We start from the raw sequence: 57,441 nt of genomic DNA, 5'->3' as shown, positions 1-57,441 counted from the left end.
CGAGATTCGCCGCGCCGGTCAGCGCCGCGCCGGTCTCGCTGCGCCCGGAGAAGGACAGCCACCGGTGCAGCGCGGTGACCGTGGCAAAGAACTCCTGCGTTGCCGTCTTGTCGGATGCGAGCAGTTCCCCGTTATAGGGATCGAGGAAGGCCTTGTCGCTGCGCCCGCTGGCGGCAATAACCGCGGCTTGCGGGTCATTCTCGAAGACGAGCGCGGAGGCAACGCCACCGGTCTCGATCAGCGCGGCTTCGGCGAGCCTGTCGGCAGGCAACGGCTCTCCTGCGGCGCTCACGTTCAGGCCGCTTTCCGCCCATCGGGTGATTTGAACCTCATAAGTCAGCAACACGCCGGTGATCGCGAGCACCAGGATCACGAGACCGGCCCCGACGCCGGCCACGAGATGGCTCCAGAACAGTATTTTGCGGAAAGACATGGCTTGTCCTCGTTATCTACGGCCGTTGTCCGTTGAACGCGCGTCGAAAGTATTTCCGTCGCGGCCAGTCAAAAAAACTGCGCCCTTGCCGGTCCTGCCAGACCCACCGCGAACCGGTCGCCGTTTCGCACAAATGCAAGTAACCGCCGCAAGATTTCATGCAAATCCCGGGCTCGGCGCTTGACCTGCCCCGCGCCACGCGGGTTTGATACGCGCCACGGACCATTGGCGCATGAGGCGTTGGGTCATTTCCTTTCCAGGCAGGTTGCCCGAGACCCCATGAACCCGCTCACCCACGACCCCCACATGTTTGGCCCCCTCTTCACCGATGAGACGATATCAGCGGCGTTTTCCTCGGCCCGCTTCCTGTCCCATTTTTCCGCCTTCGAGCGGGCGCTGGCGCAAGCGCTTGGCGAGGCCCGCGTGGTGTCACCCGAGGTCTCGGCAGCCGCCGTCGCCGCGATCGACAGCTTCGCCGCGGATCTCGACGCGATCCGCGCCAAGGTGCTGACCGACGGCGTCCCCGCGCCGGAATATGCCCGCCAGCTCAAGGCTCATGCCGGCTCCGACTGTGCCGCAGCGATCCATGCCGGCGCCACCAGCCAGGATCTTGTCGACACGGCGACCGTTCTGGCCCTGCGGGGGGTCAACGAGGAACTTGTCAACCGGCTGCGAGCAGCCCTGGCGGCGCTGGACAAACTGGACGGAACCTTTGGCGCGACGGAAATGATGGGCCGCACCCGAATGCAGGCCGCGCTTCCGATCACGGTCTCCGACCGCATTGCCGGCTGGAAGATGCCGCTCGCGGCACATCTTGAACGGCTGGAGGAGATCCGCCCCCGCATCGAGCAACTGCAATTCGGTGGCGCCGTCGGCAACCGCTCGGCCACCGGCGCGGCAAAGGAGGCGGTTGCCGCACAAATCGCCGAGGCGCTTGGCCTCAACAACCCGCCCCGCGCCTGGCACGCGATGCGCGACGGCATGGCCGAATATGCTGGCTGGCTGTCGCTCGTGACGGGCACATTGGGCAAGATGGGACAGGATCTCTGCCTCATGGCCCAGCAGGGCGTGGACGAGCTGCGCCTCTCGGGCGGCGGATCGAGCTCCGCCATGCCGCACAAGCAGAACCCCGTGCTGGCCGAAATGCTGGTGACCCTGGCGCGCTACAACGCCGTACAGCTTGGCGGCATGCACCAGGCGCTGCTGCACGAACAGGAACGCTCCGGCGCCGCCTGGACGCTGGAATGGATGATCCTGCCCGCGATGGCCGGTGCGACCGGCAAGGCGCTTCTGTTGGCGCAGGATCTGCTCGGAAGTATCGAACGGTTGGGACCGGCTCAATAAGCACCGGTCCCGTTAGCAAAAGCGCTGCGTTCAGCCCCCAGCCGGTCTAAGCCCGAGGATCTCGCGCGCCTGTGCCGGCGTCGCCACGGGGCGCTCGTATTTCTCGCAAAGCTCCGCCGCACGCTGGATAAGGGCGGCATTGGAGGGAGCCAGCCGGTCGCGATCGAGCCGGACATTGTCCTCCAGCCCAGCCCGGGTATGGCCGCCCGCGGCAATCGCCCATTCATTGACGGTCAGCTGGGCCGCGCCGATCCCGGCGGCACACCATTGCCCCTCCGGCGCGCGCGTCTTCATCACGTGCACATAGAAATCGAACACTTCCCGATCCACGGGCATCGCGTTCTTCACGCCCATCACGAACTGAACATAGAGTTTGCCGTATAGCTCCCCCGCCCCATGCATGCGGATCGCCTGCAGGATGTGGCTCAGGTCGAACGCCTCCACCTCCGGGGTGATCTCGTAGCTGCGCATCTCGCTCGCCAGCCACGCCACCAGATCGGGCGGGTTCTCGTAGACGCGGGTCGGGAAATTGTTCGACCCCACCGAGAGCGAGGCCATGTCCGGCCGCAGCGAGAGCATACCACCACGCGCCTGCCCCGCCCCGGAACGCCCGCCGGTCGAAAACTGGACGATCACGCCGGGGCAATGTTTCTCCAGCCCCTCCTTGAGGCGGGCGAATTTCTCCGGATCGCTGGAGGGTGTCTCGTCCTCGTTGCGCACATGGGCGTGGATGATCGATGCGCCCGCCTCGAACGCCTCGTGGCTGCTTTCGACCTGCTCGGAGATCGTCACCGGCACCGCCGGATTGTCGGCCTTGGTCGGCAGCGAACCGGTGATGGCGCAACACAGGATACAGGGTTTGCTCATGTCGCTATCCTCGTACGGGGTCGCATGAACGCCTCCCCCGCATCATCTTTCCAAAAATATCCTGGGGGGAGCGCTCGCAAGAGCGCGGGGGGCAAAGCCCCCCTCGCAAGTATCAGATATCGAAAAACACCGTCTCGTCCTCGCCCTGAAGCTTGACGTCGAACCGGTAGACGACCTGCCCGTCCCGCTCCGACCGCTTGGCGATAAGTGTCGCCCGACGGCGCTCCCACTCGATCAGGTTGATCACCGGATCAGCGGCATTGGCCTCGGCCTCATCCTCGAAATAGATCCGGGTGTTCAGCCCGATATTGATGCCGCGCGCAACGATCCAGAGATTGATATGCGGCGCCATCATCTTGCCCGAGCGCCCCATGACCGGGCCGGGCTTGACCGTGTCGAACCCCCATTCGCCGGTCTCGAAATCGGTGATCACGCGACCCCAGCCACGAAACCCCTCCTCGACCTCGCCGGGATGTTCGGGATGTGCATAAATTCCGTCGGCATTGGCCTGCCAGGCCTCCAGCATAACGTCCTTGATCGGGCTTCCGATGCCGTCGATGACGATACCTTCCACGCGGATGCGCTCGCCCTTGGCGTTCGGCCCGGCGATATCCCAACCCAGTTCCTTCTCGTAGATCTCGAAACCGGCGGCACCGGGCGCGAGCCCGATATGGACGTAGGGCCCAGCCGTCTGGGAGGGAGTCTCTTTCAGATAGTCGAGCTTCTGCACCATGATCAGTTCCCCTCCAGACGGTTCTCGAACAGCGTCGAGCGGCGCCCGCGCAGAACGATGTCGAACTTGTAGGCCATCGTATCGAGCGGGATCGTCGCGTTCATATCGAGCGCGGCGATCAGCTGCCCGCGCGCGGCCTGATCCGGGATCGTGTTCACGATCGGGCATTTCGCGATCAGCGGATCGCCCTCGAAATAGCACTGGGTAATGAGCCGCTGGCTGAACGACGTGCCGAAGATCGACATGTGGATATGCGCGGGTCGCCAGTTATTGACCCAGTTGCGCCACGGGTAGGCGCCGGGCTTGACCGTGCGGAAGAAGTAATAGCCGTCCTCGTCGGTCAGAACGCGCCCGCAACCGCCGAAATTCGGGTCGATCGGGGCGAGATAGGTGTCCTTCTTGTGCCGGTAGCGGCCGCCGGCATTGGCCTGCCAGGCCTCGACCAGCGTGTTCGGCACCGGGCGGCCATTCTCGTCCAGCACCCGGCCATGCACGATGATCCGCTCGCCGATGGCGCTCTCGCCCGGCTGGGCGTAGTTGTGGATCATGTCGTTGTCGATCGGGTCGATATCGTTATGGCCAAAGGTCGGCCCGGTGATCTCGCTGGCCGATTGCTGCAGGCTCAGCAGCGAGTATTCCGGCGAGCGGGTGACCGATGTCTTGTAGTCGGGTGTCTTCGCGGGCGGATGCCACTCGCGGTCGCGCTGGTAGAATTCTCCGGGCTGTCTCATTCGCTATCTCCTCCCCGAGCCGGCAATTTTCGGCTCACTCCTTTTCCATCTCTTCATAGGTCCGTTTGGCGAGCTTGATCGCGTGGTTCGCACGCGGCACACCACAATAGATCGCGACATGCTGGAAGGCCTCCAGCACATCCTGCTTGCTCGCACCTGTTCGGACCGTGGCGCGGATATGCATCGGGATTTCCTCGAAATTTCCCGCCGCCGCCAACAGCGCAAGCGTCAACATCGACCGTTCGCGCGGGCTTATATTTTCATTCGCCCAGACCGTGCCCCAGGCGCTCTCCGTGATCAACTCCTGGAACGGCGCGTCGAACTCCGACTTGTTGGCTTCCGCCCGGTCGACATGGTCGTCGCCCAGCACCTTGCGGCGAACGGACATGCCGGTTTCGTAACGTTCAGACATGTCCGGTCTCCTCAAGAAATTCGGTGAGCAATCTGGCATAGGTTTCGGGTTCTTCGACGCAAGGCAGATGGCCCGTCCCGTCGATCACTTCCATCCGCGCACCGGCGATGGTTTCTATCATCGCCGCCGTGTTTTCCGCCGGACAGGCACCGTCAGCCGATCCGCTGATCCCGAGAACAGGAAGCGTCAGCGCGGCGGTGCACTCGGTCAGGTCTGCCGCGGCAATGGCGGCGCAACAGCCCAGGTAGCCTTCCCGCGGCATGCGGGTCATCATGTTCTTCCAAGCTGCCACTTCCGGGCGATGCCGGAAGGCGGGGCCGAACCAGCGATCCATCACGGCTTCGGCGATGGAGTCCAGCCCGCCTGCGCGGATTGCCTCCATGCGGGCCTGCCACATGGCAGGATCGCCCATGCGCGCGGCGGTGTTGGACAGAACCGCCGCCCGGATCAGGTCCGGCCGCCTGCCGGCCAGATCTTGCCCGGTCAATCCGCCGACGGAAAGCCCGACGAAGACGCAATCGCGAATGTCGAGCGCCTCCAGAAGCGCCTCGGCATCGGCAACCAGGTCGTCCAGCGCGTAGGGGCCATCGGGACAATCCGACAGGCCGTGGCCGCGCTTGTCATAGCGGATCAGCCGCAGCCCCGCCGGCAAGAGCGGCAGGATCGCATCCCAGAGTCGCAAATCCGTGCTGAGCGAATTGGAGAAAACCACCGGCTTGCCCGCCGGGTCTCCATCCTCCCGCACATGCAGCGCGATGCCATTTGCCTCGATCATCCGCATCAGTAGGGCAGCCCCACGTAGTTCTCGGCAAAGACTTTCTGTGCGGACTCGTTGCTGCGCAGGAAATCGATCTCGGCGCGCTGCATCTTCAGGTCGAACTCGGACTGGTCGGGATAGCGGTGCAGCAGGTTGGTCGTCGCCCAGCTGAAGCGCTCCGCCTTCCAGATCCGCGCCAGCGCCTTCTCTGAATAGCGGTCGATCCCCTCGGAATCGCCTTCCTCGAAGAACTGGACCAGCCCGTGATAGAGGTAATGGATGTCAGAAGCAGCCGTGTTCAGCCCTTTGGCCCCGGTCGGCGGCACGATATGGGCCGCGTCGCCGCACAGGAACAGCCGTCCCCACCGCATCGGCTCGGTCACGAAACTCCTGAGCGGCGCGATGCTCTTCTCGATCGAGGGGCCGGTGACCAGCTTCTCCGCATGGCGGGCCGGGATGCGGCGCTTGAGCTCTTCCCAGAAATTCTCGTCGCTCCAATCCTCCGGGCTGTCGGAGAGCGAGCACTGGATGTAATAGCGGCTGAGATTGGCATTGCGCATCGAGCAGAGCGCGAAACCGCGCTCCGACCAGGAATAGATCAGCTCGTCATGGACGGGCGGTGTTTCCGACAGGATGCCGAGCCAGCCGAACGGATAGACTTTCTCGTATTCGCGGCGCACGGTGAGCGGAATGGTCTGCCGGCTGACACCGTGGAAGCCGTCGCAGCCGGCAACGAAATCGCAATCCAGCCGCTGCTCGACGCCATCAACGGTGTAAGAGACGTAGGGCGCCTCGGTCTCGGCATCGTTGATCACGACATTCTCGACATTGAAGACGATCTTGCCGTCCTCCGCCTCGCGCGCATCATAGAGGTCGCGCGTCAGCTCCGTCTGGCCATAAACGATGACGTCGGTTCCCGTGTGCTCGCGGAAATTGATGCCGAACTCCTCGTCGCCATAGGCGATGACCGTCCCTTCATGAGTAAAGCTCTCGGCATCCATCCGCGTGCCGACGCCGGCCTCGCGCATCAGCTCGACGAATCCTGTCTCAAGGATGCCGGCACGGATGCGGCCCAGCACGTAATCGCGGGTCTTTCGCTCCAGGACCACGGTATCTATCCCGCGGCGATGCAGAAGCTGGGAAAGAAGAAGCCCCGATGGGCCGCCGCCAATGATTGCCACCTGTGTTCGCATTTTTCGTCCTCCCGCCTCTAAATTGAATTGTTGATCTTCCAAAGTAAAATGAGATAATTGACCTCTTTGTTGCCAAATTCGGTATGAAACTCATGATCGACCGCCGTATCAAGTTCCGTCACATCCAGTGTTTCGTGGAGATCGTGCGCCAGCGAAGCATGAAGAACGCCGCCGAGCGGCTGTTCCTGACCCAGCCGGCGATTTCCAAGACGCTCAAGGAGCTGGAGGAGATCATCGGCTGTGATCTTCTGGTGCGGAACCGGGGCGGCATCTCGTTGACCCGGCAGGGCGAGATCTTCCTGCATTTCGCCGAGATGAGCCTGGCCGCGCTGCAACAGGGGCTGGACGGGGTCGAACAGATCGGACTTGGCGGCAAGGTCACGCTGGCGGTTGGCGCGCTGCCCAGCGTCGCCGCCCGGCTGATGCCGGAAGTGGCGCAGGAGTTTTCCGAGCTTGCGCCCGAGGTCACCCTGCGGATCACGGACGGGCCGCATGGATACCTGATCGACCTGTTGCGCCACGGCCAGCTGGACCTTGTGATCGGCCGGCTGGGGCAGCCCGAGACGATGAAGGGGATCACCTTTACCCAGCTCTACAACGAGTATGTCGAATTCGTCGTACGCGCCGGGCATCCGCTGTTGGACGATCCCGACATGCACCGCATCGGCGAGTGGACCGTGATCTTCCCGCCCGAAGGCTCCGCGATCCGTCCGCTTGTGGAACGGGTTCTCATTGCCCATGGGGTGGGCGAGATTCCCCGCAAGATCGAAAGCGTCTCGGGCGCGTTCGGGCGCAATTTCGTGCGGATGTCCGATGCGATCTGGATCATCTCCACCGGGGTCGCGGCCAAGGAAATCGCCGATGGCTCGCTGGTGCGCCTGCCCTTTGACAACGCCATCACCTCCGGCCCGGTGGGCCTCATGACCCGCCCCGACAGCCAACCTTCGCCCGCAGGCGAGATCTTCCGGATGGCGGTCGATACCGTTCTGAGCAGGCCACTGGACTAGGGCTGACGGCCGTCATGGCCCGCGTCTTCGAAACTTGTGGCGCGGAGAGCTGTGTGTCGAAAATCAGGCAATTGCCGTGACTTGAGACGAAGGCAATTCAGCGGACAAAGCCGCTAGACAATCTGTGTGGCTAAGTGACCACATGAAACGACTTGCTCGTAATCATCCAGTGATCGTTGATCTCGACAAGTGACAAATGGTCAAGAAACCAAAGGCCCGCATATCTTCCGCGTACCGCAACGGTCGCGATGTCCCCATCGACCCGAACGCTTTCCACTGAGCAGTTTTCCTCTCCGTGCTGTCCAATCAGGTTCTTTGCCTCGTCAATGAAGCCGTCGAGGTCCAACCATTGAAACTCTCCCTCGAAATTACCCACGATTGCGGCACGCCTGTCGAACAACCTTCGCAACTCAGCTTCATCTCCCGTCACCATTGCTTGGTAGTAGCGCTTTGCGGTCTCTGTGAGAGCCGTGACGTTGTCTACATCGTTCTTCGACATTATCGTCTCCCCACCTTACGTTCCGTTGGTTGCCTTCCGATAACGCTGTTGAAAATTGTTCTTGGTCTCAAGCGAAACTTCTGCTCCGGGCTTTTTTCGGCGGTTCGATGCAGCACGCTTCTGCCTCCGCATTGGGGCATGGCCGGATGAAAGGCGTCATCCCGCAAGCCCGACCATCGCCGCGTGGTACTCGCAGCGCGCCCGCCCTGTCGCGACCGCCGTCTTGGCCACATGACGGATGCGTTCCGGGTCGGGATGGGCATCGGCGGCGCGCAACATCCGCTGCCAGAGGCATTGCAGCAGCACCTCGGCGCTCAGCGCCGTGAAGTCATGCGCGGCGGGCGCCGGGTCCGGCTGGCGCAACAGGTCCTGCCGCACCTGCTTCCACAGCGCGACCGAGGCGGTGCAGCCCGCGTCTTCCGAAGCTTCGGCCTCCGCCACCAGGAAGGCTTCCAGCGCGTCGCCCCAGCGGCCCGGCAGAAAGCGGGACACCAGCGCCCGCTCGTGGATGCCGTTCGCGCCCTCGTAGATCGCGGTGATACGGGCGTCACGGTAGGTCTGCTCGACGCGATATTCCTGCAGGTAGCCATAGCCGCCGAGGATCTGGATGCCCAGTTCGGCGGCCTCCATGCCGGCCTCGGTGCAATAGACCTTGGCAATCGGCGTCAGCGCCTCGACGAGATCCGGCTGGTCGCCGCGTTCCAGCGCGACCGCCGCCAGATGCGCGAGCGCGCGGCCACCGAGCGCCAGCGCATCCATTCGGCCAAGCATTCGCTGCACATCCGCATGGGCGTCGAGCGTGACGGGCGTTCCGTTTGGGCCGCGCCCCTGCACCCGCTCGGCGGCATAGCTGCGCGCGATGTCGGTCGCCCGCGCAGCATGGGCCACGCCCTGAAGGGCCACGTCGGCGCGGGCGTGGTTCATCATGGTGAACATCGCCGCCAGCCCCTGTCCTTCCTGCCCGATCAGTTCCGCCTCGGCGCCATCGAAGGCCAGTTGGCAGGTCGGCGAGGCATGCAGCCCCATCTTCTCCTCGATCCGTGTCACACTCACCGCGTTGCGGCTGCCATCGGCACGGGTGCAGGGACACAGGAACAGCGACAGCCCCTTGATGCCGTCATCGGAGGTCCGCGCCAGCACGAGGTGCAGGATCCGTTCGCTCATGTCCTGATCGCCGCCCGAGATGAAGATCTTTTCGCCATCCAGCCGCCAGCCTTCGCCATCCTGCGCGGCGCGGCAGCGAATGCGCGAGAGGTCAGAGCCCGCGCCGGATTCCGTCAGGCACATGGTGGCCAGCATCTCGCCGGAGGCCAGCGGCGGGATATGGGTGGCTTTCTGGTCATCGGAGCCGAAATGCAGGATCGTCCGGATCGCGCCCGGCACCAGCCCGGTGATCATCTGCAGCGAATGGTTCGCCCCGGTGAATATCTCCGAAGTGACGGAGAGAAGCGTGGAGTCCAGCCCCTGCCCGCCAAATTCCTCCGGCGCGGTCAGACCCTGCCAGCCCTGCTCGGCATAAGAGTGATAAAGCTCGGCAAACCCGTCCGGCATCAGCACTCGGCCCGCTTCCAGCCGGCATCCCTGCTGGTCGCCCGGCTCGTCGAGCGGCGCGATCTCGGCCTCCGCGAAGCTGGCGAAATGGCCGGCGATCTCCCGTGTCAGCTCCGCCTCGAATTCGGGCAACTCGTTCGCCCCGGCCACGTGGGTCAGGGTGAAGAGGATGTCGTCCAATGATGCCTGAAACGGTTTCATCGCAGCCCCCTTACGACAGTCCGAGCAAGCGCGCAGCATTGCCCTTGATGATATCGGGGCGCAGCTCGTCCTTGATCGCGATCTTCTCGAAATCGGCCAGCCAGCGCTCCGGCGTGATCATCGGCCAGTCGGAGCCGAACAGGACCTTCTTGCGCAGGATCGAGTTGCAGTATTTGACGAGGATCTCGGGGAAATACTTGGGCGACCAGCCGGACAGGTCGACATAAACATTCGGCTTGTGCTGGGCGACGGCCAGCGCCTCCTCCTGCCAGGGAAAGGAAGGATGGGCGAGGATGATCTTTATGTCGGGGAAATCGACCGCGACATCGTCCATGTACATCGGGTTGGAGTATTTCAGCCGCATCCCGTTGCCACCGCGCATACCGGAGCCGACGCCGGTCTGGCCGGTGTGGAAGAGCGCGATACCCCCCTCTTCGGCGATGGCCTCGTAGAGCTCGTAGGCCATGCGGTCATTGGGATAGAAACCCTGCATCGTGGGATGGAACTTGAACCCCTTGATGCCGAAATCCTTCATCAGGCGGCGCGCCTCGCGGGCGCCCATCTTTCCCTTGTGCGGGTCGATGGAAGCAAAGGGAATGAGCACGTCGTCATTCTCGGCGGCGAGTTCCGCCACCTCCTCGTTCTTGTAACGGCGATAGCCGGTCTCGCGCTCGGCATCGACGGGAAAGATCACCGCGGCGATGTTCTGCTCGCGGTAATGCGCGGCGGTCTCCGGCACCGTGGGCGGGTGGCTCCAGGACGCGCGGAAATACTTCGCCATCGTCGCCTGCAGGTCGTCATAGCCGTCATCGGCATGGCAGCCGCAGGGTTCCTCGGCATGGGTGTGAATGTCGATCGCGCGGATCTTTGTCAGGTCGACCATATAATTGTCCTCATTGGGAAATTCTTTACGCGTTGCGATGCTTTTCCGGCCGGCTGCGCAAGGGTCATGCCAACGTCACCGCCGGATCGGCATCGTTATAAAGCCGCTCCAGCAGGTCCTTGCGACGGGTCAGGACCTTGCGGAAGTTCAGGTTGCCCTTGGCCGTCATCTCGCCTTCCGGCATCGAGGGTGGCTCGGAGAGCACGATGGCCCGCGAGATCAGCGTAGAGCTTCCCGAGATTTCCCGCGCCCGCGCGGCGAGGCGGCGATGGATCTCGCCTTGCAGAAGCTTGCACGTGAGCGCGCCACCGTCTTCGTGCAACTCGAACCCTTCGCGCTGCAACTCCGCCCGGTCGGGGAAGATCATCACCCCGATCTGGTTGCGGTCGGCACCGGTGATCACGAGATCGGAGGCCAGCGGCGCCAGATGCGCCAGCATGTCGAGCCGAAGCTGCGCGGCGCGGACCCATGTGCCGGTGAGCAGCTTGAAGTCGTCCGAGATCCGGCCGTCGAAGCGCATCCCCTTGTTCGGGTCGGCGGGGTCGATAAAGGCCATCGCGTCGCCGGTGATGAAGAACCCCTCTTCGTCGAAAGCGTCCTTCGTCTTCTCCGGATCCTCGAAATAGCCGGTCATCACGTTCGGCCCCTTCACCCGCACCTCGCAGCGCAGGTCGTCATCGGGCAACAGCTTCATCGTCACGCCGGTCAGCGGCACGCCGACAATGCCGGAGCGCTCCGTCGGCTCCATCTGCATCATGGTCGCGGGGGCGGTTTCGGTAAGCCCCCAGGAAGAGGTCATCAGCGGCACCTCGCCCTTCACCTCCATCGCCATCTGCTCGAATCCGGTCCAGACATCCTGCGGCAGCGAGGCACCGGCATAGAAGACGAGGTCCAGATCCTCGAAAAAACGCTGGCGCAACCCGCCATCCGCGCGCAGCGCGGCAAGCAGCATGCCGAACCCCACGGGCACGTTGAAGGCGGCGGTGCCTGTCACTAGCGACAGGTTCTCCAACGTCCGTTCAAATAGCCCCTTCACCGGCTTTCCGTCGTCGATATAGAGCGAGCCGCCATTGGCCAGCATCATGTTGAAATTATGCGATCCGCCAAAGACATGGTTCCAGGGCAGCCAGTCCACGATCCGTGGCGGGCGGTCGCGCAGGAAGGGAAGCGCGTCGGCCAATTGCGTCTGGTTGGTGCACATCATTCGTTGGGTGGTGAGCACGCCCTTGGGGCTGGAGGTGGAACCCGAGGTCATCAGGATCTTGCCCACCGTATCGGGCGTGACCTGCGCATAGGCCGCGTCGAGATCGACCGATCCGTCGCCCGTCAACAGCTCCTCAAAGGGTGTCACCCCGATCACGTGACCCTGCCGGCTCGACACGATCTCCACCCCGGCCAGCGCGTCCAGACCGAGCGCTTCGACATAGAGATCCGCATCGACCACATAGGCCATTTTCGGCTTCAACAGCTCGATGGCGCCGCGCAGCCGGCCATGCGCTCCGTGGACGAGCGAATACTGCTCGGCCACCGGCGCGGTCGGCACGCCCACATATTGCGCCGCCAGCGACAGCAACCCGTGATCGATCCCGTTGCCGGACATGATCAGGATCGGCGTATCCGGCCCCATCCCGCGCGCAAGAAGCGAGGCGCCGATGGCCCGCACCTTCTCCAGTACCGAAACATAGCTCTCCCGTCGCCAGCCCGCGCCATAGCGCTCGGCCAGAAACACCCGGTCCGGCGCTTCGCTGGCCCAGTGATGCAACCACGCGCCTGTCTTTTCAGCCACGGGACCGAGCAGGTAGTTCGATGTAAGCAGTATGCTTCCGTCCGCGCGGTTCTCGCGCGTCACGGAATGCGGGCGAAATCTCGTCGTCCGTTTCATCGGGGGTGTCCTCCCTCTCCGGTCAGCCGCGTTGGCGGCCTTTTTCAATATGGTGCATGGCTTCGATGGCTCCGGCCCGAAGCTGCGGGTCAAGCCCGGCCAGAAGCGTCTTTTCATGGGCCTCAACGGCGGCTGCGGCGTCCGCAAAAAGCCGTTTGCCAGCCGCCGTCGCCTCGAGCGAATAGGCGCGACGATCCGTCGGAACCCGGTCCCGGGTGATCAGGTCCCGCCGCACAAGCTCTTCCACGACGGTGACCAGGTTCGGCCTCTCCACATCCATGGCTTCGGCCAGTTGCGACTGGCGAAGGCCCGGGTTTTCCACCACCAGCGCCAGCGCCGTGAAGGTGAGCATGCGCAGCTCGAACGGTTTCAGCGCCTGCGCCAGATCCGCCTGGATCGCATTGAAACAGCGTTTCATCCGATAGCCGAAATAGGCACGCAGCGCGGTGTCATCGACCGTGACGGCTTCCGGCAGGTTTGTGGCGGGGTCCGGCATGGCTCTAGCGGAATTTCGGGGCGCGCTTTTCGAGGAAGGCGGCGAGCCCCTCCACAGCGTCCGGGCTAGTCTGGGTGATCGCCGCACAGAGGCTTTCGGTGAACAGGCCGTCATTGCGCGGCATGTCCTGGATCCGCGCCAGCGCCTGGATCATGATGTAGTTCGACAAGGGCGCGTTGGAGGCGATCTTGCGCGCCAGATCCATCGCCAGCGGCAGCGCCTCGTCCTCGCCAACGCTGTAATGCGTCAACCCGAGCGCCAGACCTTCCTCGGCACTGTATTTGCGCCCCGTCAGCATCATCTCGGTCATCCGGTCCGCGCCGAGAATGCGGCCAACGCCCACAGACGCTCCGCCACCGACGAAGATGCCGCGCCGCCCCTCGGGAAGCTGGAAGATGGTCGAGGGTTCCGCGATCCGTACATGCGTGGCCGAGGCCAGCTCCAGCCCGCCGCCGATCACGGCGCCGAACATTGCGGAGACAACCGGCAAACCACCGAATTGGATGCGCTGCATCACCTCGTGCCAGCCGCGCGAATGGCGCATCGTGCCCTCGGCATCGCGGGAGACATGCTCGGAGAGGTCCAGCCCGGAGCAGAAATGCCCGGCCGTGCCGGTCAGAACGACGACCTTCACCTCCTTCGGTGGGTTCCGGAAAAAGCCGTCGATCGCTTCCAGAAGCGCATCGCACATGGCGTTGCGCTTGGCGGGGCGGTTCATGGTCAGGATGGCGATGTCGCCGTCGATCTCGATCGTGAGCATCTGTTCGGACATGGCGCTCTCCTCAGCGCGGCGGCAGGCGCACGGCGCCGTCCAACCGGATGGTGGTTCCGTTCAGGAACGGGTTGGTGATGATCTGATCGGCCAGCAGCGCGTATTCAGACGGCGCGCCCAGACGGTGCGGGAAGGGAATGTTGGCGGTGATCTCGTCGGTCACCTCCTTCGGCAATCCCTCCATCATCGGGGTGTGGAACAACCCCGGCGCGATGGCCACGACCCGGATACCGAAGCGGGCAAACTCGCGTGCCGCCGGCAGGCACATCGAGGCAACCGCGCCCTTGGAGGCGGCATAGGCGGACTGTCCGAGCTGTCCGTCCTGGTACGCCACCGAGGAGGTGTTGACGATCACGCCACGCTCGTCATCGGCGAGCGGCTCCAGTTCCATCATCCGCTTGGCCGCGTGGCTCATGACGTAATAAGTGCCGAAGAGGTTCACGCGAAGCGTCCGCTCGAAGACATCGCCCGAGGTCTTGCCCTCGCGCCCGACGATCCGCGCCGCCGAGCCGACACCGGCACAGCTCACCGCAATGCGGGCGGCCTGGCCGAAATGTTCCGCAACCGCGCCAATGGCGCCATCCACCGCGGCCTCGTCGGAAACGTCCACCTGAACCGCGAAACCGTCAATCTCGGCGGCGACCGTCTTGGCACGTTCGTGATCGTAGTCGAGCACGCCCACCTTGGCACCCTGTTCCGCCAGGTGTCGGGCCGTCGCCGCACCTAGGCCACTGGCCGCACCGGTCACCAGCGCAACCTGTCCCTTTATCAGCATCGGTTTGCCTCCTTATCGTTATGTTGGATCATCGTTATGTTTCATACCTATCTGGATGCGGATCGAACCCGCGTCGGAGGGGGCGACTGCCCGGGTTTAACCGGGCAGCAGGAAGAGCGTGATTGCGGGGAAGAGCACCAGAATGATGACGCGAACAATGTCCGAGGTCACGAACCAGAGCACCGCCTTGTAGGTGTCCTTCATGGCCGTCTGGCGGTCCATCGCGTTGATGATGAAGAGGTTCATCCCCACCGGTGGCGTGATCAGCCCGACCTCGACCACGATCAGCACGAGGATGCCAAACCAGATCGCCACGTGCTCCGGGCTCATGCCAAAATCGAGCGAGCTGATGACCGGGAAGAAGATCGGGATCGTCAGCAGGATCATGCTGAGGCTGTCCATCAGGCAGCCGAAGACGAGGTAGAAGGCCAGGATCAGGATCAGGATCGTCCACGGGCTGAAACCCTGCCCTACGACCCATCCCGACAATTCCTGTGGCACCTGGCTCAGCGCGAGGAAGGAGTTGTAGAGGCCGGCGCCGAGCACAATGAAGAAGATCATCGCGGTGCTGAGCGCAGTCTGCAGGATGGAGTCGACGAAGATCTTCCAGGTCAGGCTGCCGGAGAGCAGCGCGATCACGCCGGTTCCGGCGGCGCCAACGGCCGCGCCTTCGGTGGGGGTGAACCAGCCGAGATAGATGCCGCCGACCACGAGGCCAAAGACGAGAAGCACCGGCCAGACATCGAACAGCGCCTTGAAGCGCTCGGCATAGGGGATCGGCTCACGGGTGCCCGCGGCCTTAGGGTTCACGCGGACATAGATCGAGATGGTGATGATATAGCCGATCGCGGCAAGGATGCCCGGAACGAAGGCGGCGAGGAACAGCTTGGCGATATTCTGTTCGGTCAGGATGGCATAGATGACGAGGATGACCGAAGGCGGGATCAGGATGCCGAGCGTGCCGCCGGCGGCCAGCGTCGCGGTGGAGAAGCCGCCAGAGTAGCCATAGCGGCGCAGCTCCGGCAGGGCGACCTTGCTCATGGTAGCGGCCGTGGCCAGCGAGGAACCGCAGATCGCGCCAAAACCCGCGCAGGCGCCGACCGCTGCCATCGCGACACCGCCCTTGCGGTGCCCGAGCCAGCTTTCGGCGGCCTTGAAAAGCGCCTTGGACATGCCCGACAGCGTCGCGAACTGCCCCATCAGCAGGAACATCGGGATGATCGACAGCGAATAGCTGGAGAAGGTCGAGTAGGTCTCGCTCTTCAGCTTCGCCATGAACATGTTCGACCCGCCCATGGAGAAATAGAGCCCGCCGATCCCGCAGAGCAGCATCGCCAGCCCGATCGGCGCCCTGAGAAAGATCATCAGCAGCAGGATCGGGAAGGAGGCATATCCCAGTTCAAGCATACTCAATGGTGCGCTCCTTCGGAGTGAGGCAGGTGGCTGCCGCCGGTCACGACGTCAAGGATCCGGGCAATGGCACAGTAGATAGCGACGATGGAGGCGGTGACAGCGGCCACAAAGCTCGCCGCATAGGCCCACCATACCGGGAACTGCAGCAGGAAGGTGATCTCGCCATTCGACATCTTGCCCTGCATCCCGGCAAAGAGCCGCCAGGTGAGGAGCAGAATGATCGCGGAGAGAACGAACTCCCAGAAAACAATGAGAAATCGGTTGAACCAATGCGGGAAGCTCGCGGCGAAAATGTCGACTGTCGCATGGGCGTGGTGCAATTGCGCATAGGGCAGGAAGGCGAATATGGCGAAGGCGATACCGGCCTCCACCAGCTCGAAATCGCCCGTGATCGGCCCGACGCCGGAGGCAATCAACGCATGCGCCGCGCTTTCGGAGAGCGAGGTCAGAAAAGCGGAATGACCGAACGTGTTGAGGCCACGGCCCAGAACGCTCAAACAGGTCAGAATGACCAGCAAGGTCAGGACAATACCGCCCAGTACCGCCATGAAACGGGCCAGGCGTTCCACGTGCTTCAGCATCATGGCAATGAACTTTCGATTGGAGGAAGTGTCCCCGGACGGATGCGCCCGGGGACCTGCAGGATCACTTGGTGTTGGCTTCGATCAGCTCGAGCGCGCGCGCGCGCAGACCGGTCCCATCGAGACCTTTTTCGTCCATCTCGGCTATCCAGGCCGCAGCGACCGGAGCAGCGGCTTCTTTCCACGCGGCCACCTGGTCGGGAGAAAGCTCGATGATGTTCGCCCCCATCCCGATGGCAGCGTCACGCGGGCCGGCATCGTCCATCTGCATCTGCTTGCCGGCAAAGGCCGAGAATTCCTCGCCGGAATTGGCGTCGATGATCGCCTTGAGATCGTCGGGCAGCGCGTTCCAGCGATCCTTGTTCATAGCCAGTACGAAGGTCGAAGTATAGAGCGAGTCCTCGCCGAAGGTGGTGTGGTTCTCGACCAGCTCATTGATCTTCAGCGCGCCGGTCACTTCCCACGGGATCACGGTGGCGTCGATCACGCCCTTGGAGAGGGCCTCGGGAACGGCCGGGATCGGCATTCCGATCGCCGTCGCGCCAAGCTCGCTGAACATCTGGTTCGTCACCCGGGTCGGCGCCCGCAGTTTGACACCGTTGAGATCCTCGATGGAATCGATCGGCTCCTTGGAGTGGATCAGGCCGGGGCCGTGCACCCAAAGGCCCAGAACCTTCACATCCTTGAAGTCCTGGTCCAGCATGGTCTCCTCGGCCAGCTGCCAGAAGGAGCGCGAGGTTGCCTCGGCATTGGTCATGGTGAAGGGAAGCTCGAATACCTCGGTGCGCGGGAAGCGGCCGGGCGTGTAGCCGGGCAGCGTCCAGACGATATCGGCAACGCCGTCAATCGCCTGATCGATCAGTTCGGGCGGCTTGCCGCCGAGCTGCATTGCCGGGAAGTGCTGGAACTCGATGCGCCCCCCCGACTCCTCCTGGATCTTTGCCATCCAGGGCTCGAAGATGTTTTTCGGCACGTTCGCCTGTGCCGGCAGGAACTGGTGCAGGCGCAGCGTCACATCCGCCGCCGAAGCTTCATTTACAGTGCTGCCGAAACCAATAGCCGTAAGGGCAGTTGCCCCAAGCAATTGCAGAATATTCCTGCGCGTTTTGATCATTGTTTCCTCCCTGATCGTTCCAACGCCCCGTCAACCTGCCCTATCCGCCGAGTGGCGGCACCTCCACAAATTGATTATGGGTCATAACGGATACGGCACGATCCAATACGGAAACGAACAAGTCAATTGACGATTTATCCAGTTTAGTTTTCTTTTTGAGAAAGTTAACCCGAACACAGTCATCTTCGAGCAGCCCTTGTCCCTCTCGTTATCCGCGACGATTTCCGGGGCCAAATCGCTTGGAAGCGCGATTGAAACGGTGCGAAATCGGTTTCCTGAAATTCATTTGAGAACAATTTAGAGATAGTCATTCTCCATCTTCGCCATTTCATAGGTGACCTGCGCGCCATAGGTTCGCTGCAGATCAACAAGGGCACCCACAAGGCGGCAGGCAAAACGGCGGGATGAAAATCGCGCCAGCCGCCAGAGCCCCCAACACAAAGGACCAAAGACATGACCACGCATTCCTCCTCCGACTACGCCGCCTTCGCCCTTCGCGTCTCCAGCGGAGTCCTGTTCCTCGCACATGGCCTGATGAAGGTGCAGATCTTTTCCATCCCCGGCACCGTGGGGTATTTTGAAAGCCTCGGCCTTCCCGGCTTTCTTGCCTACCTGACCATTTTCGCCGAACTCGCCGGCGGCCTGGCGCTGATCGCCGGCGTGGCCACCCGTCTCGTCTCGCTGGCCCTTGTCCCGATCCTGCTGGGCGCCGCCTGGGCGCATTGGGGCAATGGCTGGAGCTTCTCCGCCCAGGGTGGCGGCTGGGAGTTCCCGGTGTTCTGGGCCATCGTGCAGAGCACGCTCGTCCTGCTTGGCGGCGGCGCCTACGCGCTGCGGCTACCGGTTCTGGACAGAACGCTCGGCCAGTTCGCCTGAGCCAACCGGGCCGCCGCACAGGCGGCCCCCTGCCCCTTGGGAGATTGACATGAGTACCGCACAAGCCCTGAGAAACCTGCGCGACCGCCTGTCGCCTTCGGACCGGATGCCGCTTGTCTTCCTCGGACATGGCAGCCCGATGAACGCGATCGAGGACACCGCTTTCAGCCGCGCCTGGACCGATCTGGGCCGTCGCCTGCCGCGCCCAAAGGCGATCCTCGTGGTCTCGGCCCACTGGATGACCCGCGGCACGACGCTGGTCGATGTTTCGGCCATGCCGCGCACCATCCACGATTTCTATGGCTTCCCGGACGCGCTTTACGCGCAGGACTACCCTGCGCCCGGCAACCCCGAACTTGCCCGCGAGGTGGTCAAGCTGCTGGCCAGCCACCACGCCGAGGAAGACGAGACATGGGGGCTCGATCACGGAGCCTGGACCATTCTCAAATTTCTCTACCCCGAGGCGGACGTGCCTGTCTTCCAGGTCTCGATCGACATGGGCCGGGGGCTGGACTACCAGCTCGAGCTCGGCCGGACCCTCTCGGAGCTGCGTGACCGCGGCGTTCTGATCCTCGGTTCAGGCAACGTGGTGCACAACTTGCGCGCCATGCGCCCCGGCGGAAAGCCGCAGGATTTCGCGATGGAGTTCGACACGCTTTTTGCCGACCGGCTGACTGAGCGCGACCTCGCGGCGCTGGCCGACCAAAAGCAACTTGGCAGCTTGCTGCGCATGGCGCATCCGTCGGTGGATCACTACCTTCCGGCGCTGACCGTGGCCGGTGCGTCCGACGCGAAGGACGAGTTGACCTTCATGACCGACTCCATCGACCTCGGATCGGTCTCAATGCGGTCCTTTGTGTTCCACAAGGCGTGACGAAAAAAGAAAATCCCGGGCGCCGAGGCGTCCGGGACATGTCGTGAGAAACGGCGCTTCAGGGTATGCCGAAAACTCCCGAACAGGCTCAGAAATCGTTGGCGAAGGCCCCCAGCCGCTTGTAATCTGCATAAATGGCCTCGTAGGCCTTGTGCGCCTCCGCGCTGGGCTTGAAGGTCTTTTCGACCGGGCTGAGCATGGCTGCCTTGGCCGCGCCGATATCGGCGTGAAGCCCGGAAGCAGCGGCGGCACAGATCGCGGCGCCGCGCGCGCAGGCCTGATCGGATTCGATCACGTCGATCTCGCGGTTCATCACGTCGGCGCAGACCTGGCTGATCAGGTTCGACTTCCGCGCGATCCCGCCGATACCGGCGATACTCTTGACCGGAATGCCCTCATCCTCGAACCGCTCGACAATGGCGCGAGTGCCAAAGGCGGTGGCCTCGACCAATGCCCGGTAGAGCGACGGCGCGGTTGAGCCCAGATGCATCCCCGCCATCATCGCGCGCACCTTCTGGTTAGCATCCGGCGTACGGCGGCCATTGAGCCAGTCGAGTGCCCGCTCGCCAAGCGCCCCGGGCGGCAACTCGGCGGCCTCCGCTTCCAGCGCCGGCAGCAGCGAACCCTTGCGGCCCGCATCGCTCCGGCCCCATTGCAGGATCCGCTCGAACCAGGCGAAAGCGTCGCCGAAGGAGGATTGCCCGGCCTCGAAGCCGATGTAATCCGGCATGACGCTGCCCGGCACCTGCCCGCAGATGCCATGGACGAGCGTGTCGCCCACCTCTTCCGGCGGCGCGATGAGGATATCGCAGGTCGATGTGCCCATCACGCGGACAAGCGTGTAGGGCTCGATCCCGGCGCCGATGGCGCCCATGTGGCAATCAAAGGCGCCGACGGCCACGGGAATGCCGGCCTCGATGCCGAAACGGCCTGCCCATTCGGGCGAGAGCTTGCCCGCTTCCTGGTCCGAGGTACGGGTTTCGGAGAAGAGCGGCATGGCGAGGTTGCCCAGGCAGGGATCGAGCGCCGTGAGCCAGTCCCGATCCGGCAGGCCGCCCCAATCGGGGTGCCACAGCGCCTTGTGCCCGGCGGCGCAGCGGCCACGCACGATTTTCGAAGCATCGTCCACCCCGGTCAGCAGCGCCGGGATATAGTCGCACAGCTCGACCCAGTTCGCGGCGGCGCGGAACACGGTCGGGTTCACGCGGCCAACCCGCAGGATCTTGGCCCAGTACCATTCGGAGGAGTAGATGCCGCCGACATACTTGATGTAGTTCTCATGCTCGCCGCGCGCGCAGAGCTCGTTGATCGCCTCGGCCTCGGCAACCGAGGTGTGGTCCTTCCACAGGATGCACATGGCATCGGGATCCGTGGTGAAGCCATCCTTGAGCGCCAGCGCAGTGCCGTCGGCGGCGACGGGAAGCGGCGAGGATCCGGTGGTGTCGACACCGATCCCGGCAATCCGTGGCGCGGTCGCGCCACATTCGTCCAGCGCGCCGCGAACGGCGGAGACCATGGCCTCCATGTAATCAGCCGGGTGCTGGCGGAATTGCTGGCGCGCGGGCGCACAAAAGCGCCCTTCCGCCCAGCGGGGATAGTCCGCCACGCTTGAGGCAATCTCTTCGCCATCGGCCGCCCGCACCACCACGGCACGCACGGAATCCGACCCGAAATCCAGCCCAAGCAGGCAGGTTTCACCCGTATCAGACATCCTATTCCTCCTCCATCAATACGGGCCGAGATACCAGCATTATGGACAATCCACTTGGGATGCCACGCTTCATCTCTTTTCCAGCTCGGCCCGCTCCAATACAATAATGGATCAGGAGGTCCCCAAACAATGCAGCATAGAGTTGGAGACATGGACGAAAAAGCTGACTTCGACCCGTCACAAGATCCGCAGGTCGAACGCATCATCTCCAAGCTGGCCTATTCGCCATCGACCAGCGACGATGAACAGGTCGCTTCGCTCTTTCCCGGCTTCCGGTTCGACGTGCGCCTTGTCGCCGGAATCACCCCGATCGAGAAGGACGGGCCTCTGGATTTCTTCGTCGATCGGCCGAAAGGCATGCGCGGCTGGATCGTCAACCTGACCGTCGATGGGACGGGACAGGTCTTCGAGGGTGATCAGGAATTCACAGTTGGCCCCGGCGACCTCCTGCTATTCCCGCCCGAGGCCGCGCATTTCTATGGCCGTGCCCAAGGAGCGGAGAAGTGGTGGCACCGCTGGATTTATTTCCAGCCACGCGCCTTCTGGAAACCCTGGCTGGACTGGGGCACACGGATCGACGGCGTGCACCTGTTGCGCCATCGCGACGAGGGCAAATTCTCGGAACTGTTCCGACTCTTCGTGGAGGTCGAGGGTTGGTCGCAGCGCCATGACGCGCTCTCGCTCGATCTCGCCTTCAACCGGCTGGAGCATATCCTGCTCTCCTGCGCGCGGCTCGCCCGCGATGCCCGCAACTCTCCCGAGGTGGTGGACGAACGGGTGCTGGCGGCCTGCGCGATGATCTCCAAGGACCTCGCCCGGCCGATCGGCGTGCGCGAGGTAGCCGACCATGTGTGCCTGTCACCCTCGCGACTTTCCAGCCTGTTTCGCAAATACATGGGCACGGGCGTGGTGCAATGGCGCGACGCACAAAGGGTGCAATATGCGATGCAGTTGCTGCGCATCAGCGGCGTGCCGATCAAGTCGCTCAGCCAGATGGTGGGTTATGACGATCCGCTCTATTTCTCCCGCGTATTCCGTCGCCATACTGGGATGAGTCCCCGCCATTTCCGTGAGCGCCACACCGAGATCCTTCCGCTGCAGCAAGGCGAAGCGGATGTGAACGAAACGATATAGCTGCCAACAGCAGGAGAACGCTGGATGAAGACCAAGGATCCATATCCCGACGGCTGGAAGCCGACGACCCGCTATCCGGATCCGGCGGTGGAATCGCTCGACCCGAGCTTTGACAAGTACCGCCTTCCATCAGCAGGTATCGAACGCCTGGCGACCGGAATGCGCTGGTGCGAAGGGCCGGTCTGGTTCGGCGACGCCCGTCACCTGCTGTGGAGTGACATTCCCAACAACAGGATCATGCGCTGGACCGAAGAAACGGGTCATGTCAGTGAATACAGATCCCCGTCCAATTTCGCGAATGGCCATACGCGTGACAGGCAGGGGCGCCTTGTATCCTGTGAACATGGCGGGCGCCGGATCACGCGTACGGAATATGACGGAACGATCACCACGCTGATGGACAATTTCGAGGGCAAGCGCCTGAACTCGCCCAATGATATCGTGGTCAAGTCCGATGGCTCCGTGTGGTTCTCGGACCCGGTGTTCGGCATATCCGGCAATTACGAGGGCTACAAATCCGAGCCCGAGATCGCACAGAATGTCTATTGCCTCGATCCCGAAACGGGAGAGGCGATCGTCGTTGCCGATGACATACTCGGTCCGAATGGCCTCTGCTTCTCGCCCGATGAAAGCATCCTCTATATCGTCGAGTCGCGCGGGATTCCGAACCGAAAGATCCTGGCTTTCGACCTTGGCAAGGATGGCCGCACATTATCGACCAAACGGGTACTGATCGACGCCGGCCCCGGCACGCCCGACGGGATGCGGTGCGATGTCGACGGCAATCTGTGGTGCGGCTGGGGCATGGGCGATCCCGAGTTGGATGGCGTCATGATCTTTGCGCCCGACGGCAGGCCGATCGGGCGCATTGCCTTGCCGGAGCGCTGCGCCAATCTCTGCTTTGGCGGACGGGCAAACAGCCGGCTTTTCATGGCCGCCTCGCAGTCGATCTATGCGCTTTACGTGAATGTCGCGGGCGCGCCGGGCGGGTGATCCGGGCAACGCCCGCAAGCGGCGCGGCGGCTTTGTCGATAGCCAAAGACAAAGGCGGCGACCGATCATTTCGATCCGCCGCCAGCCCTGCTCGAATTGGCTTTCCTCACCCGTTCAGGCGCGGAATCCGCCCGCGATATGCCAGTAGACCTCGTTCATCCGCAGATCCTGGCGGAAGCGGCCGATCTCGGTGCCTTCGTCGATCATCGCCAGTTCGATCCCGGCAATGGTCGCGAAATCGTCCAGCATCTCCGGCGTCACGTCATAGCTGAAGCCGGTGTGATGGGCGCCGCCGGCATGGATCCAGCCCGCGCAGGCGGTCTTGAAGTCCGGCTTGCATTCCCAGACGACCCGGGCCACCGGAAGCTTGGGCAGGTCGGGGTGATCGACCGCGGTGACGGCATTGGCGACCAGACGGAAGCGGTTGCCGATGTCGATCAGGCAGGCATTGACCGCCGTCCCCTTGCGGGCATTGAAGACAAGCCGGACCGGGTCGTCCTTTCCGCCGATGCCGAGCGGGTGGATTTCCACTTTCTGGGTTCCCTCGGCAATGGAGGGGCACACTTCGAGCATATGCGAGCCAAGGATGCACTCGGAACCGGGCACCATGTTGTAGGTGTAATCCTCCATGAAGGAGGTCGCGCCGGTCAGCCCGTGGCCCATGACCTTCATCGCCCGCACCAGCGCCGGGGTCTTCCAGTCGCCCTCGCCGGCAAAGCCGTAGCCCTGTTCCATCAGCCGTTGGGTGGCGATTCCGGGCAGTTGGGTCAGCCCGTGCAGATCTTCGAACGTGTGGGTGAAACCCTTGAAGCCGCCCTCGGAGAGGAAGGCGCCCATGCCGAGTTCCTGATGCGCGTTGTAGAGCAGCGCCTCGTGGCGGGCACCGCCGGGCGCGAGCGCCGGATCGACATCGTAGAGCTTCACATATTCGGCAGCGAGCGCCTCGATATCGGCCTGCGGAATCGTGGCCATCCGGTCCGCGAGATCCATGATGCCATAGCCGTCCACGGCAAATCCGAAGGCCATCTCGGCACCGACCTTGTCACCGTCGGTCACGGCCACATCGCGCATGTTGTCGCCGAAGCGGCAGAATCGGGCGCCCTGCCAGTCGTCCCAGGCGCGGGCGGCGCGGATCCAGGTGTCGATACGCTCTAGGACCTCTGCGTCAGACCAATGCCCGACCACGACCTTGCGCCCCAGCCGCAGGCGGGAATGGATGAAGCCCGCTTCCCGGTCGCCATGCGCGGCCTGGTGCAGGTTCATGTAATCCATGTCGATGCTGTCCCAGGGCAGCTCCGAGTAGAACTGGGTGTGCAGGTGCAAAACCGGCTTGGTGAGCTGGCTCAACCCGCGGATCCACATCTTGGCGGGCGAGAAGGTGTGCATCCACAGGATCACGCCGCCGCATTCGGGGTCGGCGGAGGCACGCCGGCAAAGCTCGGCCACTTCGCTGGAGCGAGTGGCGAGGCCGGCATATTCCACCGGCAGGGCCAGCTTGCCGGAGCCGTCGAGCCCGGCGACGACCTCGCGCGCATTGGTCTCGACTTTGGACAGTGCCTCGGCCCCATAAAGGTGCTGCGAGCCGCAGATGAACCAGATTTTCAGCGGGTTCAGTCCGATCATTTTCTTGCCTTTCCTAGTTCCGGCCATCGGGGCCGCATCCGGTTCACTTCTGCCCGTACCAGGCATTCGCGCCATGCTTGCGCTGGTAGTGGTAGTCGAGCACGTAATCTTCGAGCGGCGGCAGGCCTCCGCAGGCCATCCGCGTGATCGTCGCCATCTCGGCGCATTTCTCCAGCACAACGGCGTTATGCACCGCGTCGTCCGGCGTCTTGCCCCAGGCGAAGGGGCCATGGCCGGCCAGCAGCACCATTGGCTGGGCCATCGGGTCGCGCCCCTCGAAGGCGCGGAGGATGTTCACGCCAGTCTCGCCTTCGTAATCGCGCTCCACCTGCTCGGGCGTAAGCGGCTCGGTGCAGGGGATCGGGCCGGAGCAGTAATCGGCCTGCGTGGTGCCAAGGCAGGGGATCTCCATCCGGGCCTGCGCCCAGCCGACGGCATGGGGGGAATGGGTGTGAACGACGCCGCCGATTCTGGGGAACGCACGGTAGAGCGCCGTGTGGGTCCGCGTGTCGGAGGAGGGTTTCTTCTCGCCCCAGACGACCTCGTTTTCGAGGTTCACGACCACCATGTCATCGGCGCACATCGCGTCATAGGAGACCCCGGAGGGTTTGATGACTACCAGTCCGGCTTCGCGGTCGATGCCGGAGACATTGCCCCAAGTGTAGATCACCACGCCCCTGCGGTTGAGTTCGAGATTGGCCTCAAGAACGGCCTCGCGCAGCGCTTTCAACATGGCGGCAACTCCTTGGACAGTGGCGCGCTTGCCACGGCGGATTGGGGGTCAGGGTGGAGCCGGCGGCCAGGATATGAGGGTGGTCCGCCGCCGGCTCCGAGGGGTGCTGCTGGCCAGGGGGAGACGGCCAGCAGCGGAGAGTAGGATCAGCCGGCCTTCTTCTTGTTGTAGACGTCGAAGATGACGGCGGCGAGAAGCACGAGGCCCTTGATGACCTGCTGGTAGTCGATGCCCACGGACATGATCGACATGCCGTTGTTCATCACACCCATCAGGAAGGCGCCGATCACCGCGCCGACAACGGTGCCGACACCGCCCGACATCGACGCACCGCCGATGAAGACCGCCGCGATCACGTCAAGCTCGAAGGCGACACCGGCCTTGGGCGAGGCGGAGTTGAGCCGCGCGGCAAAGACCAGACCGGCAAGCGCGGCCAGGAAGCCCATGTTCGCGAAGGCGAGGAAGGTGAGCTTCTGCGTGTTGACACCCGAGAGGCGTGCAGCCTTCTCGTTGCCGCCGATCGCATAGATCCGCCGGCCCATCGTGGTGCGCGAGGTGAAGAAGCTGTAGGCCGCGATCAGGACCGCCATCACGATCAGCACGTTGGGCAAGCCACGATAACCCGCCATCAGCAGCGTGAAATAGTTGATCGCAAACAGGATCAGCCCGTTCTGCAGGATGAAGACGGAGAGCGGTTCCTCGGCCGAGGCGATCTTCTGCTGTGCCATCCGGGAGCGGAAATTGGCATAGACAAGGTAGAGCGAGATGACGGCGCCGAGCAGCAGCGTGAGCCCGTGCGTCCCTTCCATGCCGGTCAGGTCCGGGATGAAACCCGAAGACAGGCGCTGGAACGTGGTCGGGAACGGTCCGATCGACTGGCCCTGAAGCAGCGCCAGCGTCAGCCCGCGGAAGACCAGCATGCCGGCGAGGGTCACGATGAAGGCGGGGATCCTGTGATAGGCCACCCAGTAACCCTGCACCGCGCCGATGGCGACGCCGGCCAGCAGGCAGATGATCACGGCAATGAAGACCGGCACCTCGTAGGAGACCATCAGCACCGCCGCGAGCGCGCCAATGAAGCCCACGACCGAGCCCACCGACAGGTCGATATGGCCGGCCACGATGACCAGCAGCATGCCGATCGCCATGATGACGATGTAACTGTTCTGCAGCACCAGATTGGTGATGTTGAGCGGCTTCATCAGGATGCCGTCGGTCATGATCTGGAACGAGACCATGACGACGATCAGCGCCAGCAACAGCCCGTATTCGCGCATGTTGGCCTTGATATAGCTGCCTATCGTAATCTTGTTTTCTGCTTCGCTCGACGAAGCCGGGGCGTTGACCACTTGTTGCATCTTGTCACCCATCGCTCTTGACGATCATGGTCATGATCTTTTCCTGGGAGGCTTCGGAGGCGGGCAGTTCGCCCACGATCCGGCCTTCGTTCATCACGTAAATCCGGTCGCACATGCCGAGCAGCTCGGGCATCTCGGAGGAAATGAAGACGATCCCCCTGCCCTGCGCCGCCAGTTCGTTGATGATCGTGTAGATCTCGAACTTGGCATTCACGTCGATCCCGCGGGTCGGTTCGTCCAGGATCAGCACTTCCGGGTTGGAATAGAGCCACTTGCCGAGCACGACCTTCTGCTGGTTGCCACCGGAGAGGTTCACCACGTCCTGCAGCATCGACGAGCAGCGAATGTTCATCTTGTCGATATATTCGCGCCCGACCCGCCGTTCGGCCTGATCGTCAAGAATGCCCTTCCGGGAGACGCCTTCCAGGTTGGCCAGCGTCAGGTTGTTCTTGATCGAGTTCTCCAGCACGAGGCCGTATTCCTTGCGGTCCTCGGTCACGTAGGCAATGCCGAGTTCCACCGCCTTGTTGATGTCGCTGACATCCACGGGCGCGCCCTTGAGGCGCACCTCGCCGGAGATCTTCTGGCCATAGGAGCGTCCGAACACGCTCATCGCCAGCTCGGTACGCCCCGCGCCCATCAGGCCCGCGATGCCTACGATCTCGCCGGCACGCACGTTGATGTTCACGTCGCGGATCAGGTGGCGGTCGGAATGCAGGTGGTGATAGACATTCCAGTCCTTCACCTCCATGATCACGTCGCCCTTGGCGACATCACGCGGCGGGAAGCGGTTCGTCAGCTCCCGGCCCACCATCTCCTTGATGATCCGGTTCTCGATCTCGGGGCCGTGCTCGCAGGGGAAGCTGCTCACCGTCTGGCCATCGCGCAACACGGTGATCGTGTCGGCGACATAGGCGACCTCGTTGAGCTTGTGCGAGATGATGATCGAGGTGATGCCCTGGCGCTTGAATTCGAGCATCAATTCCAGAAGCGCGGCACTGTCGTGTTCGTTCAGCGAAGAGGTCGGTTCGTCGAGGATCAGCAATTCAACCCGCTTGGAGAGCGCCTTGGCGATCTCCACAAGCTGCTGCTTGCCGGTGCCGAGATTGGTGATCTTGGTTGTGGTCGGCTCACTCAGCCCGACCTTGCCCAGCACTTCCTTGGCCCGGCGGTGCGCCTCGTTCCAATCGATGATGCCGCCCTTGGCGGTCTCGTTGCCCAGAAAGATATTCTCGGCGATGGACAGAAGCGGCACCAGCGCCAGCTCCTGGTGAATGATGATGATCCCCTTTTCCTCGCTGTCAGCGATTCGAGAGAATTTCTGCGTCTCACCGCGATAGAGGATGTCCCCTTCGAACTCGTTGTGCGGATAAACCCCACTCAGAACCTTCATGAGGGTGGATTTGCCGGCACCGTTTTCACCGACAAGCGCGTGGATCTCACCTTCCTCGACCGAGAGGTTGACGTTGTCCAGCGCCTTCACGCCAGGGAACGTCTTGGTGATGCCGCGCATTTCCAGGATGGCGTTCATTATGCGACTCCAGGTCCGGAGATTTTCGTTGTTTCTTGTCCGGAGGGAGCGGCGCCTGACGCGCCGCCCCCGGGGGGAGGAAATCTTACTTGATCTGATCCATCGTGTAGTAGCCCGAGCCGATCAGCAGCTCTTCCCAGTTGGACGCATCCACGGGGAGCGGCGCCAGCAGGTAGGAGGGCACGACCTTGACACCGTTGTCATAGGTTTCGGTGTCGTTGATTTCCGGCTCGCCGCCCTGCAGCAGCGCATCCACCATGCCGACGGTGACGCGGGCAAGCTCGCGAGTGTCCTTGTAGATGGTGGAATATTGCTCGCCGGCGAGGATCGACTTGACCGACTGCACTTCGGCGTCCTGGCCGGTGACGATCGGCATCGGCAGATCGCCGGAGCCATAGCCAACACCCTTCACCGAGGAGAGGATGCCGATGGACAGGCCATCATAGGGCGAAAGCACGCCGTGAAGCTGCGTTTCGGTGTAGTTGGCAGACAGCAGGTTATCCATGCGGGCCTGCGCGACGGCGCCGTCCCAGCGGAGCGTACCGACGGTGTCCATGCCCATCTGGCCGGAGACGATGCTGATCTTGCCTTCGTCGATCAGCGGCTGGATGATCGACATCGCGCCATTATAGAAGAAATAGGCGTTGTTGTCGTCCGGGCTGCCGCCGAAGACTTCGATGTTCCAGGGCGAGACGTCCGGGAAGCGCTCTTCGAGACCGGCGACCAGCGAGGAGGCCTGCTGCACGCCAACCTGGAAGTTGTCGAACGTGGCATAGTAGTCGACATTGCCGGAATCGCGGATCAGGCGGTCATAGGCGACGACCTTGATGCCGGATGCGGCGGCGTTCTCCAGCGCGGCCGACAGGGTGGTGCCGTCGATGGCGCCGATGACCAGCACGTTGACGCCCTTCAGCATCATCGTCTCGATCTGCTGGAGCTGGTTGGCAATATCGTCCTCGGCATATTGCAGGTCGGTTTCGTAACCGGCCTCGTTGAACTGCTTGACCATGTTCTCGCCGTCGGCGATCCAGCGCGAGGAGCTCTTCGTCGGCATCGAGATGCCCACATAGCCCTTGTCGGCGGCAACTGCCTCCGACGTGCCGAAAACAGCCGTCATGGCACCGACGGCCAGTGCTGCCGTCCAGTTCTTCAAACCACGCATGTGATCCTCCCAGATCTGCGCAAACCCTGTGCGCTTAGAAGTTGAGACCTTCCGGGCCATTGTGAGTTCACGGAACGGTTGGGCGACATGGATGATCGATGCCTCCCCGGTCGGGAAAACCTCTATACTGCTGCAACCGTTACCCGGCGCAGCCTGTTGCCCAACATATCCCTTAACGTGAACTCTATCGAACTGGCCCCGCCGAAGTCGGGCTCCAAAACTCGAAGAGCTTTGTCCTCCTGCAAACACCATGCCCTCTGGGCGCTCGATTCGGAATATGCCTTTCACTCGAAAACATGGACGATTCCGCCACCTCCTCAAGGCGCACCCCCGGAAATCCCGGCCTCGGGAGGGCGCGAAGGCCAAGACTGCTTCCATTTCTCAGGTACTTATTCGGGATAGACGGACCACGCGTCATGCAGAATACGCGCATGGCGAATGCCGTTTCGGCAAAGCCGTCAAGCCGCTTGCAGATGGTGGTCCGGGCGGGAGTCAGAGGCGGGAGATCTCTCCGAACGCACTGCGGGACACTGTCCAATCGCGCGCGGCATCGCTCAGCGACAGCCCGAGCCCTGGACGGGATGGAACCGCAACACGCCCGTTTGCAATTTCCAGGCGTTCGTTGAAAACCGGTTCAAGACTGAAGAAATGCTCGACCCAGGGCTCTTGCAGATAGGCGGCGGCAAGATGGACCTGCAGCTCCATCATCCAGTGCGGCGCGATATCGACACGCAACTCCTCGGCAAAGCTCATCGCCTTGAGGAACGGGCTGATCCCGCCGATCCGGGGCGCATCGAACTGGGCGATATCGCAGCCACCGGCCCGCATCAGCTGCACGGCGTCGGCGAGCGATGTCAGCATCTCGCCGGTCGCGATCGGCGTGGCGAGCTCTCGCGCCAGCATCGCATGCCCCTCGAAATCGAGCGCGTCGAGCGGTTCCTCGATGAAGGCGAGGCCAAGCTCATCGACGATGCGGCCGAATTGCAGCGCATAGGTCCGGTCCCATTGCTGGTTTGCATCGACCATCATCGCGACATCGTCGGGAAGGTGCGTTCGGAGCGCATCGATGCGCCTCAGATCTTCCTGACCGTCGGGCTGGCCCACCTTCAGCTTGATGCCTCCCATTCCGAGCGCAAGGGAACGATCCGCCGCCGCCTTGATCTCGTCGATCGACGCCTGAAGATACTGCCCTTCGGAATTGTAGATCCGAACATGGTCGCGATGCGCCCCGAGCAGTTTCGTAAGCGGCAACCCGGCGCGGCGTGCCTTCATGTCCCACAAAGCCGTGTCAAAGGCGGCGATGGTCTGGAAGGCCATGCCCCCGCGGCCGAGCGAATTGACCTGCCAGCGCAGCTTCTCCCAGAGCCGGCCGATATCGTTCGGATCCTCCCCGAGGATCCGCGGCGCGATCTCGCAGGCAAGCGAGAACATCCCCGGCCCTCCCGCGCGCAGCGTGTAGGAATATCCCATGCCGGTTGCACCGGTTTCGCTCTGCGCCTCCACAACCAGCAGATCGAACTGGACCAGCGGCGTCTGCCGGCCGGTAAGCACCTTGGCGTCGGAAAGGGCCGCTTTCAGCGGCGCGACAACATGGGAGACGCGCAGCCCCGTCAGAGCGTCCTGACTTGCAGCCCCCCGATCCGTTCCCGCAAGCGGGGGACGGGTCTGAATGCGCCGGGAAGAAAGGTCGAGTGTCATGCCAGGTCTCCTGCGCCCAGGTGGATGCCGGACGCCGTGTCGGCGCCCGACCGGAAAGCCGAATTTAGAACGACCCGCCGCGTCAGGTAACGGGCGCGGGGTTGAACAGCACCAGATCGTTGACAATGCCGAGCCGGTCGGCGGCGGTGATCCGTTTGCCGCTGGCCGTGTCGAGAATGAGCTGGAACAGCTCCATCCCGAGCGTTTCGATCGTCGCCTCGCCGGTTGCAACGCGCCCGGTATCGAGGTCCACCAGGTCGAACCAGCGTCTGGCCAGTGCCGAGTTCGTCACCACCTTGAGCGTCGGCGCAGCGGGAAGATTGTAGGGCGTTCCGCGTCCGGTAGAGAAGATATGCACGTTCATGCCGGCCGCGAGTTGCAGCGTGCCGCAGACGAAATCCCCCGCCGGGGTCGCGGCAAAGGTCAGCCCCTTGCGGCTGATCCGTTCGCCCGGCCCGGTGACATCGGCCAGCGGGGAGCTGCCGGATTTCGCGACGGACCCGAGAGACTTCTCGACGATGCCCGAAAGCCCGCCGGCCTTGTTTCCCGGCGTGGTGTTGGCGCTGCGGTCGGCCCCGCCACGGGCGAGATAGGCGTCGTACCAGGCCATTTCTCGCGCGAGAGCCTCCGAGGTCTCCTTGTCGGCGCAGCGTGGCGCCAGAAGGTGCACGGCATCGCGCACTTCCGTCACTTCCGAGAACATCACCGAGCCGCCCGCGCGCACGATCAGATCCGCCGCGCAGCCGATCACCGGATTGGCGGTGACACCGGAAAAGGCATCGCTGCCGCCGCATTGCACGCCCACCACGAGGTCGGAGGCCGGGCATGTCTCCCGCGTGCGCCGGTTTAGCCGTTCCAGATGTTCCTCGGCCTGCTTCAGTATCGCGTCGACCATCGCCGCGAACCCGATATGCGCGGGGTCTTGAAGCGTCAGCACCGAGGCCGACGGGTCGCCCTCGGGCAGCAGCCATTCGGGCCGCAGTTTCTCGCAGCCAAGGCCGATGACCATCACCTCACCGCCGAAATTCGGGTTCTTCGCCAGGTTCTGCACGGTGCGGATCGGGATGATGGCATCGGGCGCATTGATCGCCACGCCACAGCCATAGGCGTGGTTGAGCGCCACCACACCGTCCACATTCGGGTAGCGCGGCAGAAGCTCCGCCTGCACCCGTGAGACGACGTGATCGACAACCCCGGCAACGCATTGCACGCTGGTCGAGATGGCGAGGATATTGCGCGTGCCGACGCTGCCATCTGCATTGCGATAGCCCTCGAACGTGTAGCCCTCCAGCGGCGCGGGCGGCGCCGGCTGCGGCGCGGGCGGCGGAAGGTCGTCCAGCGCCGGCGGCTCCGGCAGGCGCATGCGGTGCTCGTTGACCCAGGTGCCGCGCGGCAGATCCTCGGACGCGATGCCGATGGTCACGCCGTAGCGCGTGATGACCCCGTCGCGCGGGATATCCTCCAGCGCGACCTTGTGGCCGAAGGGAACCGCCTCGCGCAGCTCCGTCCCATCGTCGAGACGGGCGCCCGGTTGGAGCCCACCTTCGGTCAGCACCACCGAGACATTGTCCGCGCCATGGATCTTCAACGCGGGGATCGTCGCTTCCGTCATGCTCCATTCCCCCCGTTCTTCCGCTTCACTGCCCGGATCGTGTGATGGACCGAATAGGCAACCGAGACCGCGATCAGCCCCCAGAGGAACAGCGCGATCGGGCTCTTGGTGAAGAAGATCGTCAGCGTGCCGAAGCTTTCGAGGCTCTTGACGAAATAGATCTCGGCCTGCCCGCCCAGAATGAAGCCGATGATGAAGGGCGCGATCTCGAGCCCGACCTTCTGTCCGAGCCAGGCAAAGACACCGAAGATGAGCAGCGTCCAGACGTCGAACATGACGCCGTAATTGATCGCATAAGCGCCGACCACGCACATCATCAGGATGCCGGGATAGAGCAGGAATTTCGGTACCATCACCACCTTGGCAATATGCCGGATAGCGAAGAACATGACCATGAACATCACGAGGTTCGCAAAGACCAGCGAAACCATCATCACGTCCCAGGTGACGGTATTCTCGCCAATAAAGAGCGGGCCGAGCTGGATGCCCTGCAGAGTGAAAGCCCCAATGAGAACGGCGGTGGTCGAGTCGCCCGGGATGCCAAGCGAGAGCAACGGTATGAGCGCCCCGCCCGTAAGCCCGTTATTTGCGGATTCCGAGGCGATTACGCCCTCGGGCTCCCCGGTGCCAAGTTTATCGGGTTCGCGGGAGAAGTTCTTGGCCTGCGTATAGGAGAGCACGGAGGCAGCGCTGCCTCCAACCCCGGGCAGCATCCCGACGAAAGTGCCGATGGAGCTGGAGCGAAACAGGTTCACGAACTGCCCTTTGAAGATCGAGAAGGAGAATTTTGCTCCCTTCTGGAACTTCACACTGTCGACGGCTTCCTCCCGAACGCCATTTTCGGCTTCCTGCAGGATCGTACCGAGGCCGAACATGCCGATCAGGACCGGCAGAAGAGAGAACCCGCTGTCGAGATAGTTCACGAGGAAATCCGGGAGCAGCCGGTATTCGCCATTGCCGCCATCGGTAATGTCGTAGGTGCCGATCAGGGCGAACCAGATGCCGAGCGCACCGCTGAACAGCCCCACGAGGAGCCGCTGCGACAGCGAGGCGATGACGGTCAGCGCGAACAGGATGATCAGAAACTTCTCGATATAGGAAAACTTGATGGCGACATCGGCCAGCGTCGGCGCGAACAGGAACAGGATCACCGCGCTGAACAGGCCGCCAAAGAGCGAGGAACTGATCCCGACCTTCAGCGCGCGCTCCCCCTGCCCCTTCTGGGTCATCGGGTATCCGTCGAATGTCGTGGTAATCGAGGATGGCGTGCCGGGAATATTGAGCAGGATCGCTGGCACGAGGCCGCCGGAAATTCCGCCCACGTAGAGGCCCAGCAACAGCGCCAGCCCGTTGGTGAGATCGAGGCCGTAGGTCATCGGCAAGCAGACGGCGAGGGCCATCGTGGCCGTCATGCCCGGTATCGCACCGAAAACGATCCCCACCATGACGCCAAACGCGGTCAGCGCGAAGAACATCGGGGTGAGATTAGAGAGAATTTCCATGGGGCAGCCCCGTCGACCAGCGTTTAAGGAAGGGTGATGTAGAATAGCTGTGCAAGAACGTACCAGGCCACAAGCGGCGCGATCACCGAGTTCGCGAGGATGAGCAGGAACTTCTTGCGGTCGAGGTCATGAACGTAGAGCAGCGACAGAAGCGCCATGAAAGGCATGGAGACAAGAAGAAACCCCATGCCGGTATTGGGAAAGAGCTGCCCAACCCAGTTCATCAGAAGGAAATAGGCAATCACGAGCCCGAACGTGCCGAACAGCCTCAGCCGGTCGTAATCCAGCCCGTGCTCGCGGTAGCTCTCTTTCCAACCCTGCACGTGACGGACGATCTCCCGCCCATGCACGAGAACGATCGAAAGGGCGAGAAAGACCAGAACCCAGTGGATGATGTTCGGAAAGAAAAGATGCGACTGATCGAAATCGATCGAGACGCTGAACGGGCCGGTTTCCTGTTCCATGCGGGCTTCCTCCCATGGATCCTGCGCGGGATTCGGTGGCTCCTTATGTTAGCCCGGTCGAGGTGACCCGGCCATGGCGTGGCGCCTGCCGAAGCGTGGCGCGGCCCCACCCGAATGGGCGGGACCGCAAGATCGGTCTGCTTACTGCAGTGCCTCGATGATCACTTCATACTGGTCCCGCTTGTCCTTCAGATAAGTCTGCGCCTCTGCGGACGGTTTGAAATTGGGGATGAAGAAGGATTTCTTCTGGGTTTCCTGGATTTCACCGGCCTCGAATATCTCGGTCAGCGACGCGTCGATCTGTTCGATGATCGCCGGATCCATGTCCTTGTTGTAGAGGAAGAAGAATTCCTTATCGAAGGTGAAGTCCTTGTCGCCGTCGAAGGTGACTGAGGCACTCGGGCTCACGAATTGCAGAAGGTCATCGCGGGTCGTCGCGCCCATGCCCTCTTCGTGGGCCTGCTCGATGGTCTCCTTGCGCGCGGTCAGCCAGACGAAGCGCATGGCTTTCTGGTCGTCCTCGGGCAGACGGGTGTATTGCTCGTTGGCCTGGACGGAGCCGTTGATCAGGTCGGCCTGACCGTCGAAGAGAAGCTGGTTCTTGTCAGACTGCGAACCGGTATTCACGGCGACAAGGTTGCCTTCCTTGCCGGGATAACGAACCTTGATCGCGTTCTTCAGAGCCGTGTAGCCGATTTCGGAGACGCCGCCGGGCTGAATGGCCACGCGGATCTGGGTATCGTTCGCGCAGGCCTGGATGATGTCTTCGATCGTCTGGTAGGGCGAGTTCTTCGGCACGAGATAGGCATTGCCCGGGTTGATCGCGACAGTCGGCCCGATAATGTAGCTCTCGAACGGATCGGCATAGCCTTTCACGCCGTAGAGATTGCCCAGATAGGCCTGGTCGTGGAAGATCATGACCGTATTGCCGCGCTTGTCCCGACCGAGCGCCTTGTAGGCTTCGGTCACGCCGGTTGCATCGACCTTGATGTTGATACCGATGTTCTCGGCCAGCGCCTCGGCGATGATGCTCGAGTTCTGGTAAGTGTCACCGCCGGTCGAACTTGACCCGATCACGACACGCAGGTTTCCGCGCAGCGGACCGTCGGCTGCCAGCACCGGCATCGCAACAACGGCACAGGCGGTCGCCACGCAAAGCGTCTTTGTCAGTTTCTTGAGCATTCCGATCTCCCTTGCTCGACACCACCCTCCCGGCGGCGTCACTCCAATCAGGCCACCCCGGCCGGACAGGATGGCTCCGTTCGCCCCCCCCGACCCGCGCGGCACAACTTGTGCGATAACTCTTACCGCTTGCCGCAAGTGCGGTCAATATTTATCATACAACTTGTCGAAGCAACGCACCCCAAACAGGGATTCATCACGCAAGGATACCCGCACCCGAGCAAATCGCTCCCCGGAAAGGAGACAGGGTCGCGGCCACCACGGTAAAAGGGAGATCTCGACGCAAATTCGTCGAACAGGTAAGAAGATGGTCAACCGAATGAAAAAACCCGGAAAGGCACTCGTATTCATGGCAGATTCCGACATGGAACAGCCCGAAAGGCCCAAGGGAAACCGACGCCGAACGCTTGCGGCCAGCGTTCGCGCCAAGCTGCTCGACCAGATAAACGCAGGCAAATACGTACCCGGCGACAAGCTGCCAAGCGAAGCTCGGTTGACAGAGGAGTTTTCCGTCAGCCGGACGGTAATCCGCGAGGCGATCGCCTCGCTGCGCGCTGACGGACTGGTCGAATCGCGGCAGGGATCCGGTGTCTACATCCTGGCCTCGGAGCGAGCCAGCCTCCTTCCCTTCCAGGAAGTGGACCCCAGCCGCATCTCATCCATGCTTGAAATTCTTGAGATTCGCACGGCTGTCGAATGCGAATCCGCCGCCCTTGCCGCCGCGCGACGCTCCCCTGCACAGGAAGGCAAGATCATTGATGCCTTTCATGATTTCTGCTCCGCGGCGGAAGCCGGGGAGAAAACCACCAATGCCGACTTCGCGCTCCACATGGCCATCGCCGAAGCCGCGAACAACGCCCGTTTCCCCGAGTTCCTGTCTCTGATCGGCCCCGAGTCGATCCCCCGGCGCACGCTGGAAAACGATCATACCGAAGCCGAACAGGCGGAATACGTGAACATGCTCTGCACCCAGCACGAAGCCATCGTGAACGCGATTCTCGAAGGCAACGAGGATGATGCGCGCGCGGCAATGCGGGACCATTTGCGCAGCAGCCAAGCCCGTTACAGAACCCTTCTTCGCCGAAAGAGCTGACCCCCACCCTCAGGGCAAGAACTGAATGCCCAAGGTTCGACACCATGCAGAACCACCCCAATTCTTTTTGTTGCATAAATTTGTATGATGACTTAGAAACAAGTTGCGTCGGGTGGAGGGTGCTCATCACGGGCGCACCAACGGAGGAGAGTGACGAGATGCCCGGAATCGATACTGCCAATGGAAGTACGCCACGGGTAACCTCGATGAAGGTGATCCCCGTTGCCGGGCGCGACAGCATGTTGCTCAATCTCAGCGGCGCGCATGGCCCCTACTTCACCCGCAACATCGTCCTGCTGACCGATTCCACCGGCAATACCGGCCTTGGTGAGGTTCCCGGCGGCGAGAAGATCCGCAAGACGCTGGAAGACGCCATCCCCCTCGTCGTCGGACGGGGCATCGGCGACTACAACGCCGCTCTCAACGCGATGCGCCGGGAATTTGCCGACCGCGATGCCGGCGGGCGCGGGTTGCAGACCTTCGACCTGCGCACCACGATCCATGCCGTCACCGCCGTCGAGGCGGCGATGCTGGACCTGCTGGGCCAGTTCCTGAACCTGCCGGTCGCAGCACTTCTCGGCGAAGGCCAGCAGCGCGATGGCGTGCGCATGCTGGGCTATCTCTTCTATGTCGGCGACCGGAACAAGACGACGCTGGACTATCGCGACGAAAGTGACGCGGCCGACGACTGGGACCGGCTGCGCAGCGAAGAAGCGCTGACGCCGGAGGCCGTCGTGCGGTTGGCCGAGGCGGCAGAGGCACGCTATGGCTTCACCGAGTTCAAGCTCAAGGGCGGCGTTCTGGCCGGCGAGGAAGAGATGCTGGCCATCGAGGCGATCAAGAGCCGCTTCCCGCATGCGGCCGTCAATATCGACCCGAACGGCGCCTGGTCGCTCGACGAGGCGATCCGGCTCTGCAAGGGGCGTGACGATATTCTCGCCTACGCCGAGGACCCCTGCGGCGCCGAAGACGGTTACTCGGGCCGCGAGATCATGGCCGAGTTCCGCCGTGCAACCGGGCTGCGCACCGCAACCAACATGGTGGCGACCGACTGGCGCCAGATGGGCCATTCGATCCTGCTACAATCGGTCGATATCCCGCTGGCCGACCCGCATTTCTGGACCATGGCCGGCACCGTCCGCGTCGCACAGATGTGCCGCGACTGGGGCCTGACATGGGGCTCGCATTCCAACAACCATTTCGACATTTCGCTGGCCATGTTCACCCATGCCGGCGCTGCCGCCCCCGGCGAGATCGCCTCGCTGGACACGCACTGGATCTGGCAGGACGGCCAGCGGCTCACCAAGGAGCCGCCGAAAATCAAAGGATCGATGGTGCAGGTGCCGGAACGTCCGGGCCTCGGCATCGAGCCCGACCTCGACCGGATCGAGGCTGCGCATGAGCTTTACAAGAAAAAGGGACTGGGCGCGCGCGACGATGCCGAAGCGATGCAATTCCTGATCCCCAATTGGACATTCGATAACAAGCGCCCCTGCCTGGTGCGATAAGGAGGACTGAAAATGCGCCCCAACAGACTTCGCGAGATCTGGGCTCGCGGCGAGGCTGCCGTAAACGGCTGGCTGGCTGTTCCCAGCGGGTTTTCGGCCGAGACCATGGCGCATCAGGGTTGGGATTCCCTGACCGTGGACCTTCAGCACGGCGTCGTGGACTACCAGGCCGCCGTCTCGATGTTCCAGGCGATCTCGACCACCGATACCGTGCCCATGGCGCGCGTGCCCTGGCTCGACCCGGCCCACCTGATGAAGATCATCGATGCCGGCGCCTATGCGGTGATCTGCCCGATGATCAATTCCGCCGAGGATGCGGAGAAGCTGGTCAGCTACACGCATTACCCGCCCATGGGCACGCGTAGCTTCGGCCCGATCCGGGGCCTGCTCTATGGCGGGCCCGACTACCCGCAGCACGCCAATGACACTATCGTCACCTTCGCCATGATCGAAACCCGGGCCGGGCTCGACAATCTCGACGAGATCCTCAAGGTCGACGGGCTCGACGCGGTCTATATCGGCCCCTCGGACCTCTCGCTTGCGCTCGGCTGCACGCCCACCTTCGACTATGTGGACAAGCCCGTGGCCGAAGCCATCGAGATGATCGTCCGTAAGGCCACGGAGGCCGGCAAGATCCCCGGCATCCATAACGGCACGCCCGAGTTCGCCTTGAAGCGGATCGAGATGGGCTTCCGTTTAGTCACCATTTCCTCCGACGCCCGGCTGATGGCCGCGGGCTCGCAGCAGGTTCTCGGCACGATGCGCGCCGGCATGCCCAAGAGCGGCAGCGGCAGTTATTGACACTTCAAGGAGCATTCATATGAGCAAACTCGGATTTATCGGCCTCGGCATCATGGGCAAGCCCATGGCCGGCCACCTCATCGCGGCGGGCCACGAGCTTTTCCTCAACTCGATCCCGGACGTTCCCGCCGATCTGATCGAGGCCGGCGGCACGGCCTGTGCCACCGCCAGGGACGTCGCCGAAGCCGCCGATATCATCTTCATCATGGTGCCGGACACGCCGCATGTGGAGGCTGTGCTTTTCGGTGAGAACGGCGTGGCCGAAGGGCTCTCCGCTGGCAAGATCGTGGTCGATCACAGCTCGATCTCGCCGATCGCCACCAAGGAATTCGCATCCAGGATCAACGAGCTGGGCTGTGAATACCTCGACGGACCGGTTTCCGGCGGCGAGATCGGCGCGAAGAACGCGACCCTCTCCATCATGTGCGGCGGCTCCGAGGAGACCTTCGCCACCCTGAAGCCGCTGCTCGACCTGATGGGCGGGAATATCACGCTGGTCGGCGGAAATGGCGACGGGCAGACCTGCAAGGTCGCCAACCAGATCATCGTCGCGCTGAATATCGAGGCCGTGGGCGAGGCGCTGCTCTTTGCCTCCAAGGCCGGGGCCGACCCGGCGAAGGTGCGCGAGGCGCTGATGGGCGGCTTCGCCTCCTCCAAGATCCTCGAAATCCATGGCGACCGCATGGTCAAGCGGACTTTCGATCCGGGCTTCCGCATCGAGCTGCACCAGAAGGACCTCAACCTCGCGCTGTCCAACGCCCGCCAGATGGGCCTCAGCCTGCCCAACACCGCCACCGCGCAGGAGCTTTTCAACGCCTGCGCCGCGCATGGCGGCTCGGCCTGGGACCATTCGGCAATGGTCAAGGCACTGGAAATGCTCGGCAATCACGAAATCGCCTGAGCATGACAACGCCCGAGGCGCTCCTGCGCAGCATGTTTGACGCGGCGGTCGCGGCAGCACAGCCCGATCTCTGCGTCTCACCCTCTCTCCCCGACATGCCTGCACGGGGGCGCATCGTGGTGATCGGCGCTGGAAAGGCCTCCGCCGCGATGGCGCGGGCCGCCGAGCGCCATTACGGCCAGCCCCTGGAGGGGCTGGTCGTAACCCGTTACGGCCATGCCGTTCCCTGCGACGGGATCGAGATCATCGAGGCCGCCCATCCCGTACCCGACGCGCCCGGCCTGAAGGCCGCTGGGCGGATGCTCTCCCTGGTTGAAAACCTGACGGAGGATGACACGGTCCTCTGCCTGATCTCGGGCGGCGGTTCTGCACTGCTGCCCTGCCCGCTCGACGGCATCACGCTGGCCGAGAAACAGGCGGTGAACCGGGAATTGCTGAAATGCGGCGCCACTATTGACGAGATGAACTGCCTGCGTCGCCACCTGTCGGCGATCAAGGGCGGGCGCCTTGCCGCTGCCTGTCATCCGGCACGGGTGATCAACCTGCTGATCTCGGACGTGCCGGGCGACGATCCCATGAACATCGCCTCCGGCCCGACGGTCGGCGACCCGACGACGCGCGCAGATGCGCTGGAAATCGTCGAACGCTATCGCCTCGAATTGCCGGTGTCGGTGCGAGCGACCCTCGCGTCGGACCGGTGCGAGAGCGTGAAACCGGGCGACGCGCGGCTTGCCCGCGTCGAAACGCATCTGGTTGCCACGCCGCAACAGTCGTTGCTCGCCGCAGCGGAGGTTGCGCGCGAGGCCGGATATGCGACGCATATCCTCGGCGACTCGATCGAAGGCGAGGCCCGCGAAGTGGCAATTGTCATGGCCGGGATCAGCCGCCAGATCCTGCAACACGACCAACCCTTCCAACGCCCCTGCGTCCTGCTTTCGGGCGGAGAGACGACAGTCACCGTGCGCGGCAATGGCCGTGGCGGGCGCAACGTGGAATTCCTGCCGTCCCTGGCGGTGGCACTGGGCGGAGCGCCGGATGTTCATGCGCTGGCCGGAGACACCGATGGCGTCGACGGAGCAACCGAGGTCGCCGGCGCCGTGATCGGTCCCGAGACACTCGGCAAGGCCCTGCTGGCCGGTCTATCGCCCCGCGCGAGCCTTGAGAACAACGATGGCCACGGCTTCTTCGAAACCCTCGGCGATCAGGTCATCACCGGCCCGACCCTGACCAATGTCAACGACTTCCGGGCGATCCTGATTTCCTAGGCTTACGCCGCGGCCGCGGCGAGCACGAGGGACTGGACATCCGCCGCATCGCGGAACACCGCTTCGGCCCCCGCATTGCGGAGGGTCTGGGCCTGCTGCTCACGGATCGTTTCCAGATGACTACCGCCCGTGAACCCCACGGCGCGCATGCCCGCCGCCCGCGCACCCTCGACTCCGTGCGGAGAATCCTCGATCACGAGGCATCTCGACGGCGCGACACCGATACTCATGGCGGCATGAAGCACGAGATCCGGCGCGGGTTTCCCCCTGGCGACATCTTCGCCGCTGAAGATCCGGTCGCCGAACCGCTCTGTCAGCCGCGCGAAAGCAAGCGTCCTGCGGATCCTCGGCAGCGAACCGCCGGAGGCAATGCAGGTCGCGATGCCTTCGGCCTGAAACCGGTCCAGCGCGGCCACCATTTCATCAATGCGCCGCAGTCCGCCGTCATAGGCCGCATAGAGCCGGTTCAGGTAGTTTTCTTCGAAGTCATCCGGACAGGGCGCGCCGAGATATTCCGCGACATCCTTTTTGACCGTCGGAAGCGAGACGCCGAGATATTGCGCGCGGACATGATCGGATGTCGCGTCGGCGACGCCGACGGCCCGCATTTCAGCAGCCAAGGATGCAAGCGACATCGGCTCGCTATCGACCAGAACACCGTCCAGGTCGAAAATTATTGCGTCGGGACGCTCCATGTCATCTTCCCATGTTGGAAGGTCGCGGCCCGCCTAGAACGGCAAGCCGCGGCTGGTTCCGATTGACGGATCAACCGCGGATTGCGGCTTCGCGGGCGAGCGCCTGAAACTTCCCGTACAGATCGAAGCGCCCGTCATGATACTCTGCCGCGGCAGCGGACGGATCGTAGACGGCCTGGTTGGAGGACATCTCGGCCATCGCGCTCGGCATGTCCGCAAACACCCCGGCAGCAACGGCCCCAAGGATCGCCGAGCCAAGCAGCACGGGTTCCTCGGTCGCCGGAGAGGCAAGCGACACTCCGGTTGCATCGGCCAGTATCTGGCGCACGAGATCGCTCCGCCCGGCGCCGCCGCTGATGACGACAGTCTTGATCGGCGCGCCTTTTTCGGCCTGGGTCTCGATGATCTGACGCAGGCCATAACCGAGCCCGCAGAGGCCGGCGATGTAGAGCGCCACCAGATTGTCGGTATCCGCCTCCATTCCGAGCCCCGCGATCACCGCGCGGGTGTGCGGGTCGGCATGTGGCGCACGGTTACCGAGGAATTCGGGAACGACATGCATCCCCTCGGCCAGCCGCGCGGGGTCGCCATCCGGTCCGCAAAGTTCCACGGCACGGTCCACGAGCCAGGCCGGGAGGGACTTCCCGGCAGCGCGTGCCTTGTCCCCTGCCTCTCCTGCTGCCGGGTGGAAGCGCAGGAGTTGTTCGATCGCCGCACCGGCCGCCGATTGGCCGCCCTCGTTCAGCCAGGCGCCGGGCACCATGGCCGAGAAATAGGGTCCCCAGACGCCGGGGACGAAGACGGGCTCGCTGGTGGTTGTCATTGTGCAGGAGGAGGTACCGAAGACATAGGCGAGGTTGTCCTGCGGCAGCCCCCCGCCCTTGGCGCCGACGGTACCGATGCCGCCGGCATGGGCGTCGATCAGCCCCGCCGCGACCTTGGTGCCTGGGGCAAACCCCAGATCCGCGGCAGCTTCGGCCAGCAGGCCGTCGCCAAGTGCCGTGCCCGCGTCAACCACTTCGGTGCCGATCCGTGCGAAGCCTTCATCGGCAAGGCCTTCAAGGCCGATCTGGCGGAAATAGCTCGCATCCCAAGCGGCTTCATGCGCCATGTAGGTCCATTTGCAGGTGACGGTGCAGACCGAACGCGCGAGGCTGCCCGAGGCACGCCAGGTCAGGTAATCGGTCAGGTCGAAGAACTGCCACGCCTTGTCGAATATCTCGGGGCGGTTTTCCTTGAGCCAGAGCAGCTTGGGCGTTTCCATCTCCGGCGAGATACGACCGCCGACGTAATCCAGCACCCGATGGCCCATCGCGTTGATCCGCTCGGCCTGCGGAAGCGCGCGGTGATCCATCCAGACGATGATGTTGCGCTCCGGATCCTCGCTCGGCCCCACGGGCAGCGGCGCACCATCTTCGTCAAGCACGACGAGCGAGCATGTGGCGTCGAACCCCACACCCGCGATCTCGGACGGATCGACACCGGAGGCGGCGATGGCGCCACGGCTGGCCGTGCAGACGGCGCGCCAGATCTCGTTGGAGGATTGCTCGACAATCGCACCCGCTTCACGAAATAGGGTGATGTCCTGTTTTTCGGTTCCCAGCAGGGTTCCGGACACGTCGAAGACACCAGCACGGGCGCTGCCTGTGCCCACGTCGATCCCCATGAAATACTGTGACATTCTGGTCTTTTCCTTGCAGCATGGCGGCGATTTCGGCTCGGCGACGAGGACGGCGTCTTGCAGCCCCTCGCCCGGGCCTCAACCTGGTTCATAACATGTCCCCGCCCCGGGCGGAATCGGATCAGACGCGGTCGAAATTCGTCGGCAGGACGAGCATGTCGCGGATCGTGACGGTGCGGTCGCGGGTCAGGATATACATCACCGCGTCGGCCACTTCGCTGGCCTCGATCAGGCTGCCGGATTCCTTGGCCTTGCGCAGGTTCTCTTTCGGCCAGTCGGCCAGCAGGGCAGAGATCACCGGGCCGGGCGAAACCTGGGCCACGCGAATGCCATGCGGGATCATCTGGCGGCGCATGCCTTGCACGAAGCTGGTGATCGCCCATTTGGACCCCGAATAGACCGGTTCCCAATAGGTCGGGAAGTGGCCCGCGATGGAGCAGGTCACGACGATATCGCCAGTACCGCGCTCGATCATGTGGGGCGTCACTTCGCGGACGTTCTTCATCACCGCGTTGACGTTGAGGTTGAGCATCCGGTCGATGGTCGCGGAGTCCGTCTCCACCAGATCGCCGCCGATATAAGTGCCGGCGTTGCAATAGAGGATGTCGATGTGATCGACCTTCTTCAGGATCTCGGGCACCATCGCCGCGCAGCTATCGGGATCGATCAGGTTGGTGACCTGGGCGACGGCCTTCTCGCCGAGGCGCGCGATCTCCTTGGCCAGCGCGGCCTCGTCGTAGTCGACCATGACAACGGTCGCGCCGGCGGCGATCAGGGCCTCTGTGGTGGCCAGGCCAATGCCGGATGCCGCACCGGTGATGGCGGCAATCTTGCCTTCGAGGGATTGGGACATGTTCTTCTCCTTGTGTCGATGTGAGGGGGGTGCGGGGCTGGGGGATCAAACGGCGAGGAAGCCGCCATCCACGGCGAGGACGGAGCCGGTGACCATGCCGGCATCGTCGCTCAGCAGCATGGCAACCGCGCGGGCGACGTCCTCGGGTTCGGCGAAGCGTTGCACGGGGTGGCGAACCATCATCGGCTCGCTCTTGACCGGATCGCTCCAGGCATCGGCGGCCAGTTCGGTCATGGTGATGGTGGGCGCAAGCGCGACCACCCGGATGCCGTGCTGGCCGAGTTCCTTGGCCATCACCCGGGTCGCACCTTCCAGCCCCGCCTTGGAGGCGGCATAGGCGACGTGCTCGGCAAAGCCGCGATGGCCCGCGATGGAGGAAATGTTGACGATGGCCCCGCCACCGCCGGCAGCGACCCGGGCGCGGGCGAATTCCTGGGCCACGACGATGGGCGCGCGGAGATTGATATTCAGCACCGCGTCGACGCCGCGGTCGGTCATGTCGAGCACGCTTTCGAGCACGTTGATCCCGGCGCAGTTGACGAGATAGTCGGCGGTGCCGGCTTCCTTCATCGCCGCGCGCACCTTGTCGGTGTCGGAGAAGTCGGCGGCGATGCAGCGCGCGCCGGTCTCGTCGGTCAGCCCGGCCATCTCTTCCTGTGTCAGGCTCATGCCGATAATGGAAGCGCCGCGCCTGGCCATGACGCGTGACACGACCCGCCCGATGCCCTTGCCGGCGCCGGTGACGATGACGGATTTCCCTTCGAATTCCATGGTTTTCCTCGCGAGATGTCCGGCCTGTCCGGGCCAGAATTGCTGTCCTTGCGGCGGGGCCGGTTGCGGCCATCGCCCGGGGGGGTGGGCTTTCCCGCCACTTACAGAGCGCACCTCTCCCGTGCCCTCGCGTTGGTGGCTTGAAAGCGTGTCGTCTTTTCGTTGTGACCGTTCACGGCCAAGGATGAGGCGGGCAGGTGACCGTTTCCGGCCTTCGGGAGAACCCCGCCTCATCCTCGGCTACCGGCTCTTGGTGAAAGGAAGGAGCCTCAGGGAAGATCCCTTCCGATCGCCGGTCAGCGCCGTTCGCCGCGTCCGATGTAGATGGCCAGCAGGATGATGAAGCCCTTGATGACGTCCTGCAGGTAGGGGTTGATGCCGACCAGGTTCAGCCCGTTGTTCAGGATGCCCAGCAGCACCGCGCCGATCAGGGTTCCGAAGATCAGCCCCCGGCCACCTGCGATGGAGGTGCCCCCCATGACCACGGCGGCGATGGCATCGAGCTCGAAGCCGACCCCCGCGTTGGGCTGGCCGCTCATCAGGCGCCCCGTCAGGATCACGGCGGCGAACGCCGAGGTCATGCCGGAGATGGTGTAGATCGCGAGCTTTATCCGCTGGGTCTTCACGCCGGAGAGCCGGGCCGCGGTCTCGTTGCCGCCGATGGAATAGACGTGGCGGCCAAAGGCGGTCCGTTCCAGCAACACCCAGGCGAGGCCGTAGATGAGGAACATGGCGATGACAGGCACGGGAATGATCCCGATACGACCGATGCCGAACCAGGCGATCCAGGAGGGCAGCCCGCTGATCGGGTAGCCGCCGGAATAGATCAGCCCGAGGCCACGTGCGATGCCCATCGTCGCCAGGGTGACGATGATGGCGGGCATCCGGCCCCAAGCGACCAGAATGCCGTTGAAGACACCGAGGCCGAGGCCCACCAACAGCCCGCCGGCCAGACCTACCGAACCCGGCATCCCCATATTGACGATCAGGCCTGCACAGACCGTGCCCGAGAAGGCCATGACCGCGCCGACCGACAGGTCGATGCCGCCGGTCAGGATCACGAATGTCATGCCAACGGCGAGAATGCCGTTGATCGAGACCTGCCGCAGCACGTTCAGGATTTTGGAAACACTGAAGAAGTTCTCGCTGGCAAAGCCCATGAGAACCGAGACCACGATGAGGCCGACCAGCGGAAGCACAAGCGGAGACCGCAATGCCTGGCGGAAGTTTACATTCATTTTCTTGGTACCTTGCACCGAGGTGCCCATTGCTGTGTCATGCGGCATTTTCGAGTTTCCCGGTCGTTGAGTAGGTCATGATTTTTTCCGACGTGATGTCTTCCCCTTCGACGGTCGCCACGACGCCGCCTCCCCGGAAGACACACACACGGTCAGACATGCCGATGATTTCCGGCAGTTCGGACGAGATCATGATGATCGAACAGCCCAGCTCGGTGAGCTTGCGCATCAACAGATAGATCTCCGCTTTGGCGCCGACGTCGATCCCGCGGGTGGGCTCGTCGAAGATCAGGATCTTCATGTCGTGGTTCAGCCAGCGCGCGACCACGACCTTCTGCTGGTTTCCGCCGGACAGGGTGTCCAGCCGGTCATGCGGGCCGCCCGCCTTCACACCCACTTGCTCCATGGCCTCGACCGTGCAGGTCAGCTCCTTCGTCAGGTCGATGAAGTAACGGCCCTTGCGGTACTTGCCGTAGTTGTTGATCGAGATATTCCGCAGTATCGAGAAGCTGGTGATCAGTCCCTGCTCCTTGCGGCTCTCGGGCAGCAGGCCGATCCCGGCCACGAGCGCGTCGGCGGGTTCCGCGAAGTTCACTTCCTTGCCGTTGAGCTTCATGCTGCGCTTCGCGTGTGGATGCGCGCCGAGCATCGCAAGCGCGGTTTCCGTCCGGCCCGATCCGACAAGCCCGGAAAAGCCGAGGATCTCGCCCTTGCGCAGGTAAAAGGACGACACCGGATCAGTGCGCTTCAGCTGAATTTCATCGATCTCCAGTACCAGTTCCGTTTCGTTCGGAAGGTCCGGCTTTGTCGGGAAGCTCTGTTCGATCCGGCGCCCAACCATCATTTCGACCAGGCGGTCGTTGTCGACATCGGACACGTTGCAGGTGCTGATGTACTCGCCGTCGCGCAACACGGTGATCCGGTCGCAGATCTGGAAGATCTCTTCCAGGTGGTGCGAGATGAAGATGATCGCGACGCCCTTGCGGCGCAACTCGCGGAGCACCTTGAAGAGATGCTCGACCTCGTTCGGAGTGAGCGTTGCGGTGGGCTCGTCCAGCACCAGGATGCGGGCGTCCAGCGACAGGGCCTTGGCGATCTCGACGAATTGCTGCTCGGCAATCGACAGGCTCGAGATCGGTGCGTTCAGCGGCAGATCCACGTCGAGCTGTTGCAGGATCTCATGCGCGCGCCTGCGCATCGCCTTGCGGTTCAGCAGGCCGAACTTGTTCGTCAATTCCCGTGCGAGGAACATGTTTTCCACCGCTGACAGATAGGGAATGAGCGAAAATTCCTGAAAGACGATGCCCACGCCGGCGGCGATGGCCTCGTCATAGTTGGCAAAGGAACGTTCCTCGCCATTGATGCGGATCGTGCCTTCGCTTGCGCTGATAATGCCGCACAACACCTTCATCAGGGTGGATTTGCCGGCGCCGTTTTCGCCCAGAAGCGCATGCACCTCGCCGGCGCGCACTTCGAGATCGACGCCGTGCAGAACCTCGACCTTGCCGAAGCTCTTCCTGATCCTGTTCATCTCCAGCATGGTATCCCCCGCGCGTTAGAGAAAAAGGGGCCGCTCCCGCCCAGAAGGACGGGAGCAGCCAGGGAGGGAGGTCTTACCAGGAGAAGCCTTCGGCGTTCTCGGCATCCACGATCATCACGTCGATCGGCACTTCGGCGGGAACGACGCGGGCACCCCAGAGCTGGGCCAGCGCCATGCCAAGACCGACACGGACCTGGTCACGCGGGAACTGCGCGGTGCTCTCGATGAAGGGCGTGCCCTGGGCGATGGCGGCAACCGCTTCCGGTGCACCGTCGACCGAGGTCAGCACGATGTCGCGGCCGGAACCCTGGATGGCCGCCAGCGCGCCCATTGCGCCACCGTCGTTGACCGAGAAGATACCCTTCAGGTTCGGGTGTGCCTGGATCATGTTCTCGACCACGCCGAGGGCGACCGAACGGTCCTGACGGCCATTCTGCATATCGACCATCTTGATGCCCGGGAACTCTTCAAACGCGGCTTTGCAGCCTTCGACGCGCTGCAGGATCGGCACAACCGGGATACCGTCGAGAATGGCAACTTCGCCTTCGCCGCCCATTTTCTCGCTCATGTACTTGCAGGACATGTAGCCAGCATCGCGGTTCTTGGAGCCGACAAAGGTGTCGACCGGGCCATTGGCGTTGGCGTCGACGGCGACGACGATGACGCCGGCATCCTTGGCCATCTTCACGGCGGTTTCGATACCGGCACTGTCGGTCGGGTTCACCAGCAGGATGTCGATATTCTGCTGCAGCATGTCTTCGACATCGGAGATCTGCTTGGCGACGTCATGGCCGGCATCGGTGATGACCAGGTCGGCGCCCAGCTGATCGGCGGCCTGTTGCAGGGCTTCCTGCATCGAAACGAAATACGGGTTGTTCATCTCCTGGAACGTCATACCGATTTTCAGCTTGCCATCTGCAAAGGCTGTTGTTGCGGCGACGCACATGGCTGCGGCGGATACGGTTTTCAAAAGGCTCTTCATTGGGTTCCTCCCGTTGCTAAAGATAGTCAAAGTCTTCCCGTTCGCGGCCGGTGCCTTTCCGGCCGCGTGGGAATTGGGTTGCATTGTTCGATGGGTTATCCGGTCATTCGCACCAGGTCGTTTGCAACGAAGGTGGCGCGGAATTGCGACGGAGACATCCCTTTCATTTTCAAGAAGTGGCGATTGAAGTTCGACAGGTTCGAAAACCCGACGTCGAAGCAGATATCAGCGACCCGGACCTCCGGGTCCGACAACAGAATCTGGCAGGCCAGGTCGATACGAAGCTGGTTCTTGTAGCGCACGAGGGTCATGCCGGTATGGCGCTTGAAGGACCGCGAGAAGCTGCTCGTGCTCTGACCGGTCAGCTCGGCCAGCTCGGCCTCGCCCACCTGTTCGGTCAGGTTTTCACGCAGATGCACGATGGCGCGGTTGATGCCGACATCATCGGCCTTGCCCATGTTGAGCTGGAAATTGAGACTCGCCAGGATCTGGGGCTCGGGCGCTCGGATCAGCCGGTCCACGATCTCGCAGAACAGGGCCATCCGCTTGATGCCGCGCGCTTCGACCAATTCGCCCATGATCGGCTGGATGCTCTTGCCCGTGGCCCGGTCGAACAGCAGGCCACGGCGGCTGCGCTCGAGCAGCGGACGAAAGGCCTGCATCTCGGGTATCGCCTCCAGGGCACCGTCGATGAACGCTTCAGGAAACTGGATGACACGGCTCCGGCGCGGCTCGATCGCACCCTCCGCCACGTTGCTGATCCAGTTCTGGGGCAGGTTCGGGCCGGTCATGACCAGCTGGCCGGGTTCGAAATGGCCGATATGGTCACCGATGTAGAATTTCCCGGAGGTCGCGACGACCAGGTGAATCTCGTACTCAGGATGGTAGTGCCAGCGCACGGTGCGGAACGGATACCCGTGCTGCCACGCGGCGAAGGACTCGCCTTTCCTGATGTGTACAAGTTCCAGATCCGGTTGCACGTAAACCTCCCACCCGCTTTGGGAAGCGACACCACGCGTCGCTGTCTGCTCCTCGGCGGTGCACCATTTCTATCAGAGAGTCGCAAGCCGACTCCACGCCGCTACGAGGAAATTAGTGGTACTTTTTTTACCTCCCATTGTGATTTTCGGCATAGTTTGCACCATAAAGTTTTGGAGTACCGTACTTTTACACGCGACCACCCAAATCACTCTGCCCGCACCTCGAAACCCACGACTCAATGGGCTCTCCGGGTCCGTTTCGGGCCAACCGCACCAAACGCGCGGTTGGGGCTCGCGCAAAAAGAAAGAGGGGCGAATTGCCCCCTGTCCTCGACTTCAAGCCGTTCGGTTATGGCCCGGCCATTCGCCGGTCGTCCCTTCAACAGGACGTCATGCCCGCCCCTGCCAGGCCGCGAGCGCGGGGTAGCTGTCACGATAGAACTGGTAGTGTTCGGCGTATTTCTTCGCCAACTCCTTGTCCGGCACGATCTCCCGATCGACCCGCGGCTTGGCAAAGACTTCCTCCGAAAAATCGCCAGTAGCGCAGGAAACAGCCAGTTTTGCTGCCACAAACGCGGCACCGAAGTCGCCATCTTCTGGTTTCAACAAGGTGAGGCCGGTTACAGCCGCCATGATCTCCAGCCATTGATCGGAACGCGCACCGCCACCGACGGCATAGGCCGCGTCAATCTCGGTCCCAGCTAGGCGCAACGCGCGAACGCAATCGGCAAAGGCCATTGCCACGCCTTCCATCGTCGCCTTGACGAGATCGGGCAGCCCAGTCACCCGGCGCAGCCCGAGAAAAGCCCCCGAAGCGTCCGGGTTGTTATGCGGCGTGCGCTCACCCGACAGGTAGGGCAGGAAGCCGATACCGGAGGGAGCCTCGATTTTCGGTGGTAACAACCCGGCAAGATCCGCCGGGCTGCGCCCGGAGATCTCGGAGAGCCATGTCAGGCTGTCCGTGGCGGAAAGTATCACCCCCATTTGGTGCCAAGTTTTCGGAATTGCGTGACAAAAAGCGTGCACTGCCTCATCCGTATTTGGGGCGAACTTGTCCGTCACAGCGAAGAGAACGCCGGATGTTCCGAGCGACAGGAACCCCGTTCCGGGCGATGTCACCCCCATTCCGCACGCCGTTGCAGCATTGTCGCCGCCCCCGCCGGCAACCGGCACACGCGGAACGCCCCATTTTTCAGCAAGTTCGGCACGGAGCATTCCCGCTACGTCCGCCCCCTCGCCAAGGGCCGGCATGTGATCCCGCGTCAGGCCGGTCGCCGCGAGCAGCGCGTCCGACCATTTCCGGGCAGCGACATCGAGCCACAAGGTGCCCGCCGCGTCCGACATCTCGGCGAAATGCTCGCCGGTCAGCCACAGGCGCACGTAATCCTTCGGCAGAAGGACCTTGGCCGTCTTCTCGAAAATCTTCGGCTCATTCTCGGCAACCCAGAGCAATTTCGGCGCGGTGAAACCGGCCATGACGATATTGCCGCCGATACCGCGGAAATCGGCGCGTTTTTCGAGTTCGAGACATTGCTGCCCCGAACGCCCGTCATTCCACATGATGCAGGGCCGAAGCGGTTTGTCCGCCGCGTCGAGCAGCGTCGCGCCATGCATATGGCCCGACAGGCCGATGGCCTTGAGCCCCGCCAGCGCCGCGCCATGTTCCGCCGCGATCTGCGATATCGCCGCTTCGCAGGCGGTGATCCAGTCCTGCGGGTCCTGCTCCGACCAACCGGGCTGCGGGCGGGAAACCGTGAGCGGGGCCTGGGCGACGGCGACGGTGGCGAAAGCCTCGTCCACCAGCATCGCCTTCACGCCCGAGGTTCCTATGTCCAATCCGAGATACATCTCCTGGCTCCTCCTACAGCGTCACGCGACCGGCATTTCGATCTGGATCTTCACATCCGTGGGGCGCCCTTCGGCGGCACGGTCGAAAGCGGCGATGCTTTGCTCGAACGGCAGGGTTTCGGAGATCAGCGGCTTGAGGTTGACCTTGCCCGCCCCGATCAGCGCGATCGCCCGGTCATAGATATTGGCATAGCGGAAAACGGTTTCCAGCCTTGCTTCCTTGGCCTGAAGCGAGACGATATCCATTGGAACCGGCTCCACCGGCATACCGACGAGCACGATGGCACCGCCGGGGCGGACCAGCGCGGGCACATCCAGAATGGCCGGCGCGGCGCCCGAGCATTCGAACACCACATCGGCGCCCCAGCCATCGGTCGCCTCGGCAATGGCCTGCGCGACGGGCTGTTGAGTGATGTTGATGGTCTCGATGCCGTCATACTCGCCAATGATGTCGAGCTTGGGCTGGGCCAGGTCCGCCACGTAGACCTTCGCGCATCCGCCTGCCAGCGCGGCCAGCGCCGTCATCATCCCGATGGGACCGGCGCCCACGACCACGCCGACATCGCCCGGCTGGATGCGCGCTCGGAGGGCACTCTGCATGCCGATGGCAAAGGGTTCCACCATCGCCCCTTCGGCAAAGGAGACGGTCTTGGGCAGCTTGTAGGTAAAGGCCGCCGGGTGCACGACTTCGGGGGTCAGGCAACCATGGATCGGCGGGGTCGCCCAGAAGGTCACCGCCGGATCGACGTTGTAGATCCCGAGCTTGGAGGCGCGCGAGGTCGGGTTCGGAATACCCGGCTCCATGCAAACGCGGTCGCCGGGTTTCAGATCCGTCACCGCATCGCCGACCTCGACGACGACGCCGGCCGCCTCGTGACCGAGGATCATCGGCTCCTTGACCACGAAGGGCCCGATCTTCCCATGTGTGTAATAGTGAACGTCGGAGCCGCAGACGCCGACGGTGCGCAGGGCGACTTTCACGTCCTCCGGCCCCAGATCCAATGCCACCGGGAACTCCCGAAGCGACAGTTTCCCCTTTTCCTCCAGAACAAGTGCCTTAGCCACGGCTCTACCTCGACTTCATGTGTTGCGCAGTTATCGATCACCCATCGAGGTGAAACCTGCAGGAATGCCCCAAATTGAGGCGTCTTGGGGAAACGAACGGAAGCTGGAGGCGGATGTAAACAGCTCAAAATGCCTGTGAGCATTTGGTTTTTGTATCCGGTGAAAATAGTATCAGCGCCGGATTGGCGGCAAACCAACTCCCCGCGACGCGATCGAACAAACCGCCATGCAGACCCAGCAAAGGCGACCCGGCCCCTGCTCATGCCTCCGCCCGGCGAATCAGAAGGGTCACCGCCGCGACGCAATGTTAGCGCCATAACTGGAGGCCTGTATTTCAGGCCGATGACCGGTGTCGACACCAGGTTCGCAATGGCGGCACCTGCCCCGCAACTGTTCCAAGATTCGGCAAGCCCCACGTTCATTGGGCAGTCAGATTGTCGCATCAGGCCTTGGCCAGCCGCTTCGCCGCGCCCACCTTCGCGACCTTCCAGCCCCCGGCCGCCGCTTCGGGAACCGCCCACCAGACCGCAATCCAACGATAGGAAATCGGCATCACGTGGTCTCTGGCGGAAAGCAGGCAGACCTTGCTATCACGGAACGAATACGAGGCGGCGTCAGGCGCCGTCTCGACGGCTTCCACCTTTGCTTATCTTGGCGCGAAGAGTGGCAACCGCGGGTCACGTGAGATCCATCCGGCGGCGTCCCGTCATCAGACGGACAACGCAGGATCGCAACACTCACTTTAGTCCCTGCGTTGCCCGAGCTTCGTGATACTTCGGTCCCATGGGAATAGTTCTTGTAACGACGGTTATCGCGTCTCTTTTTCTGGTTATCGGTGCGGCGGAGCCGCTCGCCGCGCGCCTGCGCCTGCCTTACAGCGTCATTCTCGCTGTCCTTGGCGTGCTCATCGGTGCGGGCGCGACCTTCTTACTGCGCACGGAACTGACCGACGCGCTTAACCCGGTGGCCGAGGCGATCCTGGGCTTGCCCATCCGGTCCGACGTTTTCCTCTTCGTCTTTCTGCCGACCTTGCTGTTCCAAGCGACACTGGGGATGAACCTGCGCCGCATGCTCGACGACTGGGTGCCAATCCTCGTTCTCGCGGTCGTAGCGGTGGTGGTGGCGACGCTGAGTGTCGGCTACGCCCTGTTCTGGACCAGCACCCTGCCGCTCGTGGCGTGCCTGCTGATCGGTGCCATCGTCTCCACGACAGATCCGTCCGCCGTGGTTTCGATCTTCCGCTCGATCTCGGCCCCTCGGCGGCTTGCGCGGATCATCGAAGGCGAGAGCCTGCTGAACGATGCCGCCGCGATCGCGCTTTTCGGCCTGTTCATGGGGTATGTCATGCTCGGCGTTCCGGACCCGACGCTTGGCGACGCGCTCGGCCGTTTCCCCTTTCTGATCGCGGGCGGGGCCATCACCGGATGGCTGGCCGCGCGGGCCGCAGTCTGGACCATGGCCCTGTTTGTCCGTCACGAGATGGCGCAGCTTTCGATCTCGGTCGCCCTGCCCTACCTCGCCTATATCGTGGCCGAGCAGAGTATCGGGGCCTCCGGCGTGATCGCGGTGGTCGCCGCGGGCCTGACACTGAACCTGACCGGACCGGGACGTCTGCCACCGCAAGCCTGGGCCAGCCTGCGCGAGTTGTGGGACGTGCTGGCCCATTGGGCCGGGGCGCTGATCTTCATCCTTGCCGCGCTGTTGATCCCCCGGCTCCTGGAAGAGGTCCGTGTGGCGGATTTCGCGCTGATCGGCGTGGTTATCATCGCCGCGATCGCCGCCCGCGCGGTGATCCTGTTCGGTCTGTTGCCCTTGCTGTCGCTGCTGCGTGTCTCGCCGACGGTCGAACGCCCCTACCGCGTCGCGATCCTCTGGGGCGGCCTGCGCGGCGCGGTCACGCTCGCGCTTGCGCTTGCAGTAACGGAGAGCTTCCGGGTGCCCGACGGCATCCAGCGGGTCGTCGGCATCCTCGCGACGGGGTTCGTGCTCTTCACCCTGATCGTACAAGGCACCACGCTTCGCAATGTCATCCGCCGGCTCGGGCTGGACCGGCTCTCGCCCATCGACGAAGCCTTGTCGCGTCAGGTGATCGCCGTGGCGTTGCAGACCGTCCGCGAAGACGTGGCGCGTACCACCGTGGATTACGAGTTGAGCCACGACATCGTGCGTGTCGAGGCCAAGCGCTTCGGCAAACGACTGGAAGGGGCTGTCCGGCAGGCCGAGGACAGCGTCGACATCCTCGACCGCGACCGTATCACGCTCGGATTGATCGCGCTGGCGGGCCATGAGCGCGACACGATCCTTGCCGGAATGCGCGAGAGGATGATTTCGGCGCGCATGGCCGAGCAGGTGCTCTCGGATGCCGACCGGCTGATCGAAGGCGCGCGCACCAATGGCCGAAGCGGCTATCAGCGGGCAGCCCGCCGCAGCATCGCCTATGGACGCGCCTTCCGGGCCGCCGGCCTGCTGAACAACCGGCTTGGCCTCTCACGGCCCTTGGCACGCATGACCGCCGACCGGTTCGAACGCCTGCTCTCTCAGCGTCTCATCCTGCGCGATCTTGGCGCCTTCATCGACGGTCGCATTCGCCGCATTCACGGCCGGCGCGTGGCCGAACTGCTCGCGGAACTGCTATCCCGAAGGGTCGAAGGGGTGGAGACCGCGCTGGAAGGGCTGCGGCTGCAATATCCGGGCTATGCCGAGGAACTGGAGCGCCGCTTCATCCGCCGCACGGCGCTGCGTCTCGAGGAGCGCGAATACACCGCCATGCGCGAAGACGGGCTGATCGGGGCCGAGGTCTATACAACGTTGATGCAGGACCTCTCGGCGCGACGGACCGCGTGCGAGGACCGACCGCGTCTGGATATCGCGCTTCGGCGCACCGAGATCATCCAGCAATTCCCGCTCTTCTCCGATCTCGACGCCAAGGTCCTGAAACGCCTGGGGCGGGCCATGCAAACCCGCCACGTGAACCCGGGTGACGTGATCTTTGGCAAGGAAACCGTCAACAAGAGCGTCTATTTCATCGCCTCCGGCGCAGTGGAGTTGGAACGCGCCGGGCAGACCTGGCGCCTGGGTCGCGGCGAGATGTTCGGGCATATGAGCATCCTCATGCGGAAACCGCGTCATGCCGAGGTCCGCGCCATCGCTCCTTCCACTCTGCTGGTTCTCGACGAAGAGCGGTTCCTCCGCCTTCTCAAGCGGAGCGAGGCTATACGGCAAGCGGTGCTGGCAGGCGCCGAGAAACGCGGCGTCGTGCTTCCCGAGCACTTGTTGCCGCAAAAGAAACCCTCCTGAACCGACCGATTAAAAGCATTTCACCGGCAAGGTAACCGGGAAATAGCCCCTCCCGCCCGATTGCGAGACGCGCAATCCACTCGCAATTCGTCCAGTCATTGGTAATATACCTGCGAAACATCAACGATAATCGGGTGAAACCGTGACCAGTACCGCGCCGCGCCGCATCGTCTCCTCACGTCACCTCGCCGAAGGCGAAGGATGGGAGATGTCCGAGTTCGAATACGGCATGATCATTGTCCATAATGCCTTCAACCGCTGGATGCAGCGCTGCATGACGGCGGCGGGCGGCGCCGATCTGGGGCCGCTGGAAATCCTCGTCATTCACCATGTCAATCACCGCGACCGGGAAAAACGCCTCTCGGACATCTGTTTCCTGCTCAATATCGAGGACATGCACACGGTGAACTACGCGTTGCGCAAACTGATGAAATCGGACCTGCTGATCTCCGAAAAGCGCGGCAAGGAAGTTTTTTATAGCGCCTCGGAAGCGGGCCAGGAGCTCTGCGAGCGGTATCGCCAGATCCGGGAGCAGTGCCTTCTGGAGCCGCTTCTGCAAGGCGGCGTCGAGGGTGAGCAACTTCGCAACGTGGCCTCCATCCTGCGCACGCTCTCGGGGCAATACGATCAGGCGAGCCGGGCGGCGGCGTCGCTCTGAGGCTGCCCCACCCCTGCCGAAATCCGTACCACGCAAACATTGATCATATAGACTCGCCCGGGCGAGCAGGTGTTCGAGGCGATTGACGGCCTGAGCGCCGTCTCGGGTCTCGGCGAGGATTTGGAGGGTTCCGCAAGATGCCGGGACTGAACACCTTATGTGTCTGAA

General features: G+C 63.1%; 52 protein-coding genes (1 of these 52 only partly in view). 13 read left to right on the top strand and 39 right to left on the bottom strand.

Annotation, left to right across the window (positions count from 1 at the left end):
• A protein-coding gene (locus BLR85_RS08195; RefSeq protein WP_093153381.1) for a PepSY-associated TM helix domain-containing protein crosses the window boundary here: on the bottom strand, positions 1–433 show its 5' portion. It extends 782 nt beyond the left edge of the window; only the first 433 of its 1,215 coding nucleotides appear in the window; its start codon is at positions 431–433; the stop codon falls past the left edge of the window.
• Positions 434–712: 279 nt separating this feature from the next.
• On the opposite strand from BLR85_RS08195, the gene BLR85_RS08190 reads away from it, so the two are divergent.
• The gene (locus BLR85_RS08190) at positions 713–1,777 is read left to right on the top strand and encodes a 3-carboxy-cis,cis-muconate cycloisomerase (RefSeq protein ID WP_093153378.1); all 1,065 of its coding nucleotides are present in this window, start codon (positions 713–715) and stop codon (positions 1,775–1,777) included.
• A 30-nt stretch (positions 1,778–1,807) separates the two neighbouring features.
• On the opposite strand, the gene BLR85_RS08185 is transcribed toward BLR85_RS08190, so the two are convergent.
• The 6 genes from BLR85_RS08185 to pobA form a co-directional block, all read right to left on the bottom strand.
• A complete protein-coding gene (locus BLR85_RS08185; protein WP_093153375.1) occupies positions 1,808–2,644 on the bottom strand; it encodes a 3-oxoadipate:acetyl-CoA acetyltransferase in 837 nt (278 codons plus the stop codon).
• A gap of 112 nt (positions 2,645–2,756) precedes the next feature.
• Entirely contained in the window at positions 2,757–3,377 is a 621-nt protein-coding gene (pcaG, locus tag BLR85_RS08180; protein ID WP_093153372.1) for a protocatechuate 3,4-dioxygenase subunit alpha, read from the bottom strand.
• 2 nt (positions 3,378–3,379) lie between these two features.
• Positions 3,380–4,108 (bottom strand): protocatechuate 3,4-dioxygenase subunit beta, encoded by a 729-nt coding sequence (gene pcaH / locus BLR85_RS08175; RefSeq protein ID WP_093153369.1) that lies wholly within the window; start codon positions 4,106–4,108, stop codon positions 3,380–3,382.
• A 34-nt stretch (positions 4,109–4,142) separates the two neighbouring features.
• A complete protein-coding gene (gene pcaC / locus BLR85_RS08170; protein ID WP_093153366.1) occupies positions 4,143–4,520 on the bottom strand; it encodes a 4-carboxymuconolactone decarboxylase in 378 nt (125 codons plus the stop codon).
• Positions 4,513–5,301 (bottom strand): 3-oxoadipate enol-lactonase, encoded by a 789-nt coding sequence (gene pcaD / locus BLR85_RS08165; protein ID WP_093153363.1) that lies wholly within the window; start codon positions 5,299–5,301, stop codon positions 4,513–4,515. Before pcaD ends, pcaC begins: the two co-directional genes overlap by 8 nt.
• Positions 5,301–6,470, bottom strand: coding sequence for a 4-hydroxybenzoate 3-monooxygenase (pobA, locus tag BLR85_RS08160; protein ID WP_093153360.1), 1,170 nt, complete (start codon positions 6,468–6,470; stop codon positions 5,301–5,303). The genes pcaD and pobA overlap by 1 nt, the downstream gene beginning before the upstream one ends.
• Positions 6,471–6,562: 92 nt before the next feature.
• Between pobA and pcaQ the strand changes: the two genes are divergently transcribed.
• Complete coding sequence (pcaQ, locus tag BLR85_RS08155) at positions 6,563–7,477, top strand: pca operon transcription factor PcaQ (RefSeq protein WP_093153490.1); 915 nt, start codon at positions 6,563–6,565, stop codon at positions 7,475–7,477.
• Positions 7,478–7,607: 130 nt separating this feature from the next.
• On the opposite strand, the gene BLR85_RS08150 is transcribed toward pcaQ, so the two are convergent.
• The 10 genes from BLR85_RS08150 to BLR85_RS08105 all read right to left on the bottom strand — a co-directional run bounded on the left by BLR85_RS08150 (position 7,608) and on the right by BLR85_RS08105 (position 17,644).
• Entirely contained in the window at positions 7,608–7,976 is a 369-nt protein-coding gene (locus tag BLR85_RS08150) for a nuclear transport factor 2 family protein (RefSeq protein ID WP_093153357.1), read from the bottom strand.
• Between the two features lie 156 nt (positions 7,977–8,132).
• Positions 8,133–9,728, bottom strand: a complete 1,596-nt coding sequence (locus tag BLR85_RS08145; protein WP_093153354.1) for an acyl-CoA dehydrogenase family protein — start codon at positions 9,726–9,728, stop codon at positions 8,133–8,135.
• Between the two features lie 10 nt (positions 9,729–9,738).
• Entirely contained in the window at positions 9,739–10,611 is an 873-nt protein-coding gene (locus tag BLR85_RS08140) for an amidohydrolase family protein (protein ID WP_093153351.1), read from the bottom strand.
• A 64-nt stretch (positions 10,612–10,675) separates the two neighbouring features.
• Complete coding sequence (locus BLR85_RS08135) at positions 10,676–12,493, bottom strand: feruloyl-CoA synthase (protein WP_093153348.1); 1,818 nt, start codon at positions 12,491–12,493, stop codon at positions 10,676–10,678.
• A gap of 22 nt (positions 12,494–12,515) precedes the next feature.
• Positions 12,516–12,989 (bottom strand): MarR family winged helix-turn-helix transcriptional regulator, encoded by a 474-nt coding sequence (locus BLR85_RS08130; RefSeq protein WP_093153345.1) that lies wholly within the window; start codon positions 12,987–12,989, stop codon positions 12,516–12,518.
• 4 nt (positions 12,990–12,993) lie between these two features.
• On the bottom strand, positions 12,994–13,761 hold the full coding sequence (locus BLR85_RS08125) for a crotonase/enoyl-CoA hydratase family protein (RefSeq protein ID WP_093153342.1): 768 nt from the start codon (positions 13,759–13,761) through the stop codon (positions 12,994–12,996).
• Between the two features lie 10 nt (positions 13,762–13,771).
• A complete protein-coding gene (locus BLR85_RS08120; protein ID WP_093153339.1) occupies positions 13,772–14,536 on the bottom strand; it encodes an SDR family NAD(P)-dependent oxidoreductase in 765 nt (254 codons plus the stop codon).
• Positions 14,537–14,632: 96 nt separating this feature from the next.
• Complete coding sequence (locus BLR85_RS08115) at positions 14,633–15,949, bottom strand: TRAP transporter large permease (protein ID WP_093153336.1); 1,317 nt, start codon at positions 15,947–15,949, stop codon at positions 14,633–14,635.
• Positions 15,946–16,533 (bottom strand): TRAP transporter small permease, encoded by a 588-nt coding sequence (locus BLR85_RS08110; RefSeq protein WP_170844491.1) that lies wholly within the window; start codon positions 16,531–16,533, stop codon positions 15,946–15,948. Before BLR85_RS08110 ends, BLR85_RS08115 begins: the two co-directional genes overlap by 4 nt.
• A 61-nt stretch (positions 16,534–16,594) precedes the next feature.
• Positions 16,595–17,644: a TRAP transporter substrate-binding protein gene (locus BLR85_RS08105; protein ID WP_093153333.1), complete on the bottom strand. Its 1,050-nt coding sequence runs from the start codon at positions 17,642–17,644 to the stop codon at positions 16,595–16,597.
• A 453-nt stretch (positions 17,645–18,097) separates the two neighbouring features.
• Here BLR85_RS08105 and BLR85_RS08100 point away from each other — a divergent pair, with 453 nt between their 5' ends.
• Together BLR85_RS08100 and ygiD are read left to right on the top strand one after the other, a co-directional pair.
• On the top strand, positions 18,098–18,520 hold the full coding sequence (locus BLR85_RS08100; protein ID WP_093153330.1) for a DoxX family protein: 423 nt from the start codon (positions 18,098–18,100) through the stop codon (positions 18,518–18,520).
• 49 nt (positions 18,521–18,569) lie between these two features.
• The gene (gene ygiD, locus BLR85_RS08095) at positions 18,570–19,394 is read left to right on the top strand and encodes a 4,5-DOPA-extradiol-dioxygenase (RefSeq protein ID WP_093153327.1); all 825 of its coding nucleotides are present in this window, start codon (positions 18,570–18,572) and stop codon (positions 19,392–19,394) included.
• Positions 19,395–19,482: 88 nt separating this feature from the next.
• On the opposite strand, the gene BLR85_RS08090 is transcribed toward ygiD, so the two are convergent.
• Complete coding sequence (locus BLR85_RS08090; protein ID WP_093153324.1) at positions 19,483–21,105, bottom strand: ribulokinase; 1,623 nt, start codon at positions 21,103–21,105, stop codon at positions 19,483–19,485.
• Between the two features lie 129 nt (positions 21,106–21,234).
• Here BLR85_RS08090 and araC point away from each other — a divergent pair, with 129 nt between their 5' ends.
• Positions 21,235–22,239 carry an arabinose operon transcriptional regulator AraC gene (araC, locus tag BLR85_RS08085; RefSeq protein ID WP_093153321.1) on the top strand — a complete coding sequence of 335 codons (1,005 nt, stop codon included), beginning with the start codon at positions 21,235–21,237 and terminating at the stop codon, positions 22,237–22,239.
• Positions 22,240–22,263: 24 nt separating this feature from the next.
• Positions 22,264–23,232, top strand: coding sequence for an SMP-30/gluconolactonase/LRE family protein (locus BLR85_RS08080; protein WP_093153318.1), 969 nt, complete (start codon positions 22,264–22,266; stop codon positions 23,230–23,232).
• Between the two features lie 114 nt (positions 23,233–23,346).
• Here the strand turns inward: BLR85_RS08080 and araA are convergent, their stop codons facing one another.
• The 10 genes from araA to BLR85_RS08030 form a co-directional block, all read right to left on the bottom strand.
• Complete coding sequence (gene araA, locus BLR85_RS08075) at positions 23,347–24,855, bottom strand: L-arabinose isomerase (RefSeq protein WP_093153316.1); 1,509 nt, start codon at positions 24,853–24,855, stop codon at positions 23,347–23,349.
• A 43-nt stretch (positions 24,856–24,898) separates the two neighbouring features.
• On the bottom strand, positions 24,899–25,588 hold the full coding sequence (araD, locus tag BLR85_RS08070; protein WP_093153313.1) for an L-ribulose-5-phosphate 4-epimerase AraD: 690 nt from the start codon (positions 25,586–25,588) through the stop codon (positions 24,899–24,901).
• Between the two features lie 146 nt (positions 25,589–25,734).
• Positions 25,735–26,958, bottom strand: coding sequence for a multiple monosaccharide ABC transporter permease (gene mmsB / locus BLR85_RS08065; RefSeq protein WP_170844489.1), 1,224 nt, complete (start codon positions 26,956–26,958; stop codon positions 25,735–25,737).
• Positions 26,951–28,477, bottom strand: a complete 1,527-nt coding sequence (mmsA, locus tag BLR85_RS08060) for a multiple monosaccharide ABC transporter ATP-binding protein (RefSeq protein WP_280138469.1) — start codon at positions 28,475–28,477, stop codon at positions 26,951–26,953. The genes mmsB and mmsA overlap by 8 nt, the downstream gene beginning before the upstream one ends.
• An 85-nt stretch (positions 28,478–28,562) precedes the next feature.
• A complete protein-coding gene (gene chvE, locus BLR85_RS08055; protein ID WP_093153480.1) occupies positions 28,563–29,594 on the bottom strand; it encodes a multiple monosaccharide ABC transporter substrate-binding protein in 1,032 nt (343 codons plus the stop codon).
• 537 nt (positions 29,595–30,131) lie between these two features.
• Complete coding sequence (locus BLR85_RS08050; RefSeq protein ID WP_093153307.1) at positions 30,132–31,337, bottom strand: L-talarate/galactarate dehydratase; 1,206 nt, start codon at positions 31,335–31,337, stop codon at positions 30,132–30,134.
• An 82-nt stretch (positions 31,338–31,419) separates the two neighbouring features.
• Positions 31,420–32,949 carry a galactarate dehydratase gene (garD, locus tag BLR85_RS08045; RefSeq protein WP_093153304.1) on the bottom strand — a complete coding sequence of 510 codons (1,530 nt, stop codon included), beginning with the start codon at positions 32,947–32,949 and terminating at the stop codon, positions 31,420–31,422.
• Complete coding sequence (locus BLR85_RS08040) at positions 32,946–34,451, bottom strand: tripartite tricarboxylate transporter permease (RefSeq protein WP_093153301.1); 1,506 nt, start codon at positions 34,449–34,451, stop codon at positions 32,946–32,948. Before BLR85_RS08040 ends, garD begins: the two co-directional genes overlap by 4 nt.
• Positions 34,452–34,474: 23 nt before the next feature.
• Positions 34,475–34,915, bottom strand: coding sequence for a tripartite tricarboxylate transporter TctB family protein (locus BLR85_RS08035; RefSeq protein ID WP_093153298.1), 441 nt, complete (start codon positions 34,913–34,915; stop codon positions 34,475–34,477).
• A 141-nt stretch (positions 34,916–35,056) separates the two neighbouring features.
• Positions 35,057–36,097, bottom strand: coding sequence for a type 2 periplasmic-binding domain-containing protein (locus tag BLR85_RS08030; RefSeq protein WP_093153295.1), 1,041 nt, complete (start codon positions 36,095–36,097; stop codon positions 35,057–35,059).
• 70 nt (positions 36,098–36,167) lie between these two features.
• Here BLR85_RS08030 and BLR85_RS08025 point away from each other — a divergent pair, with 70 nt between their 5' ends.
• The 5 genes from BLR85_RS08025 to BLR85_RS08005 all read left to right on the top strand — a co-directional run bounded on the left by BLR85_RS08025 (position 36,168) and on the right by BLR85_RS08005 (position 41,665).
• On the top strand, positions 36,168–37,190 hold the full coding sequence (locus BLR85_RS08025; protein WP_244520650.1) for a FadR/GntR family transcriptional regulator: 1,023 nt from the start codon (positions 36,168–36,170) through the stop codon (positions 37,188–37,190).
• 158 nt (positions 37,191–37,348) lie between these two features.
• On the top strand, positions 37,349–38,698 hold the full coding sequence (gene gudD / locus BLR85_RS08020; RefSeq protein ID WP_093153292.1) for a glucarate dehydratase: 1,350 nt from the start codon (positions 37,349–37,351) through the stop codon (positions 38,696–38,698).
• 12 nt (positions 38,699–38,710) lie between these two features.
• The gene (locus tag BLR85_RS08015; RefSeq protein WP_093153289.1) at positions 38,711–39,499 is read left to right on the top strand and encodes an HpcH/HpaI aldolase family protein; all 789 of its coding nucleotides are present in this window, start codon (positions 38,711–38,713) and stop codon (positions 39,497–39,499) included.
• Between the two features lie 19 nt (positions 39,500–39,518).
• A complete protein-coding gene (gene glxR / locus BLR85_RS08010) occupies positions 39,519–40,400 on the top strand; it encodes a 2-hydroxy-3-oxopropionate reductase (protein WP_093153286.1) in 882 nt (293 codons plus the stop codon).
• 2 nt (positions 40,401–40,402) lie between these two features.
• Positions 40,403–41,665, top strand: a complete 1,263-nt coding sequence (locus tag BLR85_RS08005) for a glycerate kinase type-2 family protein (RefSeq protein WP_093153283.1) — start codon at positions 40,403–40,405, stop codon at positions 41,663–41,665.
• Positions 41,666–41,667: 2 nt separating this feature from the next.
• Here the strand turns inward: BLR85_RS08005 and BLR85_RS08000 are convergent, their stop codons facing one another.
• The 11 genes from BLR85_RS08000 to BLR85_RS07950 form a co-directional block, all read right to left on the bottom strand.
• Positions 41,668–42,360 (bottom strand): HAD family hydrolase, encoded by a 693-nt coding sequence (locus BLR85_RS08000; protein WP_093153280.1) that lies wholly within the window; start codon positions 42,358–42,360, stop codon positions 41,668–41,670.
• 70 nt (positions 42,361–42,430) lie between these two features.
• Complete coding sequence (locus tag BLR85_RS07995; protein ID WP_093153277.1) at positions 42,431–44,041, bottom strand: FGGY-family carbohydrate kinase; 1,611 nt, start codon at positions 44,039–44,041, stop codon at positions 42,431–42,433.
• Between the two features lie 121 nt (positions 44,042–44,162).
• Positions 44,163–44,894 (bottom strand): SDR family oxidoreductase, encoded by a 732-nt coding sequence (locus BLR85_RS07990; RefSeq protein ID WP_093153274.1) that lies wholly within the window; start codon positions 44,892–44,894, stop codon positions 44,163–44,165.
• A gap of 45 nt (positions 44,895–44,939) precedes the next feature.
• Positions 44,940–45,665, bottom strand: a complete 726-nt coding sequence (locus BLR85_RS07985; RefSeq protein ID WP_093153271.1) for an SDR family oxidoreductase — start codon at positions 45,663–45,665, stop codon at positions 44,940–44,942.
• A 296-nt stretch (positions 45,666–45,961) separates the two neighbouring features.
• Positions 45,962–46,951: an ABC transporter permease gene (locus BLR85_RS07980; RefSeq protein ID WP_170844487.1), complete on the bottom strand. Its 990-nt coding sequence runs from the start codon at positions 46,949–46,951 to the stop codon at positions 45,962–45,964.
• On the bottom strand, positions 46,941–48,443 hold the full coding sequence (locus tag BLR85_RS07975) for a sugar ABC transporter ATP-binding protein (RefSeq protein WP_093153268.1): 1,503 nt from the start codon (positions 48,441–48,443) through the stop codon (positions 46,941–46,943). The genes BLR85_RS07980 and BLR85_RS07975 overlap by 11 nt, the downstream gene beginning before the upstream one ends.
• Positions 48,444–48,516: 73 nt before the next feature.
• A complete protein-coding gene (locus tag BLR85_RS07970) occupies positions 48,517–49,425 on the bottom strand; it encodes an ABC transporter substrate-binding protein (protein ID WP_093153265.1) in 909 nt (302 codons plus the stop codon).
• A 95-nt stretch (positions 49,426–49,520) separates the two neighbouring features.
• Positions 49,521–50,405, bottom strand: a complete 885-nt coding sequence (locus tag BLR85_RS07965) for an AraC family transcriptional regulator (RefSeq protein ID WP_093153262.1) — start codon at positions 50,403–50,405, stop codon at positions 49,521–49,523.
• A 390-nt stretch (positions 50,406–50,795) separates the two neighbouring features.
• On the bottom strand, positions 50,796–52,253 hold the full coding sequence (gene xylB, locus BLR85_RS07960; protein WP_093153257.1) for a xylulokinase: 1,458 nt from the start codon (positions 52,251–52,253) through the stop codon (positions 50,796–50,798).
• A gap of 21 nt (positions 52,254–52,274) precedes the next feature.
• The gene (locus tag BLR85_RS07955; protein ID WP_093153252.1) at positions 52,275–53,318 is read right to left on the bottom strand and encodes an NAD(P)-dependent alcohol dehydrogenase; all 1,044 of its coding nucleotides are present in this window, start codon (positions 53,316–53,318) and stop codon (positions 52,275–52,277) included.
• 442 nt (positions 53,319–53,760) lie between these two features.
• Positions 53,761–53,958, bottom strand: coding sequence for a hypothetical protein (locus BLR85_RS07950; RefSeq protein WP_093153247.1), 198 nt, complete (start codon positions 53,956–53,958; stop codon positions 53,761–53,763).
• A gap of 143 nt (positions 53,959–54,101) precedes the next feature.
• Here BLR85_RS07950 and BLR85_RS07945 point away from each other — a divergent pair, with 143 nt between their 5' ends.
• Entirely contained in the window at positions 54,102–56,615 is a 2,514-nt protein-coding gene (locus BLR85_RS07945; protein WP_093153242.1) for a cation:proton antiporter, read from the top strand.
• Positions 56,616–56,823: 208 nt separating this feature from the next.
• Complete coding sequence (locus BLR85_RS07940; protein WP_093153471.1) at positions 56,824–57,273, top strand: winged helix DNA-binding protein; 450 nt, start codon at positions 56,824–56,826, stop codon at positions 57,271–57,273.
• Positions 57,274–57,441: the final 168 nt, after the last annotated feature.

Source organism: Aliiruegeria lutimaris, assembly GCF_900099935.1.
Classification (GTDB): Bacteria; Pseudomonadota; Alphaproteobacteria; order Rhodobacterales; family Rhodobacteraceae; genus Tropicimonas; species Tropicimonas lutimaris.
The sequence above is the reverse complement of the archived record's forward strand: the minus strand, read 5'-3'. Positions and strand labels throughout refer to the sequence as shown.

Bases quoted from the DNA above. Each gene is read 5' to 3' on its own strand.
- BLR85_RS08110 (WP_170844491.1), bottom strand. From the start codon at position 16,533: ATGATGCTGAAGCACGTGGAACGCCTGGCCCGTTTCATGGCGGTACTG.
- araA (WP_093153316.1), bottom strand. From the start codon at position 24,855: ATGATCGGACTGAACCCGCTGAAAATCTGGTTCATCTGCGGCTCGCAG.
- BLR85_RS08090 (WP_093153324.1), bottom strand. From the start codon at position 21,105: ATGTCTGATACGGGTGAAACCTGCCTGCTTGGGCTGGATTTCGGGTCG.
- chvE (WP_093153480.1), bottom strand. From the start codon at position 29,594: ATGACGGCTGTTTTCGGCACGTCGGAGGCAGTTGCCGCCGACAAGGGC.
- gudD (WP_093153292.1), top strand. From the start codon at position 37,349: ATGCCCGGAATCGATACTGCCAATGGAAGTACGCCACGGGTAACCTCG.
- BLR85_RS08035 (WP_093153298.1), bottom strand. From the start codon at position 34,915: ATGGAACAGGAAACCGGCCCGTTCAGCGTCTCGATCGATTTCGATCAG.
- BLR85_RS08190 (WP_093153378.1), top strand. From the start codon at position 713: ATGAACCCGCTCACCCACGACCCCCACATGTTTGGCCCCCTCTTCACC.
- BLR85_RS08080 (WP_093153318.1), top strand. From the start codon at position 22,264: ATGAAGACCAAGGATCCATATCCCGACGGCTGGAAGCCGACGACCCGC.
- BLR85_RS08100 (WP_093153330.1), top strand. From the start codon at position 18,098: ATGACCACGCATTCCTCCTCCGACTACGCCGCCTTCGCCCTTCGCGTC.
- BLR85_RS08150 (WP_093153357.1), bottom strand. From the start codon at position 7,976: ATGTCGAAGAACGATGTAGACAACGTCACGGCTCTCACAGAGACCGCA.
- BLR85_RS07980 (WP_170844487.1), bottom strand. From the start codon at position 46,951: ATGCCGCATGACACAGCAATGGGCACCTCGGTGCAAGGTACCAAGAAA.
- glxR (WP_093153286.1), top strand. From the start codon at position 39,519: ATGAGCAAACTCGGATTTATCGGCCTCGGCATCATGGGCAAGCCCATG.
- BLR85_RS08025 (WP_244520650.1), top strand. From the start codon at position 36,168: ATGGCTCCGTTCGCCCCCCCCGACCCGCGCGGCACAACTTGTGCGATA.
- BLR85_RS07990 (WP_093153274.1), bottom strand. From the start codon at position 44,894: ATGTCCCAATCCCTCGAAGGCAAGATTGCCGCCATCACCGGTGCGGCA.
- BLR85_RS07985 (WP_093153271.1), bottom strand. From the start codon at position 45,665: ATGGAATTCGAAGGGAAATCCGTCATCGTCACCGGCGCCGGCAAGGGC.
- BLR85_RS08140 (WP_093153351.1), bottom strand. From the start codon at position 10,611: ATGGTCGACCTGACAAAGATCCGCGCGATCGACATTCACACCCATGCC.
- BLR85_RS08030 (WP_093153295.1), bottom strand. From the start codon at position 36,097: ATGCTCAAGAAACTGACAAAGACGCTTTGCGTGGCGACCGCCTGTGCC.
- pcaH (WP_093153369.1), bottom strand. From the start codon at position 4,108: ATGAGACAGCCCGGAGAATTCTACCAGCGCGACCGCGAGTGGCATCCG.
- ygiD (WP_093153327.1), top strand. From the start codon at position 18,570: ATGAGTACCGCACAAGCCCTGAGAAACCTGCGCGACCGCCTGTCGCCT.
- BLR85_RS08185 (WP_093153375.1), bottom strand. From the start codon at position 2,644: ATGAGCAAACCCTGTATCCTGTGTTGCGCCATCACCGGTTCGCTGCCG.
- BLR85_RS08050 (WP_093153307.1), bottom strand. From the start codon at position 31,337: ATGACACTCGACCTTTCTTCCCGGCGCATTCAGACCCGTCCCCCGCTT.
- BLR85_RS07970 (WP_093153265.1), bottom strand. From the start codon at position 49,425: ATGAAGAGCCTTTTGAAAACCGTATCCGCCGCAGCCATGTGCGTCGCC.
- BLR85_RS08135 (WP_093153348.1), bottom strand. From the start codon at position 12,493: ATGAAACGGACGACGAGATTTCGCCCGCATTCCGTGACGCGCGAGAAC.
- araD (WP_093153313.1), bottom strand. From the start codon at position 25,588: ATGTTGAAAGCGCTGCGCGAGGCCGTTCTTGAGGCCAATCTCGAACTC.
- mmsA (WP_280138469.1), bottom strand. From the start codon at position 28,477: ATGAACGCCATCCTGGAAATGCGCGGCATCACCAAGACGTTCCCTGGC.
- BLR85_RS08145 (WP_093153354.1), bottom strand. From the start codon at position 9,728: ATGAAACCGTTTCAGGCATCATTGGACGACATCCTCTTCACCCTGACC.
- araC (WP_093153321.1), top strand. From the start codon at position 21,235: ATGCAGCATAGAGTTGGAGACATGGACGAAAAAGCTGACTTCGACCCG.
- BLR85_RS08000 (WP_093153280.1), bottom strand. From the start codon at position 42,360: ATGGAGCGTCCCGACGCAATAATTTTCGACCTGGACGGTGTTCTGGTC.
- pcaG (WP_093153372.1), bottom strand. From the start codon at position 3,377: ATGGTGCAGAAGCTCGACTATCTGAAAGAGACTCCCTCCCAGACGGCT.
- pcaQ (WP_093153490.1), top strand. From the start codon at position 6,563: ATGATCGACCGCCGTATCAAGTTCCGTCACATCCAGTGTTTCGTGGAG.
- pobA (WP_093153360.1), bottom strand. From the start codon at position 6,470: ATGCGAACACAGGTGGCAATCATTGGCGGCGGCCCATCGGGGCTTCTT.
- BLR85_RS08120 (WP_093153339.1), bottom strand. From the start codon at position 14,536: ATGCTGATAAAGGGACAGGTTGCGCTGGTGACCGGTGCGGCCAGTGGC.
- BLR85_RS08005 (WP_093153283.1), top strand. From the start codon at position 40,403: ATGACAACGCCCGAGGCGCTCCTGCGCAGCATGTTTGACGCGGCGGTC.
- BLR85_RS07945 (WP_093153242.1), top strand. From the start codon at position 54,102: ATGGGAATAGTTCTTGTAACGACGGTTATCGCGTCTCTTTTTCTGGTT.
- BLR85_RS08130 (WP_093153345.1), bottom strand. From the start codon at position 12,989: ATGCCGGACCCCGCCACAAACCTGCCGGAAGCCGTCACGGTCGATGAC.
- mmsB (WP_170844489.1), bottom strand. From the start codon at position 26,958: ATGGGTGACAAGATGCAACAAGTGGTCAACGCCCCGGCTTCGTCGAGC.
- BLR85_RS08015 (WP_093153289.1), top strand. From the start codon at position 38,711: ATGCGCCCCAACAGACTTCGCGAGATCTGGGCTCGCGGCGAGGCTGCC.
- BLR85_RS08105 (WP_093153333.1), bottom strand. From the start codon at position 17,644: ATGATCAAAACGCGCAGGAATATTCTGCAATTGCTTGGGGCAACTGCC.
- BLR85_RS07995 (WP_093153277.1), bottom strand. From the start codon at position 44,041: ATGTCACAGTATTTCATGGGGATCGACGTGGGCACAGGCAGCGCCCGT.
- pcaC (WP_093153366.1), bottom strand. From the start codon at position 4,520: ATGTCTGAACGTTACGAAACCGGCATGTCCGTTCGCCGCAAGGTGCTG.
- BLR85_RS08040 (WP_093153301.1), bottom strand. From the start codon at position 34,451: ATGGAAATTCTCTCTAATCTCACCCCGATGTTCTTCGCGCTGACCGCG.
- pcaD (WP_093153363.1), bottom strand. From the start codon at position 5,301: ATGCGGATGATCGAGGCAAATGGCATCGCGCTGCATGTGCGGGAGGAT.
- xylB (WP_093153257.1), bottom strand. From the start codon at position 52,253: ATGTATCTCGGATTGGACATAGGAACCTCGGGCGTGAAGGCGATGCTG.
- BLR85_RS07975 (WP_093153268.1), bottom strand. From the start codon at position 48,443: ATGCTGGAGATGAACAGGATCAGGAAGAGCTTCGGCAAGGTCGAGGTT.
- BLR85_RS08125 (WP_093153342.1), bottom strand. From the start codon at position 13,761: ATGTCCGAACAGATGCTCACGATCGAGATCGACGGCGACATCGCCATC.
- garD (WP_093153304.1), bottom strand. From the start codon at position 32,949: ATGACGGAAGCGACGATCCCCGCGTTGAAGATCCATGGCGCGGACAAT.
- BLR85_RS07940 (WP_093153471.1), top strand. From the start codon at position 56,824: ATGTCCGAGTTCGAATACGGCATGATCATTGTCCATAATGCCTTCAAC.